This is a genomic window from Simiduia sp. 21SJ11W-1 (genome assembly GCF_024138675.1).
Classification (GTDB): domain Bacteria; phylum Pseudomonadota; class Gammaproteobacteria; order Pseudomonadales; family Cellvibrionaceae; genus Simiduia.
In genome coordinates, this window is sequence record NZ_CP090959.1 from 57,672 (window position 1) to 112,713 (window position 55,042).

Below are 55,042 nucleotides of genomic sequence, written 5' to 3' on the forward strand. Positions count from 1 at the left end.
ACCACTATGGTTTTGCCGGTGAAGCGTTGGATATACGGCAGTGACTCAGTGAGTACCTGCGCAATTTGCATGGCGTCGTCTCGTGATAGCGACATGAATAAACCTCTGTGACGGTAGTGCGGTGAGTTGGGCCCGCTCTGTGGCGGGCTTTCAGGTATTTACTAAAAATCGAGCGGTAAATCGGGAGCGACGCGCTTGAGTTCGCGCTTGAACAAGCCCTTGAGCTGCTCCAGGGTTTCTTCGGTATCGGCTTCAAAGCGCAGGGTCAGTGCGGCGGTGGTATTGCTCGCGCGCACCAGGCCCCAGCCCTTGGCGAAATCTACCCGCAGGCCATCGATGGTGGTGAGTTTGCCGCTTTGGAATTTGCCTTCGCTGATCAAGGCCTTTACCAGCTCAAACTTTTTCGACTCACTAATGGGAATCAGAATTTCCGGCGTACTGGGCAGTGCCGGGAAGGCCTCAAAGATGCTGTCGATATCCTGGTCGCGCAGGGTCATGATTTCCAGCAGGCGCGCGCAGGCGTACATGCCGTCATCAAAGCCGTACCAGCGATCTTTAATAAAAATGTGGCCAGACAGTTCGCCACCCAAAAGTGCACCGGTTTCCAGCATTTTTTGTTTCATGTTGGAGTGGCCTGTTTTCCACATGATGGGGCGGCCGCCGTAGCTGGTGATGAGGCTGTTGAGCTGGCGGGTGCTTTTTACATCAAACAGCACATCGGCGCCCGGGTTGCGCGAAACGATATCTTTGGCAAACAACATCAGCAGGCGATCGGGCCAGATAATGTCGCCCTTGGGCGTGACCACCGTCAGGCGGTCGCCATCGCCATCGAAGGCCACGCCCAGGTCTGCGCCGCTGGCCTTCACCTTGGCAATGAGCGCTTGCAGGTTTTCCGGCCGGCTTGGGTCTGGCTGGTGGTTGGGGAAGGTGCCGTCAATTTGGCAAAACAGCGGTTCCACTTCACAGCCCAACTCTTCAAACAGCTGCGGGGCTATTTCGCTGGTGGCGCCGTTGCCGGCATCAATTACCAGTTTCACATCGCCCGCCAGTGCCACGTCTGAGAAAATGCGATCAACATAGGCGGGAATAATTTCCTGTGCCTGTTCAACGGCATCGCCAGAGCGGAACTGGCCGCGTTGGATGCGCGTGTATATGCCGTTGATGCCCTCTTCGGCCAAGGTGTTGCCGTTGATGACCATCTTGAAGCCGTTGTATTCGCCGGCGTTGTGGCTGGCGGTGACTATCACACCGCTGCGGGTGCCGCCGGTGGCTTCGGCACAGGCGTAGTACAGCAGAGGTGATGGAATCAGCCCCAGGTTGAGCACGTTACAGCCGGTGCTCAAAATACCGGTAATCAAGTTGCTGCACAGCTCTTCGCTGTGTACGCGGCCATCGCGGCCAACCAGCAGTGCCGATTCGCCTTGCTCCAGTGCTTCGCTGCCCAGGGCCCGGCCTAAGGTTTCGGCAAAGGCGGGCGTGAGCTGTTCGCCCACTACGCCGCGAATATCGTAGGCGCGGAAGATTCTACGCAGCGCTGTATTGTCATTTTCGGGTGTTGCGGCCGCCGCATCGGCGGGGTCGGCATCAGACACTTCGGCCAATTTGTTTTCATTCAGGCCCAGCAGTGATTTGTCTTCTTCTTTAACTTTTACATCCAGCTCGCGTTTCTCTTTTGCCGACATCATGGCTTTTTCACGCGCTTTGGTGATTTTCTTGTGGGCCATTTTGGTGGCAATGTTACGCGAGGCCAGGGCACTGGCTACCAACAGCAATGCCAACAGCGCCAAGCAGCCGCCCCAGAAGGGCAGCGGATTAATTGAAGCTTGCTGAATCAGGGTATAGGCGGGGGTGAATCGCAGTATCCAGTGGCTGTTGCCGATGGCCACATCAAAGCTCTGTTGGGTGTCGCCATTGCCGTGGCTTGCCAGCATCAGCTCCGGTGAGTTGCCAACTTTTTGCAGCACGGTAGTTTGGCCGAGGCTTGCATCCAGTGTGCGCAGTTTGGCGGTTAAACCCTCCATAGAAAGGGTTAATAGCATGGCGCCAAGTGCGGGCTTATCGTCATCTGTGGGAAGGCCTGTGGCCACTTGCAGGGCCCATTTGCCGTCGAATTTAACGGCCTCGGGAATAATGGCCTCACGCGCTTCGGCTTTGTAGATGAGATCCATCTGAATGAAGTTAATGGGCGGCTCGGCATCGCTGTTGAGGTTGGCGCTGCCCCTGGGGAAAAACTGTATGGCCTGTATACCGGGCAGGTTGCGTTCAAGGGTGCGCCTGAAATCTGCCAGCGCGGCCTGTTCCTGGTAGGCCACGGCCACCGCCAGGGCTTCGCGCTCGCCCATGCGGGCTACGTCTTCTTGCAGGGTGGTTACCCAGAGGGCGATGGCATTGGCGCGTTTTTCGGCCTCAAGTTTGGCCAGCGATTCCAGCTGCGTCTGTTCCTTTTCAACCACGAAGGTTTGAAAACCAAGCCAGCCCACGGCGCCGGTAATGAGCAGTGAGATGAGCGCGAAAACGAGAAAATACGGCGGCTGCTTGGGTTTGGCTTGCGGCGCTTTTTTAGGCGCGGCTTTTTTTGGCTTGGGCTCAGCGGGCACTGTGAGTTCCTTGTCTGTCGGTCAAGCTAGGCTTGGGATTGTCTGTAGCGGGTTACGCGCTCGGCAATAAGGGCCACCAAATCGCGCGCCAGTTGGCGCTTGGCGCGTGTGCCGAGCACTTCGTCGCCCTCGGCGCTAACCAGGGTGACGGCATTGTCGTCGCTATTAAAGCCGATGTCTGTGCGTGAGACATCGTTGGCGATAACCAGCTGCAGGTTCTTTTTATTCAGTTTAGCGCGGGCATAGGCTAGCAGGTTTTCGGTTTCAGCTGCGAAACCCACGCAAAAGGGCGCGTGTGGTTGGCTGGCCACGGTGGCGATGATATCGGGATTGCGCACCAGTTGCAGCGTCATTTCATCCGGCTCGCTGCCCTGCTTTTTAAGCTTTTGCCGGGCGGCGGCCTTGGGCCGGTAGTCGGCCACGGCAGCCGCGCCAATGAATATATCGCAGCTTACCGCCTGCACCGCCGCCAACATTTCTTCGGCACTGTTAACGGAAACGCGATTTACGTGCGCGGGCGCGGCCAGCTGCGTGGGCCCGCTCACCAGAGTGACCTGGGCGCCGGCTTCGGCGCAGGCCTCGGCCAGGGCGTAGCCCATTTTGCCGGAGCTGTGATTGCTGATGTAGCGCACCGGGTCTATGGCTTCGCGGGTGGGGCCGGCGGTGAGTGTGACCTTGAGCCCTGCCAGGGCGCCGGTGCTAAAGCAGCCGGCGATGGCGGTGGCCAGATCGGCCGGTTCAGACATCCGGCCCAACCCCACATCGCCGCAGGCCTGGCCGCCACTGGCGGGCCCGAACACCTGGGCACCACGGGCTACCAGGGCGCTGAGGTTATCTTGGGTGGCACTGTGGGCCCACATGGCCTGGTTCATTGCCGGTGCCAGGGCCAGTGGGGCGGTGGTGGCCAGTGCCACGGTGGTGAGCAAATCGCTGCCGTGGCCCTGGGCGAGTTTGGCTATCACCTCGGCGGTGGCCGGTGCAATCACCAGAATGTCGGCCCAGCGTGCCAGCTCAATGTGGCCCATGCCTGCCTCGGCCTGTGGGTCTAGCAGTTCGGTGTGCACGGGGTTGCCCGAGAGTGCCTGCAAGGTGAGCGGGGTAATAAATTCCTGTGCGCCGCGGGTCATGATGACGCGCACGCTGGCACCTGCGTCCTGCAGGCGGCGAATAAGCTCGGCACTTTTGTAGGCGGCAATGCCACCGCTGACGCCCAACAGGACGTGCTTGTGGGTAAGGCTTAACATAAAAACGGGCGGCTTATGGTAAAAGACGCGTTAAGATACCATTGTCACCGCGAGTTTCGTACCAAGATCAAGGAGGATCATATGGCGATTAACGATTGGCCGGCCGAGGAACGGCCACGGGAGAAGCTACTGGCCAAGGGGGCGGCCAGTTTATCGGATGCTGAATTACTGGCCATTTTTCTGCGCACCGGGGTTACCGGTTGTTCGGCGGTAGACTTGGCGCGGCTGCTGCTCACCCGCTTCGGTGGCCTGCGGCCTTTGCTTGAGGCTCCCAGGGCAGACTTTGTTGCCGCCCACGGTTTGGGTGATGCCAAGTTCGCCCAGCTGCAGGCGGTGCTTGAAATGGCGCGCCGGCACCTGGCTGCGGCAATGGCCGTGGGCGATGTGCTCTCCAACCCCCAGGCTGTGCGCGATTTTCTCACCAGCCAGCTGCGCCACCGCGACCGCGAAGTGTTTGCCCTGCTGCTATTGGATAACCGCCACCGGGTGCTGACGTTTACCGAGCTGTTTGAAGGCACCCTCGATGGCGCCTCTGTCTACCCCCGCGAGGTGGTTAAGGCGGTGCTTGCCGCAGGTGCCGCGGCGGTAATTTTGGTGCACAACCATCCCTCGGGTGTGGCCGAGCCCAGCCAGGCCGATATCGCCATCACCCAGCGTTTGAAATCGGCCCTGGCGCTGGTGGATGTGCGGGTGCTGGATCACCTGATAGTGGGTGACGGCTATTGCGCCTCGCTTGCCGAACTTGGATTGTTGTAAGTGTTTACTTGCGGCTATTGCGAATAAACTCCTAAAATGCGGCTTTTTCCCCCACCACTGCACCGCCACCACCGGAGGCTCTTTGTCCAATATTGCGCCCCAGGTTTGGCTGCTGACAGACGGCAAACCCGGCCATCAAAACCAATTGCGCGGCCTGGCCGAGCGCCTGACGGCCCTGGCCGGCGCCCAGTGTCATTGGGTTAACCCGCCCAAGGTGGCCTGGTGGCAATTGTGGCGCGGGCGAGACATAGCCCCGGCCCTGCCCCGGCCGCAGCTGGTGTTAGCGGCAGGTTCGCGCACCCAGCTGGCGCTGTTGGCCGCCAAGCGCAGGTTTGCGTGCCCGGCGGTGGTGTTGATGCGCCCCAACCTGCCCTATGGTTGGTTTGATGGCGCAATAGTGCCCGCCCATGATCAGCCGCCCGCAAGGCCCGATGTGTTGGTGACCGAGGGCGTGTTGAACGCCGTAACGCCTGTGGCCCAGGTTGCCAGTGCGCGGCAGGGCTTGCTGCTGCTGGGTGGCCCCTCCAAGCACTATTATTGGGATCAGCCAGCAGTGCTGGCGCAGGTACAGGCGTTGTGTACACAGGCACCCGACTGGCAGTGGACGCTCTCAGATTCACGCCGCAGCCCCCAGGATTTACTGCCGGCGCTCAACGCCCTGGGGTGCGCCAATTTGCAGTGTGTGTCGCACCGGGACACCGCACCCGGCTGGCTGGCCGATACACTGGCCGCCAGTGGCCAGGTGTGGGTGAGCCCCGATAGCGTGAGCATGGTGTACGAGGCGCTCACCGCCGGTATTCCCACGGGCTTGATAAAATTGCCGCCGCTTACCCAGAGCCGGGTGGTGGCAGGCCTGCAGCGGCTCATTGCCCAGGGCCGTGTGCGCCAGGCGCCGGAGGATGCACTGCAGCCACAGCGCTTGTGGGAGGCCGATCGCGCCGCCCGCTGGCTGTTAAACCGATTTCCCCTACAAACAATGAAGGCCCCATGAAAGTTCTGCAGGTGCTACCTAATTTAAACAGCGGCGGCGTAGAGCGCGGCACGGTGGAGTTCGCGCGCGAGCTGGTGGCCCAGGGCCATGAATCCATTGTGCTCTCGAACGGCGGCCGGCTGGTTGTGCAGTTAGAGGCCGAGGGCTCGCGGCACATCAGCCTGCCGGTACACAAAAAATCCTTGTGGCAGCTGCGCTGGGTGCGCCGGCTGCGTAGGCTCCTGGAAGAGTTGCAGCCCGATATCATCCACGTGCGCTCCCGTGCGCCCATGTGGTTGATTTGGCTTGCCTGGCGCAAGTTGCCCGCGGCCAATCGCCCGCGTCTGGTGAGCACCTTTCATGGGTTGTATTCAGTGAATGCCTATTCTGCGGTTATGGCCAAGGCCGAGCAGGTGATCGCCATTTCAGACTGTGTGGCCGATTATGTGCAGCGCAATTACGGCGTGCCTAGGGCACGCCTGACGGTGATTCCCCGCGGTGTGGATCTGGCCGCTTTCAGCCCTCGCCCGCCGGCGCAAGAGTGGTGCGCAGCGCTCTACCGCGACTACCCGCACTTAAAGGGTAAAACCATCATCCTGATGCCCGGCCGGCTGAGCCGCTGGAAAGGCCAGGAGGCCTACTTGCAGATGATGCAACAACTGCAGGCCCGCGCACCCGAGTGCCACGGGGTGATAGTGGGCGATGCCGAGCCCAAGAAAGCCCACTACCGCAAAGAACTGGAGCAACAAGCCCGGGCGCTGGGGCTTGCCGATCACGTGACCTTTGTGGGCCATCGCGCCGATATTGCCGAGTTCTACCGGCTGGCGCAGGTGGTGTGCCATATGTCTAACAAGCCCGAGCCCTTCGGGCGCACGCTCACCGAGGCCTTGGCAGCCGGCACGCCGGTGGTGGCATTTGATCGCGGGGGCGCGTCTGAGTCGCTCTCAGCCTGCTTCCCCCAGGGGTTGGTGGCACCCGATGACATCACAGCCTTTACCGAAAAGGTGGCGGCTATGTTGGGCCCGAAACCCGAAATCACCGTATTGCCGGCGTTTACCATGACGCACCAAATTAACGCTACGCTGTCTGTTTATCGGCAGCTGTTAAACCCCTCTGAAACCGCGCAGTGATATACTGCGCGCCTTTTACCCCGTTGGAATTGCCATCATGAGAGTTGTTCACATTGCCTATCAACAGCTGCGCCGCTACGGCAAATCGCGCGTGAGCTGGGCCCGCAAACTGACCCACGGGCTGATCAAGCAAGACCACTTTGTGGAGGTATTCAGCGATCGCGACATCGCCGCCTTCGAGGCGCCCTTTGGCATTCGCGATTTGGGGGTGGGCAAAGCCAACAAGCGGGTACTGGAAACCGTGGCGGCTGTCGAGCCAGACCTGGTGATTGCCGGCCACTGCGACATGATCACCAACGACACCCTGGCGGCCATCAAGCGCAATCACCCCAATGTAAAAATTGCCCACTGCAATAATGATCCGCTGTTTGTGCCCTCGAACGTTGAACGCATCAAACACCGCGCCGAGGTGGCAGACGCTATTTTCGTATCCACCGGGCGCCCGGAACTTAAAATATTTGAGGGCATTGGTGCGCGCGTGTATCACATGCCAAACCCCGTAGACCCGGCCATTGAAAACCTCGATAACAGCCAGCGCACAGATCTACCCATCGACCTGCTGTTTTGCAGTAATAGCGACAACTTCACCAAGCGGCTGGCCATGGTGAAATGGCTGAAAGACGAGCTTGGCGAGAGCTGCAAATTCAAAACCTATGGCAGCTTTGGCGAGCCGCCTGTGTGGGGCCGCGACTACGACCGCGCCCTGGCCAACACCAAAATGGGGTTGAACTTTAATCGCCAGGAAGGCCACTACTGGTATTCATCGGCGCGCATGGCGCAATTGGCGGGCAATGGCATTTTGCAGTTCACCCATGCCGATAACCGCTTTGATGAACTCATGCCGGCGGAATCTATTGTTTACTTTAAAGATCAGGAAAGTTTGCTTGCCCGCATTCGTGAATTCCAAAACGACGATGCCATGCGCCAGGCTTGGGCGGCGCGCGCGCGCAGTTTTTTCCATACGGAAATGAACAACCGCCTGTACGCCCAATACATTGTTGAGGCCACCCTTGAGCAGCCGTTTAGCCACGATTATGTTTGGGCCCAAGACATCAACCCAGATGGCAGCATGAAGTCTTAACGGTGATGGAACCCATGCAACTGGCCTGCGCCACCCCGCTGTTTTCCGGTTCAGAAAAAGCCGTGTACCAGCACCCGCACAACCCGGCGTGGCTGGTAAAGGTGATGCGCGATAGCAAGCCCACCAGCTGGCAGGCGCGCTGGCTGCGCTTGCCGCGCTACTGGCCTTTTTTAAGCGAGTGGCGCGAGTTTGTAGTGGTGCGCGAGCGCCGCGCCGAGGGCTGCGGATTTTTGCAGCGCTTCATCGGCCCGGTAGATACTGATCTTGGCTTGGGCATGGTGGTAGAAGCCGTACGCGCGGCTGACGGCGATTTTGCTCCAACCCTTGGGCGCATGTACCGTACAGGCCAACTTAAGCCTGCGCACATCGATGCCCTGCAAAAGGTTATTGACTGGATGCTCGAGTGCAATCTGGTGGTTTCCGATATTTCCACCAACAATTTTGTGTGGGACGACGCGCACGGGCGCTGGGTATTGATAGATGGCATTGGCAGCCGCGAGCCGCTGTCGTTGCGCTACTGGTGGAGCGCCTATAACCGCCGCATGACGCGCAAGAAAACACACAAGTTGCTGGGCAAGGTGGCAAACCTTGCGCCAGCTACCGAGGCTACCAAGGCATGATTGCCCTGGCCCAAACCCAGCCCTTTGCGCGCGGTGGCAACCGCTTGTGCTTCGTGCACCCGCAAGATGCTCACCGTTGTATTAAAGTGCGTCGGCCGGATTTCAGCCTGGCCGATCGTCGCCGCAAAAAGGGCTTTCCCAAAAATTTAAAACCGTTGTCGAGTTTTGATGATAACCGCGAAGAATGGGGTGTCATGCAATCGCTCAACCGCAATTTGGGCGAGGCGGTGTACCAGTGTGTGAGCCGCTGCTATGGCTTTGTTGAAACCGATATGGGCAAGGGCCTGTGTTCGGAATTAATTCGCAACGGCGATGGCACCATTGCCCAAACCCTGAAAAAAGAATTGTGGGATGCAGGTTTCAGCGATGAACTGCGCCAGGCGGTAGCCGACTTTGTGCAGCGGTGGGAAGCGGTGGGTGTGCCATCACGCGATTTACTGTTGCACAACCTGGTGGTTCAGCGAGAAAGAGAAAGTATTTCGCGCATCGTGGTAATTGATGGCCTGGGCTCCCAGGGCCTGGTGCCGTTTTTTTGGTTGCCGCGCGCGGTTCGGCAAAAAAAAATCGCCCGCAAAGTGGCTAATCTTTACCAGCGGATCGACAAATTATTGGGTCAGCGCGGGCAAAAGGAATTTCCCGGTTATCACGGCCTGCTGTTTCACAACGACGCGCCCCCATCAAATCAAGGTAATTCTTCGCAATGAAAGTGGCACAAATTCTAGCCGGTGCACCGCAAGGTGGTGCAGAAAACATGTATGTGCGCCTGGTGAAAGGTTTACACGCCCAGGGCGAGCTGCAAACCAAAGCATTTTTGCGCGATCATCAACACCGTCTGGATGATTTGCGTGCGGCAGGTGTTGAGGCCGAAGGCTTTCGATTTGGCAGTGCGTTGCACTTTCTTGATCACCTGCGTTACGTGCGCGCGCTCAAAAGTTTTTCACCCGATCTGGTAATGACCTGGATGAACCGCGCAAGCGGCGCCACCCCGAAAGGCGATTACGTGTTGGTGAGCCGCCTGGGCCACTACTACGACCTGAAATACTATCGTCACTGCGATTACTGGGTAGGTATTTCAAAAGGTATCTGCAATCATTTGATTCAAGGCGGAATGCCGGCTGCGAAAGTGTTTCACATTCCCAACTTTGCCGATGAAACGCCAGTGCAACCGCTCCCGCGCGACAGCTACAACACCCCAACAGACAAACCCTTGATCCTTGCCGCCGGCCGGTTGCACGTGAACAAAGCCTTCGACACCCTGCTGCATGCCTTGGCCAAAGTGCCAGAGGCCACCTTGTGGCTGGCGGGTTCTGGCCCTGAAGAGGCCAACCTCAAAGCGCTCGCCAGCGAGCTCGGGTTGGCAGAACGGGTGCGCTTTCTGGGTTGGCGTACCGATGTGACCGCCCTCATGCGCACCGCCGATGTTTTTGTATGCCCCAGCCGCTACGAGGGTTTGGGCTCAATTGTGATGGAATCCTGGGCGCACCAGTGCCCCATCATTGCCACCAACTCCGAAGGCCCGGGCGAGGTGATCACCCACGGTGAAACGGGCCTGGTAACGCCTGTAGATGAAGTGGCACCACTGGCCGATGCCATAAACCAACTGCTCAATAATCCCGCGCAGCGCCAGGTACTCACCGAGCGCGCCTACGCGCACTACCAAAAGGTTTATGCCCGCGAGGTAATAGTGCAGCAGTATTTGGATTTGTATAAGCAGTTGGTGCCGAATTCGGTGTAATCCGAGGGCGGGCTTAAGATGAAATCAATGATGAGAAACGCGCGCAATCGGCGCCATGGTTTGCAATGAAAATATTACTGGTATTCGGAACGCGTCCGGAAGCAATAAAAATGGCACCTCTGGTACAGGCGCTGAAGGCTGCGCAATGCGATGTCAAAGTATGCGTTACCGCGCAGCACCGTGAAATGCTCGATCAGGTATTAGCCCTGTTTAACATTGTACCGGATTACGATTTGAATCTGATGAAGCCCAATCAGGACCTGACGGACATTACCGTTGGCGTTCTACAGGGCTTGCGCGATGTATTGGATACCTGCCGGCCTGACTGGGTAGGTGTCCACGGCGATACCACTACGGCGATGGCGGCGAGCCTTGCCGCTTTCTACGCGCGAATAAAAGTATTTCATGTGGAAGCCGGTTTGCGTACCGGTAATATGCAGGCGCCCTGGCCTGAGGAGATGAATCGCCGCTGTGTGGGTGTGCTCGCCGATCGACACTATTCCCCAACGGAGCAAGCCCGTGCGAACCTGCTCAACGAAAGCACTGATGAAAATGCCATTTTAGTGACCGGCAACACTGTTGTGGATGCCCTGTTGCAAGTTGCGGATAAGCTGCAGCGCGATGCTGCTGTGGCGCAGAATTGTGAGTCCACCATAGGATTGCCGGAGCTCAAGCAAACCCAAAAAATGCTACTGGTAACCGGCCATCGTCGGGAAAATTTCGGTGGCGGTTTTGAACAGATTTGTCAGGCGCTTGCCAGTTTAGCTGAGCGCAATCCTGATTTACTGATTGTGTATCCGGTACACCTCAATCCCAATGTCAAAGGGCCAGTCACTTCGGCGCTGTCGGAACATGCAAATATCCGTTTGATAGCACCGCAGGATTATCTGCCATTCGTCTATTTGATGACTAAGGCGACATTGATTTTGACTGATTCCGGCGGAGTCCAGGAGGAGGCGCCGTCCTTGGGTAAGCCGGTGCTGGTTATGCGTGATACCACGGAGCGACCTGAGGCCGTTTCCGCAGGCACGGTGAAACTGGTGGGTGCCAATGCCGATAAAATCGTGCAGGAAGTTGAAGCTTTATTGCAACAGCCCGAAGCCTATTCAGCCATGGCGCGCGCGCACAACCCCTATGGCGATGGCATGGCGGCAAAGCGCATCGTTAAAGATATTCTGCAGCAGCCATTGCCGCGCTAACAGGTGATAGAAAGACCTATGAAAATTGTCATGCTTACCAACGAGTTTGCGCCCAGTATCGGTGGCGTACAAACCCATGTGCTGGAATTGTCTCGCGCGCTGGTAAAAGCCGGCCATGAAGTACATGTCGTGACGCGCTTTAAAAACAAACAGCTGCCTGCCCGTGAGAAGCTGGACGGCATAGAGGTTCATCGCATTGCCTTGGCCAAAAACCACTGGCTCTACGATTGGCAAATGCGCCGCTACCTACGCCGTCTTCACAACCTGGGCGGCGTAGATGTTGTGCACGTACACGGCATGCGCCCGCTGGCTGCCGCTGGGAGCCTTGGCGTCAGGGTGGTATTTACTAATCATACCTCCGGTTTTCTCAAGCGTATGGAAGCTGGTGCAGATGTACGCACAAAAATGGCAGGCCAGATGTCGGTGGCAGATTGTGTTCTGGCGCCCAGTGAAGAATTGGCCCAGCGCACCCGTGATACTGGGTATTCAGGCCCCGTCAGGTTTGTTGCCAATGGTGTGGATACCAAGAAGTTTTTTCCGGGTGAAAGTCCCTGGCGTGCAAAACTCAATATTCCGGCAGACGCCTTTGTGTTGGTAATGGCGCGTCGTTTGGTGGCCAAGAATGGCGTGCTGTATCTGGCTGAGGCGTTACAGCATATTACCGCGACAGGTGTGCATATTGTGGTGGCGGGCGATGGCGCTGAGCGAGGTGAGTTCGAGCGGATTGCCGCTGGGGCCGCCGCCGGTGTAAAAGTGCACATGCTAGGAGGCGTGGATAACACGCAAATGCCCGATGTGTTTCGCGCGGGAAATGCCGCGGTGCTGCCCTCGCTGATGGAAGCCACAAGCATCGCCGGCCTGGAGGCCATGGCCTGCGGCAATGCGCTCATTGGTACCCGTGTGGGAGGGATACCGGTAATTATTGATGATCAGACAACAGGTTTGTTGGTGCCCCCGCGGGATCCTAAAGCGCTTGCCAGTGCTATTGACCGGCTGGCTGGCGATCTGAAGTTCGCGCATATGCTCGGGCGGGCGAGCGTCGCAAAAGTTGAAAGAGAGTTTTCCTGGACGCGCATTGCCGAATTAACAGCCGAAGCCTATGCAAATTAAGTTGCAGTCTTTGGCTTTCAGGGTGGTTACCACCAGGGCAAACCGGGTATTAGCCCCCCAGGTAATGGGGTTGCTGGGATGATTGGCGCAAAACATTTCACCGGTATCGCTGGATATCTGCCCGAAAACAGGTTCCTGACTGGCCATCCACTTTTAGCTGGATGGTTGCTGGGGCTGGCCATATTGGGTGCATTTTTGGAGATTAATTTTGGCGAGAGTGCCGATGATCTCCGCGATGTGTTTTTGTTAAGCATTCTGCCCGCCATGTATTTTGCGCCTAAGCCCCTTTGGCGCTCTGCACCCATGCTGTTTTTAATGGCAGCCTGCCTGATCGCTCTGCTGTGCTGGGGGGTGGGTCATTGGCTTCACCCCGAGATTGCGGAGCGGTCGCCAAAGGTCAATCGGTTGACCAATTGGCTGCTGGCCATTCCCTTTGCCCTGGCCATGGGCGGGCATCTGCGTGCCATTTTCTGGGTTTGGGGCGCTGCGGTTTTGGCCCTGTTGCTCTCCCCATGGTTGAGTGGTGGAGGTTTGGCTGAAATTTCCCGTGGCCTCAATGGATTCCGAATCGATTTTGCGCTCCACAACGCTCAGCATACTGCGTTGTATTTTGGCGTTGCCTTGTTGGGAATGTTTGCGTTTATGCCCCGCGTGATTGCCAGTGGTGCGCCGAAGGCTGTGATGTTCGTTATCTGGCTGTTGGTAACGGCGTTTATTATGGTGGCTGTGCTGATTACGCAAACCCGGGGTGTTTGGCTGGGGCTCTTGGTCGGCTTCGTGACCCTTGGTGGATTGATGGGGCTTGATCTGGCGCGCCGCAGGGCGCCAGCTTCGGCCCGTCGATGGATCTTGCTAGCTGCCGGAATGCTGGTTGCACTATTTGCAAGTCAATCAGGCGTTGTCGTGGATCGACTTAAAGCAGAAGCAGATGTACTGGGTAAAGTGGTGCAGGGTCAGCCAATAGAGGATGCCACCACGTCATCGGGTATCCGTTTGCGCTCCTGGGCAGCGGCCGTGCCTTGGATCAAAGAGCGCCCGATTGTAGGATGGGGCGGGCAGGGGCGCAAAGCTGTGATAGAAAAAACTGATCAGCTCCCTCAGCGAATTAAAGATATCACCCGGCACCTGCACAGCTCTTACATGGATACCCTGGTGAACTTCGGTCTCTTGGGCTTTACGTTATTGCTCAGTCTGTGGGGCTGGTTGCTATATGGTGCCAAATCGGCGTGCAAGGACGGGCGTATTCCGCGGGATCTCTTTAACTTCTTTGTGGCGTTTATGGCGTACTTTGCCGTGGTCAATCTGTTTGAATCCTATATGTACTATTCCAGCGGTGTGCTGGTATTTGCGCTTATTTGTGGTGGTGTTATCAGCTGTATATGGTGTCCAAAGCAGACGCAGGTCACGCAAAGCCCCGGGCCTTAGATAACCCAAAATAATGAATTATGTTGCATACCCCTCCCCCTTCTGGTATAAAACGCGGCTCTTTGAGCTGGGGCACCCATTGGCGCCCGCCGGGGCGGCCCGGATTTAACAGATTTCTTGCAACCTCTGCGTCATATTGTTGGCCAGGGCACGATTTTGAACGAGGCAACACGATGTCTAAGGTATGTCAGGTTACGGGTAAGCGTCCGATAACTGGTAACAATGTTTCTCACGCGAAAAACCACACCAAGCGTCGTTTTTTGCCAAACCTTCACTCTCACCGTTTTTGGGTTGAGTCAGAAAAGCGCTTTGTTAAGCTGCGCGTATCTGCCAAGGGCATGCGCATCATCGACAAGCGTGGCATCGAGCAGGTGCTGACCGATCTGCGCGCGCGCGGCGAAGCGGTTTAATTTTAAGCGGGAGCTATAACCATGCGTGATCTGATTCGTTTGAACTCAACTGCCGGTACTGGTCATTTTTACACTACCGACAAAAACAAGCGCACCATGCCAGAGAAAATGGAGATCAAAAAATTTGATCCCGTTGTTCGCAAGCATGTTGTATACAAGGAAGGCAAGATCAAGTAATTGATCTACCCTCCCTAAAAGCCCGGTAATGCCGGGCTTTTTTGTGCCTAACAGTAAGGCCCAGGTATGACACAGGCCCACTTCCAAGTCTCGCCCATCGGCATTATTCACTCCTGCTTCAAGGAAAAGTTCGGTGTGCCCCGCCAGTCTGCACTGGCGCCGTCAGCACTTGCCTGCCTGGAGCTGTTGCCGCCCTACAATTCCCCCGATGGCGTACAGGGCCTGGAGCAAGTGAGCCACCTGTGGCTGCAGTTCGTATTCCACTTAAGCCCCGAACCCAAAAGCCTGAAAGTGCGCCCACCGAGGCTCGGCGGCAACCAGAAGGTAGGGGTGTTCGCCACCCGCTCGCCCGTGCGCCCCAATCGTTTGGGGCTTTCGGTTGTGCAGTTGTTAAAGATTGAGCAGGCAGCGGGCAGTGTGCGGCTGTGGTTGGCGGGTGCAGATCTGGTAGACGGCACGCCGGTGCTGGATATCAAACCCTACGTGCCCTACGCCGATGCCCTGCCCCAGGCGTCCAACGCCCTTGCGCCTACTGCGCCAGCGTTGATAGCTGTGGAAATACCGGAGGCTCTGGCGGTGCCAGAGCCGGTGGCACGGCTGGTGCGCGAAGTGTTGAGCCAGGATCCAAGGCCCGCCTATCAACAAATCGACCCTGAACGCATCTACGGCATGCATCTTTTGGATTTTAATCTGCAATGGCGCTACCTCGTCTCGGGTGCGGCCCAGGTGGTGGCGCTAACGCCCATTGAAGGTGACACAACGGAGCCCAGTTAATGCCCGAGCTGCCTGAAGTAGAAACCAGTAAGCGCGGCATTGCCCCCCACACAGAGGGGCGCCGGGTAACCGGGCTTGTGGTGCGCAACGGCCAGTTGCGCTGGCCGGTGCCCGATGATCTGGCAAGCCATGTTGTCGGGCGCACGCTTAAGTCGATCAGCCGCCGCGGCAAATACCTGTTGCTGGCATTCACCAATGGCCACCTAATTGTGCACTTGGGGATGTCCGGTAGCCTGCGCATGGTGCAGGCAGAGGAGCCGGCAGGTTTTCACGATCACATAGATCTGCGTTTCGGCGGCCAGGCGCTGCGCTATACAGACCCGCGGCGCTTTGGCTGCTGGCTTTGGGCTTGCGGCGATGTAAATGCTCACAAACTGCTCGCCCATTTGGGGCCCGAGCCTTTATCTGAGGCCTTTAACGCAGACTACCTCTACCAGCGCGCCCGCGGGCGCAAGCAAAACCTCAAAAACTTTATTATGGACAGCCAGTTGGTGGTGGGTGTGGGTAACATCTATGCTAACGAGGCGCTGTTTCTGGCAGGCCTTAGGCCCAGGGCTGCCGCCGGCAGCCTTACGCGCCCGAAGGCCGCTAAACTTGTGGCACACATCAAGGCAGTGCTGGCGGCGGCCATTGCCCAGGGCGGCACCACCCTTAAAGACTTTGTGGGCGGTGATGGCAAGCCGGGTTACTTCAAGCAGCAGCTCTATGTGTATGGCCGTGGCGGCCAGGCCTGTCGAATCTGTCACAGCCTGTTGAAAGAAGTTCGCGTCAATAATCGGGCCACGGTATATTGTGCCCAGTGCCAACGCTAGCTACACTGCACTTTAGCTATCGCCGGTAAGCCTCTGATGGCTTTGAAATTATCGAATGTTCTTTTTCGTTCTGGTTGGCGCAGTAGCGCACTGAGTGAGCAAGGCCGCAGCAGGACATCAACGAGGAGACACACTGTGAACGTTAAAAAATTGAGTGTGAAGGCAATCGCTTTCACCACCTGTCTGGCGCTTTCAAGCGTGGCACTGGCGAAAGACGGTGATCTGGAAGAGCCAACGGCGCTGGCGATGACCGCTGATTTGGTGTTGGTGAGGCCGGTAATGCTGGGCATCACTGTGCTGGGAACCGCCGCGTTTGTGGTGTCTTTGCCATTTTCTGCCGCTGGCGGCAACGTCAAGCAAGCGGCGAATACCCTTGTGCTAGGCCCAGGTGAAGCAACCTTTGTGCGCTGCCTGGGTTGCACCCAGCCCGGCTACCAGCACGACACCGAGTAGTGTAAGTTGCGCCAGGCTCAGCCCTGGCGCTCTTTAAAGCGTTTGGTTAATGCCTCTTCCACCAATGGGTGGACGAATTTGCTCACATCCCCGCCGAGCGAGGCGATTTCGCGCACCAGCGAAGAAGAAATATACGACAAGTGCTCAGACGGCGTGAGGAACAGGCTTTCCATTTCCGGCGCTAGGGCGCGGTTCATGTTGGCCAGCTGAAATTCGTATTCAAAGTCTGACACTGCCCGCAGGCCCCGCAAAACCCCTTGGGCCTGCTTCTGCTTCACCAGATCTGCCAGCAAAATATCAAAGCCACAGATTTCAATGTTGGGCAGGTGCCCCAGTACCTGTTCGGCCTGTGCGACGCGCTCTTCCAGGGTAAACAGGGGATTTTTTTTGGTGCTTGCCGCGATGGCAATAATCACCCGATCAAACAGCTTGCAGGCGCGTTCAACCAAGTCGATATGGCCATTGGTTAATGGATCAAAGGTGCCAGGGTAGACGACTGTACGCATTAAAATTCCTGTTTCATTGTGCCGGTTGATGGGCGGGCGTCGGATAGTAGCAAGATGCAGGCTTTTGTCATAGGCAGTGGTATAGACGGTAGCATACATCGCCGGCCCGTTTCTCGCGGTGCAGGGCCCAATGCGGGGGGCAGGTAACGCTGCTTTGGGCGGGCGCCTCCAGGTAAATAAGGGCGCCGGGGTTTAGGTGATCGGCAAGGCCTGCCGCCGCCTGGGCCCACAGGTTTGCGCTAAAGGGCGGGTCGATAAACACCACGTCAAAGCCTGGCCCTTGATAACCGGCAAGCCAGTTGAGGGCATCGGCGTGCACAAGCTCTGCATCACTTGCGCCCAGCAGGTTCAGGTTTTCACGCAATTGCCGGTGGGCGTGGGTGTCTTTTTCTATCAGTGTGCAGTGCGCACAACCGCGCGATAAGGCTTCAAGCCCCAGGCTGCCGGCACCGGCGAACAGATCCAGGCAGCGGCTGCCGGGTATGTCCATTTGCAGCCAGTTAAACAGGGTTTCGCGCACCCGGTCGCCGGTGGGGCGCAGGCCGTCAACACTGGGAAAGGCCAGTTTTCGGCCGCGCCATTGGCCGCCTATGATTCGCAGCATGCCTTGTTGGGCGGGGGCTTTTGGGGCGCGCTTTTTCATGGGCGGGTCAACTCAAATGTTCCTCTCAAACGTTCCTAAGGATGGTAGGATAGCGGCCTTTCGCAGCCTGGCTTTGGCCGTGGGCTGCGCATTTTAACGCCTGTGACGCAGTGAAGCCCATGTTTTCAAAGTTGTTTAAGAAAAAGGATGCCGACAAGCCCGCCGAGGCCGCTGAGCCAAGCCCCGCGCCCGAGGCCCCGCCTGTTGCCCAGCCGGCCGATAAGCCAGGCTTTTTCGCCCGTATTCGCGCAGGCCTAAGCCGCACCCGCAGCCAGTTTGCCGAAGGGATGGGCAACCTTTTTCTGGGCAAGAAAGAAATTGACGATGAGCTACTGGAAGATCTGGAATCCCAGTTGCTAGTGGCCGATGTCGGCATTGATGCCACCACCGATATCATTGAATCGCTCACCGAGGGTGTGGCCCGCAAAGAGCTGGGCGACCCACAGGCACTGCTGGCGGCGCTGCGCCGAAAGCTTGAAGAGCTGCTGGCGCCCGTTGAGCAGCCGCTGGTGATCGATACCACCAAAAAGCCCTATGTGATTTTAGTGGTGGGCGTCAACGGCGTGGGCAAAACCACCACCATTGGCAAATTGGCCAAGCGCCTGCAAGGTGAGGGCCATAAGGTGATGCTGGCCGCCGGCGATACCTTCCGCGCCGCCGCCGTTGAGCAGCTGCAGGTGTGGGGCGAGCGCAATCAGGTACCCGTGGTGGCACAGCACACCGGGGCCGACAGTGCCTCGGTGATTTTCGATGCCATTGCCTCGGCCCAGTCGCGCGGCATAGATGTCATCATCGCCGATACCGCCGGGCGGCTGCACAATAAAAGTAACCTCATGGAGGAGCTTTCCAAGGTCAAGCGGGTGATGGCCAAGCTGGATGTCAGCGCCCCGCACGAAGTGCTCTTGGTGCTCGATGCCGGCACCGGCCAGAATGCCTTGAGTCAGGCCCAGGAGTTCACCAAGGCCGCTGGTGTTACCGGCATTGCACTCACCAAGCTCGATGGTACCGCCAAGGGTGGGGTGATTTTCGCGCTCAGCAAAAAATTTGGCCTGCCGGTGCGCTTTATTGGTGTGGGTGAAGGCGTAGACGACCTGCAACCGTTTAAGGCCGCGCCTTTTATTGCCGGCCTTTTTGGCGACGAAGCGGGTGGTGAATGATCCGCTTCGACCAGGTTGCCAAGCGCTACAGCAACGGCTTTGAAGCGCTTAAAAATGTCAGCTTTGAAATAAGCGCAGGCGAAATGGTTTTTCTTACCGGCCACTCAGGGGCCGGTAAAAGTACACTGCTGAAACTCATCATGGCCATGGAAACCCCAAGCCGTGGCCAGGTGCTGGTGAACGGCACCAACCTCAATCGCATGGCCGACCGCAATATCCCCTACCATCGCCGCCAGATCGGCGTGGTATTTCAGAATCACCAATTGCTGTTTGATCGCACGGTTTTCGATAACGTCGCCCTGCCCCTGATTATTGCGGGCTTCAGCCCCTCTGATGTGGGCCGCCGCGTGCGCGCAGCGCTCGACAAGGTGGGCCTGCTGCACAAGGAGGCGCGCTTTCCGCTGGAGCTTTCCGGCGGCGAACAGCAGCGTGTGGGCATTGCCCGGGCGGTGGTGAACAAACCTAAAATCCTGCTGGCCGATGAACCCACGGGCAATTTGGACCCGGAGCTCTCGGCGGAAATCATGGAGCTGTTTCGCCAGTTCAATGAAGTGGGCGTCACCCTGTTGATTGCCAGCCACGATATCGCCCTGCTCAAGCGCCAGCGCAAGCGCGTGCTGGCGTTGCGCGAAGGTGAGTTGTACGGCGACAGCCAATATGCAGGGGGCCCGCCATGAATAGCCCCCGAAAACCTATAAGCGCCCCGCGCGCAGGTGCCCGGTTAAAAAAGGCCGGCGTCAACGACCGCGCCCGGGCCTGGCGTGAGCACCACGTGTTATCTGCCCGCGATAGCCTGCAAAAGCTGCTGGTGGTGCCCGTGCGCACCCTGCTTACGGTATTGATGCTGGGTATTGCGCTGGCGCTGCCGGCACTTTTATATGTGGCACTAGCCAACGTGGGCCAGCTGTCAGGCCAGTGGGCCAGCAACCATCAGATGTCAGCTTATTTAAAGCCCGGCGTAAGGCCCGCCGCCGTAGAGGCGCTGGTTGCGCGCTGGCAGCAGCTGCCGGGCGTTTTACAGGTGCAGCCGGTATCACCCGAGCAGGGCCTGGCTGAATTTGCCCGCCAAACGGGCCTCGCCGGCGCCGTGGGTGGCATGCAATCGAACCCGCTGCCCTGGGCGCTGCTAGTGCAACCCAAACACACAGACCCCAAGGCGCTGGCGGCCCTGCGCGATGCGCTGGCCGATGACGTGATTGTGGATGAAGTGCGCCTGGATTTAGCCTGGCTTACCCGGCTGCAATCGCTCATGGCACTCGGCCAGCGCTTTGCATTGGGGCTCGGCTGCTTGCTGGGTTTGGGCATGTTGTTGGCCATTGGCAACACCTTGCGCCTGGCCATTGAAAACCGGCGCGAGGAAATACTCGTAGTGAAGCTTGTGGGCGGTACCGATGCCTTCGTGCGCCGGCCCTTTCTCTACACCGGCCTTTGGTACGGTTTGGGCGGCGGGCTCTGGGCGTTGCTGCTAACCCAGCTGGGGCTGTGGCTGGTGTCGGCCCCGGTGGCGGCCTTGGCCAGCAGCTACGGTAGCGCCTTTGCCCTGCAGGGGCTGGCGTTTGGTGAAAGCTTGATATTGCTGTTGATTGCCCTAATGATAGGTTGGTTGGGTGCGTGGTTGGCCGTTGACCGGCATTTGCGCGACATCAAGCCCCAATAAGGGGAATGATTGGCTGTAATCGCCCTGTTTAACCCCGTAAATGGCGGTTTTGAGTGAATTTTTTACTCGGTTGGCAGTCAAATGCGGTAGTGCTACACTCACGCGGTTGTTTTTGGAGGTATACATGAGTAAAAGTCTGCAACCTGTTGGCGTTTTGGCCCCCGGTGCCAATCTGAATGCGTACATTCAGGCCGTAAACGGGTTCGCTATTCTGTCGGCTGAGGAAGAGAAGCAGCTGGCCGAAGAGCTCTACTACCATGAAAATCTGGAAGCTGCCCGCCGCTTGGTCATGGCGCACTTGCGCTTTGTGGTGCATATCGCCAAATCCTACTCAGGCTACGGCCTGGCCGAGGCCGACCTGATCCAAGAGGGCAACGTGGGTTTGATGAAAGCCGTCAAGCGCTTTAACCCCGAGCGCGGTGTGCGCCTGGTGAGCTTTGCCGTGCACTGGATCAAAGCCGAGATTCACGAGTTCATTTTGCGCAACTGGCGCATTGTGAAAGTGGCCACCACCAAGGCCCAGCGCAAGCTGTTTTTCAACCTGCGCGGCGCCAAAAAGAAACTGGCCTGGCTCTCGCACGATGAAGCCCGCGCCATTGCAAAAGATTTAGACGTAGACGTAAAACACGTTTACGAAATGGAAGGCCGTTTATCCTCCTACGATGCAGGCTTCGATGCCGGTGCCGACGACGATGACGACAGCGCCTACCAGGCCCCGGCCAACTACCTGGAGGATCACCGCTACGATCCCGCCAAGCAGCTTGAAGATGCCAACTGGGAAGCCTCCAACGTCAATAGCCTGGAGCTTGCCATGGAGCAGCTGGACGATCGCAGCCGCGATATCCTGCAGCGCCGCTGGCTGAACGAAGACAAGGCAACCCTGCATGATCTGGCCGATGTCTATGGCGTTTCTGCAGAGCGTATTCGCCAGCTTGAGAAAAACGCCATGAAGAAAGTGAAGGCGATGATGGAGGCCTAAACGCCCCCTTCGCACACCGTAAGCCGCGCCTAGACGCGGCTTTCTTTTTGGCACTGTACCCTCCCCCGAAAGAAAAAGGCTTGGCTGATGGCCACCAAACACTTACTTATTGCAGCGGCGCTTGTGGGCGCTGTGTCTGTACTGCTGGGCGCCTTTGGCGCCCATGGTCTTAAATCGGTACTGACAGAGGCGCAATTGGGCAGCTGGCGCACGGCAGTGCACTACCACCAGCTGCACGCGCTGTTGGCGCTGGCGTTGTGCCTGCGGCTACTGGCAGATCCGGCCCGGCGGCTGCGCCTTGCGGTGTACAGCCTGCTTGCGGGCATTGCGCTGTTTTCAGGCTCCCTTTATGGGCTGGCACTCGGGGCCCCCGCCTGGTTTGGGCCAGTTACCCCGATCGGTGGCCTTTTGTTAATGATCGGCTGGCTGTGTGTGGTGGCTTACGCCCTGCGCCTGCCGGCTCCAGAACGGTGAATTATGAATTCAACTCCCCTGCCCGGTGTGGAAGACGAACACGGCTTTACCCCCAGACCGGAATACAAAAAGAAATCCATCCGCAGCTTTGTGATTCGTGCCGGGCGCATGACGCCAGCGCAGCGCAGCGCCTTTGAGCGCCAGTGGGCACAATACGGCCTGAGTTTGTTTAATGGCCCCTTGGATGCCGAGGCCGCCTTTGGCCGCAAGGCTCCCTTGGTGCTTGAGGTGGGCTTTGGCATGGGTGACTCCCTGCTGGCCATGGCGCAGGCCGAACCGGATAAAAACTTCATTGGTATTGAAGTGCATCCACCCGGTGTGGGGCGCTTGTTAAATAACGCAGCCGAGGCACAAGTGACCAACTTGCGCGTGTACATGGCCGATGCCAACGATGTGCTGGAAGATTGCATAGCCAGCAATAGCCTGGCCCGTTTTCAACTGTATTTCCCAGACCCGTGGCATAAAAAGAAACACCAAAAGCGCCGCATTGTGCAGCCGGCATTTGCCGAAATGGTGCGCACCAAACTCGCAGCGGGTGGCGTGTTTCACCTGGCCACCGATTGGGAGCACTATGCCGATCACATGATGGAAGTCATGAGCAAGGCGCCGGGGTTTGAAAACCAGGCCGGTGAGTATTTGTTTTCACCAAGGCCAGACTACCGTCCCATTACCAAGTTTGAAAAGCGCGGCGAACGCCTGGGCCACGGCGTATGGGATCTTCTGTTCGAGAAAACCCCCTAAGCGCGGGGTTTTCTTGCAAATCTTTCGGGCCTTGCCCACAATCCCTCGCAGCGCCGAACACCGGCTAGAACAATAATGAGGGCCTGCCCCTGGAAAACTGGCGTCAGTGGTGAGTGTTTTTCATCGCAAAGCCGGTTTTTTTATGGATAAAGTGTGGTGATTTCGCAAACCTATTGTGCGCTCATACTTTCTACTTAAAGATCATGCATGGAGAGACGAAATGAAAAAGGCTTTAATGATGTTGCCATTGGCGTGCGCCATCGCTGCCGGCAATGGGTATGCAGACCAAATGGGCTTTGAAGTATCAGCCGGTGTGAACGCCACCAACTGGGATAAAAACCGCGATCTTGAAGACAGCACCGGCCTTATGGGCGCGCTTGGCTATCGCATCAACGATCGCTGGGGCATCGAGGCGATGTACGTACAAAACGATACCGAAACGGATCCCGGAAATTTTGACGTAGATGCACAAAAACTGCATATAGATGCGCTGTACCACTTTCGCACCGATGAGCGCGTGCAGCCCTATTTTTTGATGGGCATGGGTAAAAACCGCTACAAATACAGCGGCGGCAGCGACAGCGAGAGTACCTTTAACGCGGGCGCCGGCATAAAGGCCTACCTGACCGACAATTTTTTGCTGCGCGGTGACATGCGCGCTATCCGCGGCTCTGAAGACGGCCACATAGATCTGGGCACCAACATCGCCCTCACCTATTTCTTTGGCGTGCGCGATAAAGCGCCGGCGCCGGTTGTGAAAGCAGCCCCAGCCTCTGATGCCGATAACGATGGTGTGGTAGATACCCGCGATGCCTGCCCGCAAACACCTGCAAACGTGGCCGTTGATAGCCGCGGTTGCCCGCAAGATTCCGATAACGACGGCGTGGCCGATTACCTGGACCAATGCCCCAATACCGAAAGCGGTTTAAAGGTAGATGACCAGGGTTGTGCTATCTCGCTCACCGAAGCGGTAGAAATAAAGCTGGGCGTAAATTTTGATAACAACGCCGCGGTTGTAAAACCCGCCTACTTTGCTGAAATTGGTGAGGTGGCTGAGTTTATGAAGAGCTACAAAGATTCCGCAGTTGAGTTGCAAGGCTACACGGATTCCCGTGGTTCAGAGGCCTATAACAAAGCCTTGTCGCAGCGCCGTGCCGATGCAGTACGCCAAGTACTGATCGAGCAATTTGGCATTGACGCTGCGCGCGTAACCGCCGTTGGTTACGGTGAGGCCAACCCGATTGCCTCTAACGAAACTGCGGCAGGGCGCGAGGAAAATCGACGCGTAGTTGCCTCGGTTCAATCGAAAAAAACCACCCAATTGCGCAAGTGATTATCAAGGCTATCGCGTAGAGTTTTGGTTTAAACCAGAGGCCCGTTTGTTGCAAGGCAAACGGGCAGCGCAAAAAAGGCGAGCCAAGTGCTCGCCTTTTTTGCGCGCCTACTATTAGGCTGACCCTGAATAACGCTTAGCTAACGCTGAATAAATCAACGGATAATTGGTCGAGCACCTTTTCTGCGGTATTGCCAAGCACGGTGGCGGCAAGGCCGGTGCGGGCCACGGTACCCATTACCAATAAATCGGCGTGCAGCTTTTGTACGCTATCGGGGATGACGTCAATCGCTGCGCCATCTACCAAGTGCACGCGATTAGTGGCTACACCAAAACGCTGGGCAACCATTTCGGCCGGTGGATGATCGTCTGAATCGGTGAGTTGGAATAAATCGCGCAAATTCGCTGAGTGGTGTACCGCCGAAACCAGGTGCAATTCAGCTTTGGTGGCATTGGCCAGCTGTTGCGCCTGGCTTACGATTTTGTTGTTGAGTTGATCGTGAGATGACTGGCCGTCTTCCAGGCTGATGGCGGCCACTACTATGCCGTTTTGCCAATCGTCATCAGCCTTGACCAGTAACACGGGGCAAGGTGAGGTACGCATCAGATAGATGTCTGAGGTGCGCCTGAGTGCGCGCTCGAGCTTGCTGTGTTTGAAGCTGGTTTTCACCACAAACTTGGCACCAATGCGGCCCGCAGACTGAGCCACCATCACTTCCCACTTTTGATTCCACACCACTTCGCAGCGTACCTTGATGCCCTGCGCACGCACAGGCTCTGCCAACTCTTCCAGCCATTGCTTGGTGCTGGTGACCTGGGTGTGCTTGGCGTCTTTGCGGGAGCTGAACGAGCCCATTTCGTCATCGGTTAAATAGGTACAGCAAAACAGATGCAATTGCGCTTGGGTTTCCAGCGCCAGGCTAACGGCGCGGCGCAGCGCCATTTGATCATCGGTGACCGGATCTATCACTACCAATAACGTCTGTGCACTCATGGCGGGTTCCTGATTGAAAGATTTATACAACAATAGCGAAACTTGTGAAATCTGTCGTTACTGTAACCAAAAAAGCGCACTTTGGCCTTGCGCGTTGCGCAGAAAATCGCGCAGCTGATAAAAACGCTAATTGCAGCGAACCCGCTATAGCGTGGTGCAAGGTACACAGGGTTAAGTGCGGGTATTCACGCTAGCGGTTGCGGCCAATTGGGGTGAGGGGTATTGATGGGCAAGGTAAGCGGGGCCGCTGGGGCCCCGCTGGTGTGAGTGGCAGGCAGCCGAAGCTGCGCGTGTGGCTTAGAAGTTAACGCTTACGCCCAGGCCCAACAGATCTGTGCGGTTGTCGCCGCGCTCTGTTTGCCAGCTGGCGGTGATGGCGGCTGCATCGGTGAAGTAGTAACTGGCGCTCAGATTGCCGTGCCAGGCTTGGCCTTTATCCTGGCGGTAGCCCGGCAGTGAGTAGTCGTTGAGTGCCAGGGTCTGGCTGCTCATGGTGACTTCATAGTCTTCGCCTTTGAGTTCCGAGCGAATGCCCCACTCAGAGGTAACCACCAGCTGATCGGCGCGCCAGTGTACAAACAGGCCCACATCGGCGGTGAGTGATGTGTGCTCCTGGTCTTCTACATTCAGCGCGGTGGTCATGCCGCTGTCTTCGGCGAAGCCGTTGACGTCTATGCTGCGGTAGGCCAGCTCAAGCTTGGGGCCGTAATCCCAGGTGGCATGGGGTGAGATGTTGTAGCCGTATTCCGCCGAGAAGCCCAGCGAGCTGCCGTCGGTATCACCGGTTTCTGTGCGCGTGGCCACACCCAGGGCAACCTGGCGGCTGCTGTCGTAGCTTTGCTTGCCGAAGTGCAGGCTTGCGTTGGCCCAGTGGCGATCGGCGTTAAAGCCTGTAAACAGGCTCACGGCCTGACTTTGGGCTTCCAGCTCGCTTCCGGATTCTGCAAAGCTCAAATCACCGCTGTTAGAGGCGAAGGCCAGGCCCAGGCTCCAGGTGTCGCTCAGGCCGTATTGCATGCCAAGCGCTGCACCACGGGGTTCGGCGCTGGCATCTGCATAGCCATTTTGGGCGCGCAAGTTGTGGCCCTGGCCGCGCGCGAAGATTTGCCAATTGCCGGCGCCCAGCTTGTGGCTTGCCAAATTGGCCTGCATCTGGTTTTTGAGGCCTATGTGGTCGGCATCAACCAGGCTTGCACCCAGAACTGGCAGCTGCCCAAGCTCTTGGGGTGCGCTTATAAGGCTGTACATGTAATCGGCAATAATCTGCTGCGCCGCGGCTGTGGGGTGCACGCCATCGTTAAACACGAGTTTGGTGGGGTCGCCATTGCCCGCCTGCTGCATGCCATACACGGGGTTTTCCAGGCAGCTACCGCCAGAGCCGTCGTAACAGGTGGCGGTTATTTGCACGGCATCATCAACAAAGCCGTAGCGTGCGGGTTCGGCCAGAATTTCGCCCATGAGCCCGCGGGTATCTACCGGGATTACATTGGCGTTGGAAGCGGTGAGGCCGGCGTAGAGGGTATCGTTGTAGAGGCTGCTCATGGGCGACCACAAAGGCTGGGCACCCGAGCCAATGCCTGCAGGTGTATTGCCCACATCGGGCAGGTTAGACACCATGATGTACTCGGCACCGGCGGCTGCCAGCGCGTTAATACCCTCTACCAACGTATTGGCGGCGGTCACTATGTTGGTGACGTTGTTCGGGTCTGCCGGGTTGGTTAAGCCCAGCACGTCGTTGCCGCCACCGTTCACATAGTAAAGGGTGCTCGATTTGGCACTGCCGTACTCGGCAAGGTAGCCATCGCGTACTTTGGCGGGGCCAGCGGCGGGGTTAAATACCACCGAGCCATTTTCATCGGTAATGGATGCCTTGATTTGCGCCGAGGTGTAGCCACCCACCGCGTAGTTGGTGCCCGCGGGGAAACCCGTGACAGGGCTTGGCAAATAAGGGGTAGAGGCGGCCAGGTAGCCCAGCCCCAGTTGCTGGCTGAGGCGTTGCACGCCTACCAGGTCGGTTTCGCTGCCGGCGCCGTTCACGCGGTTGGTAAAGCGCAGGCCACTGGCGGGAACCATGAAATTCGGGTTTATGGGGCCGCCGGCATCGGGAAACTGGCCCGAATCCGACAGGCTGTCGCCAAATACCACAAGCTCGTCAAAGGGGGATGCAGCCAATGCCTGAGTGCTGCAAAGCAGCAGTGCAGCGGCAAGGGGCTTTAGGGTGGATGTCAGGGCGTGCGAGTGCTGAAACTTCATTGCGTCATTCCTCATTACGACAATGGGCTGTCGTGTGCATGTTTATTATTATTGCGCTCGCCGGTGGGCAAGCACGGTGGAGCAAGCTGCGCAAAAACCGAATAGGTTCAGTGATTTATGGTTGTTTTTTCACCGATACGCTCTGGATCATAAGGGGGATCACAAGGCGATGCCAGCCGCGCGGCTGACCTGATGGTCACTCGGCGGCTTGCAGTAGTTCGAGTTCTTCAGAGAGTTCAAACCAGCGCGTCTCAGCGGCCTCAAGGCCTGCTTTTGCTTCGGCCTGGGCCTGAATCAAGGCGTGTAAACGGTCTTTCTGGTCGTCTTGGTAAAGGCTGGTATCGGCCATGGCAGCTTCCACTTCGGAAAGCGTGGCCTGAAAGCTTTCCATCTGTTGCTCGGCCTTTTTCAGGGCTTGGGTCAGCGGCTTAAGCCTCGCCCGTTGGGCGGCAGCTTGCTGGCGCTGGGCCTTGCGGTCTACTTTATTGGCGTCGTCACTGGTGTTGGCGGTGGGTGCGGCAGTTTGTTGTAGCGCCTGGGTCCATTGATGGTAGGCCTCAAGGTCACCGGCGAAGGGTTCAACCCGGCCCTGATGTACCAGCCAGAATTCCTCCACTGTGTTGCGCAGCAAATGCCGATCGTGGGAAACCACCACCACCGCCCCTTCGAAGGCCTGCAGCGCTACGGTAAGGGCGTGGCGCATTTCCAGATCCAGGTGGTTGGTGGGTTCATCCAAAAGCAGCAGGTTGGGCTTTTGCCAGGCGATAATGGCGAGCGCCAAACGCGCTTTTTCACCACCGGAAAAGGGCCGCACCTTGGCCAGCGCCAGATCGCCGTTAAAGCCGAAACCGCCCAAAAAGTTGCGAATTTCCTGATCGCTGGCCTTCGGCGCAAGCCGTTGCAAGTGCAGCGCGGGCGTGGCGTCTAGATCCAGCGCCTGCAACTGGTGTTGGGCAAAATAGCCCACGCGCAGGTGTTCGCCGGCAATGCGCTCGCCGGCCAAGGGTGCCAGGTCGCCCGTGAGTGCTTTTACGAGGGTAGATTTACCGGCGCCGTTAAAGCCCAAAAGGCCAATGCGCATGCCCGGCAAGAGGGTGAGGTTCAAATTGTTAAACAGGCGCTTTTCACCATAGCCTAATTGCGCCTGTTGCAGGCTCACCAGCGGCGTGCTGACCTTCTCGTAACAGGGAATGGCAAAGTGAAAGGGCGAATCTATGTGTGCAGGGGCGATAGATTCCATGCGCTCGAGCTCTTTCAGCCGGCTTTGGGCCTGCTTGGCCTTGGAGGCCTTGGCGCGAAAACGGCGCACAAAATCTTCAATTTCAGCCACCCGCGCCTGCTGTTTTTCAAACGCCAGCTGTTGCTGTGCCAGCCGCTCGGCTTTTTGGCGTTCGTAGGCGGAGTAATTGCCCACATACAGCACCAGCTTCTGGCCTTCCAGGTTGACGATGCGATCTACCGTTTGATCGAGAAAATCCCGGTCGTGGGATATCAGCACCAGCGTGCCGGCGTAGCGCTTGAGCCATTGTTCAAGCCAGAGGGTGGTGTCTAAATCCAGGTGGTTGGTGGGTTCATCCAGCAATAACAAATCACTGGGGCACATAAGTGCCTGGGCCAGATTCAGGCGAATGCGCCAGCCACCGGAGAAATCGCTCACGGGTTTCAGTTCATCACCCGGTGCAAAGCCAAGGCCGGCCAGCAATTGCAGGGCGCGGGCATCGGCGGTATAGCCGTCTATGTGTTCCATATCGGCATAGGCGCGCGCCAGTGCTTCGCCTTCGCAGGTGGCCATCAACCCCTGCAGGCGGCGCAGCTCGGTATCGCCATCCAGCACGTGGTCGAGCGCAGTGCGGTTGGTGTTTTCAATTTCCTGGGCCATGTGCGCAATGCGCCACTGGGCCGGCACCTGGGCGTGGCCTGCATCGGTGCTGAGCGCGCCCAGCAACAATTGGAAGAGCGAAGATTTACCCGTACCATTGGCGCCAATCAGGCCCACATGTTGGCCCGGATGGATGCGCAGGTCGGCCTGCTCCAGCAAAAATTTTTGCCCGCGTTGCAGGCTGACTTGGTTTAGTTCAATCATGGCGCGCATTGTATCAGCGCGCCCAAGGGCCACCAGTAGAATCTATGCAGACATTTAAAGAATTTGCCTTGCGCCTGTACGGGCAGCCAGAGGTTGAGGCCGAGTGCCTGCACTGGCAAGACAGTCACGGTGTGAGCGTGCCCCTGTTGTTGTGTTGCGCCTGGCTTGATTGGCGCAAGGTGGGCTGCGAACCCGCGCAACTGCAGACACTGGTAGCCCCGGTGCTGGCCTGGGAGCAAGATATCGTGTGGCCTATGCGTAAGCTGCGCCGTGAATTCAAGGTCGCCGCCACCAAAGACGCCGCCGCCGAACAGGCCCGCGAGCGTATCAAGCAGGCGGAACTACAGGCCGAGCTCGTGGTGCTCGACAAGCTTGCCGCCCTGCCCTGGCTCCCCAGCCCCCACTCTGCATTGGCAAGCCTCATACAGCATTACCAGCTGGCCGAATGTGACGGTTTCCCCGCTTTGCGCCAAGCAGTGGCCGCCCTGCAACCGGTGCGCTTAACAGGCCCAGATAACTAGGCTAGTATTGGCCGCTCGTCATGCACGCCTAAGCCAGTGTGGAGCTTGGGTCCAACCGGAAGAAGATAATGATTAAAGTGAAACACAGCCTGGTATCAGGCATTGCTCTGGCGTCTGTATTGTTGGCCGCCTGTGGCGCAGACAAAAAAGCTGAAGAAGCCAAGCTTGAAAGCCTGGAATCCAAAGTGAGCTACATGTTCGGCACCAACATGGCGAGCCAGTTCAAGCAAGAGGGTTTCCAGCTTGATGCCAACGCTATTGCACTGGCCATTAACGACGTTCAGGCCGGCAAAGAAAGCCGTATCAGCGAAGAAGAAATGCAGCAAGTGATGCAAGACTTCCAAGCCAAGGCCCAGGCCCAGCAGGAAGAAAAGTTCAACGCCGTAGCTGAGGGCAACCTCAAAGAAAGCGAAACCTTCCTGGCGGAAAACGCGCAGAAAGAAGGTGTTCAAACTACCGAATCTGGCCTGCAGTACAAAGTGGTTGCCGAGGGTGAAGGCGACAAGCCCACCACCGCAGACAGCGTGACAGTGCACTACAAAGGCACCTTGATTGATGGCACCGAGTTCGACAGCTCTTACAGCCGTGGCGAGCCCGTCAGCTTCCCGGTAACCGGCGTGATCCCCGGTTGGACAGAGGCACTGCAACTGATGAGCCCGGGCGCCAAGTACGAGTTGTACATTCCATCAGACCTGGCCTACGGCCCAGGCGGCACAGGCCCCATCGGCCCGAACCAGGCGCTGATTTTTGAAGTGGAATTGCTGAGCGTTGAAGCCTCGGAAGACAAAGAAGCCGCCGCAAAATAAGCGCGCGGTAATTAAAAAGGCTGCTGCGGCAGCCTTTTTTTTGCCTGTTATTTAAGGATGTGAATAAAGCCGTTACTGGCAACGGCCACATGGTGGTTGCCCGCAAAGGCCAGCGCCAACACAGAGGCGCCGGTGGGCTGTAGGGTTTCGCGCTTGGGCAGGCGCCAGCGCTTAAGCTCGCTAAGGCTCGCCACGTCCCACAGCTGCACTATTTCATCGGGGCGGCCGGTGATGAGCTGTTTGCCGTCGCTGGAAAAGCGCGCGGCAGTAAAGCGCAGGCCGCGCTTAACCATTGAGGCCTGTAGCGGAATGTTGCCGATGGCGCGGCCGGTTTCCAGGTTCCACAGCACGGCCTTGTCATATTTGGCGGCGGTCAGTGCGCGGGTGCCGTCTTCGCTCAAGGCCACCATCTGCACTTCATCTTCATGCTGGAAGGTTTGCAGGGCGGTGCTGGTGTCGGTATCCCACAGAATAGCGGTGTGATCTTCAGAGCCCGTGAGTGCAAGCTTGCCATTGCCCGAGAGTGACACCTTACGCACCCGGTTGGTGTGGCGCAGGGTGCGCGCTATGCCGCCGCGTTTGATGTCGAAGATAACCGCGCTGCCATCCACCAGCCCCAGCAGCGCAAAGTCGCCCGTGGGGGTGAGCGCCATGTCGAGTATTTCGGCCGGTGCATTCCAAAAGCGCACCGCCTGGCCCGATTGCAAATCCCAGAACACAATGGTGTGGGTGGTGGCGGTGGCAACCCAGCGGCCATCAGCCGAAAAGGCACTGGCGTGCAGCGTGGATTGCTCGCCGGCTTTGTGGTTCCAGTTATACAAGCGCTCGAAATCCGTTACCCGCCAGAGGCTGCCGCCTTCAAAAATGGAGCCGATCACTGCGTATTGCCCGGTGGCATCAAGGCTTGCACTGAGTGCACCCTTGTTGGCAACTTCAATACTTTTTGTGGGAGTGGGCGTTGAATCGCACGCGGTGAGCCAGAGGATCAGCAAAAGGCTTGCGGCTTTCCATTTCATACGCGTATCTCTTAAGGCAACTGGCAATTGGCTAGTGGCTTTAAAGATAGTGTATATCGGCAGGCTTCGCCCGAGTGGCCCCGGGCGAGATGCGCTTACACCACGAGGTCTTTGTGGGCGTCGTGCAGTACCGCAATAAGGCGATCTTCCGCGGCGAAGCGGGTTTCCAAGGCATCACCCAAGTGCGACAAATCGTTGCGCAGGGCGTCGAGGTCGTCGGTTTCCTGGTACTTGTCGTTGAAATCCAGAATCACGTCGGTGGTTGGATCTATCTTGGTGTAGAGCTCGCCGGCCTCTTTAATGGCCGCCTTATCTTCGAATTCCTTGGCCTCTTCCACCAGCTGCTTGTACACCTCAAAGTGGCCCGCCGAGGTGTAATCCACCAGCAGTTCGCACAGGGTGCGCACGGCATCGCCATGCTGCTCTGGCTCGAAGGCATCGTAGTCTGAGAGTTTGCAATACAGAACCAGCACATCCTGACGTTCCTGCAGCCAGCGATCGATAATATCACTGACGCCACCCCAACGTTCTTTGGCCGTTACGCAGTTTTCGAGCATGTCGCTAATTCCTTAACGCTTTCGACGAGACGAGTGATCAATGTAGGGGAAAGCGTGAACGCCGGCAAGACTTAATCAGCCAAGCAACCCAAGAGCCTCGGCCAATGCAGGCAGCCAAAGCGCGGTAAAGGCACCGGTGAAGCCCATGGCGAGGCTGGCAAAGGCACCGGCTGTGGGGTGCAGTTCAAACGCCCGTGCAGTGCCAATGCCGTGGCCATTGAGGCCAAGTACCAAGCCTTGGGCACGCGGGTCTGTGAGGCGGCACAGGCGAAATACCCAGGGTGCGGCCACAGCGCTCACAATGCCCGTAAATATCACAACCCCGGTGGTAAATCCGGCCGGCGTGTGGAGCTGCTCGGCGATGCCAAGGGCGATGGGCGTGGTGACAGATTTAGGCGCCAGTGCCAATAGTAGCGATGGCTGACCACCGGCCAGAAATGCCGCCAAAAGCGCAGCACCGCAGGCGGCAAAACTGCCCAGCAGCACCGTTACCAGCACGGGCCCCGCGTAGCGTTTCACGTGGTGGAATTCCCGGTGCAGTGGTACAGCCAGCGCCACGGTGGCCAGGCCCAGCAGTTGGTCAAACAGGCCCGTGAGGCTGCGGTAGTAGCCAAAGGGTACATCGGCCAGCCACAGGCCCGTGGCCAACAGAATTGAGGCCAACAGGAGTGGGTGCAAGAGCGCGGGCTGGCCCAGGCGCTGGTTGCACCAGCGCCCGATTTGATAAGCGCCTAAGGTGCTGCCCAGTGCCAACAAAAGGTGTAAGCGCTCGCTCACCCTTTAGCCCCAAAGCGCCCCAGCAACCAGGCACTCAGCAGCATGCACAGCAGGGTTGCACCCACCATGGCTGCCAATACTGCCGGCCACTGGGCCTGCAGGTCGGCCGGTAAAAAGAAGATGCCCACCCCGGCCGGTAAGAACAGCAAGCTCAGGTGGTTAATGAGTGCCTGGCTTGCGCGCTCGGTGGGCGAAACCCAGCCTGCAAGGCCGAAGTAGGAAGCTGTGCGAAGGCATAACAGTAACAGCACCATGCCCACCACCGCGCCTGGAATGGGCCAATCCAACCACAGGCTTATTAGTTCACCGGCCAGCTGAAAGCCGATGAGAATCAAAAGCCCCGCAATCACGCCCGGCGCAGGGCCTGCCAGCCGCTGATGATCGCCAGGCCAATAAAGGCTACCAGCGTCCAGCCGGGAATACTCAAGCCCAAAAAGCTCCACACCACATCGGCGCAGTTGCCATCGCCTTGAAACAACAGCGCCAGCGCTTCCATGATAGGGAAGGTTTCAAACATATACTCAAGGCCCGGGCCGCAGGCCGGCACCTGATCTTCAGGCAGGTTTTGAATCCACACGTGGCGAGCGGATACGCCACCGCCCACCACCGCAGCCAGCAGGCTCAAGGCGCCATACACCTTGCGCCCGAGTGCTTGTGGATTGTGCAATGCGGCTACCAGTGCCAGCAGCCCCACGGCAATCACAAAAATGCGCTGGGTAATGCACAGCGGGCAGGGGTGCATGTCCATCATGTGTTGCATGTACAGGGCGGTCAATATCAGCCCGGTACAGCCCAGAAAAACAATGACATAGGTTTGGCGAATGCCGGGTAGCATGGCTGGCTCCTTGGAAAATTGGCGCATTAACTGGCGGCCACACTAGGCGAAAAGTGTATTGTGCACAATATGCGCGCCTCAAAAACGCGCCAGAGCGACTATGCTAAAAGCTTTCCTGCACTGGTTTACGGATTAATTATGGCGCCCAAGAAATTCTCCCTGATCGTGTTTATTTGCCTAGTGGCCGTCTTGTTGGCGGCGCCCGGTTACGGGCAAGATGAAGAAGGCGAAGCCGCCGCCAAGCCTGAAGCCCTGTATATCCCGTTGCAGCCACCTTTCGTTGTGAATTACGGCGGCCCGGGGCGGTTGCGCTACCTCAAGGCCGAGCTGACGGTGCGCGTGCACGACGTTGGCGCTGCGCAAAGTGTGCGCCACCACATGCCCGCCATCCGCGATGCGCTGGTGAGCTTAATGAGCCGGCAAGAAGAACTGGTGATAGACACCCAGGAAGGCAAAGAACAAATGCGTAAAGACGCGCTGGGCGCCATTCAAACGGTGATTGAAACCGAAGAAGGCGAAGACAGCGGCGTGGTGGATGTGTTTTTCGACAACCTCATCGTGCAACGCTGAATTACCCCAGCGGGCGCAGCTGCAGCGAAACGCGCTTGCTGCCAACGCCCTGCTCGCCCACGGCAATAAACCCCTGCTGTTGATGAAACTTAAGCGAAGCCGGGTTGGCGGGCGCTATGTCTATTTCAGCTGCTAGCCAGTGGTATTCATGGGCCTGCGCCCACGCGACTAGCGCTTTGTATACAGCCTGCCCCTGGCCTTGGCCGCGTACTGCATCACTTAGCACTATGCGATCGATGTACAAAAACCGCTGCAGGCGCGCGTTAAACCAGCGGTAATTGATACTTTCATAGGCGCGGCCTGCGCCAAAGCCAATCACAAAGCCCACCACCGCCTGCTGGTATTCCAGTACCCAAAACAGATCGCTGGCATCTGCGAGCCGGGCAAGCTTTGGTGCATCCAGCGGGCTTAAAAAGTGTACCGATTGCGCGTTCAAGGCGAGCACTTGGGGTGCATCTTCGGGCGTGAATTGGCGTAGTGTAAAGGTCATGGGATTTTCTGTTTATGCAGGGCAGGCTGCGCGTTAATTCGGTGCGAGGTTTGCGCATTCAAGCGTGCGCATTTGTTGCATGCTTTGCTCTGCCAATGCAAGCAGCGCCATTACTTGCAGCGCTTGTTCGCCGCTTACCGGAACACTGCCTTCACCGCGAATGGCACATGCCCACTGTTGATAGAATTCGCCATAGGCGCCTTTTTGCATGGGCAGTTGTTCACTGTGGCTGCCGCCCGCCTGGCTCTCGCCAATGCTTAATTTTGCGTAGCGATCAGGGTTTACACCATAGCCTGGGCGGCCGGCAGCAAGGCCCTGCTTCAATTGCGCCTCTTGCGGGTCTAGCCCATGAATTGTAAGGCTTGCGCAACTTCCCTCCACATGAAAGCGTTGCACGTCTGATGCACAATGCGGGCTTGAATGCAGCACCACTTCCAGCTGCGGGTAGTGCAATTGCACGTGAAAATAATCCACACTTTGCGCGTGTTCGCGCATCTGCTTCAGGCGTGCCGTTATTGCCGTTGGCCAGCCGAACAGGCACAGCGCCTGATCCACGAGGTGCGGCCCAAGGTCAAACCAAATACCGGCACCGGCGCCGGCATTCTCGCGCCAGCGGTTGCGCACAATGGGGCGAAAGCGATCAAAGCGCGATTCAAAATACCTGAGCGCTCCCAGCCGCCCGGATTCAATAAGCGATTGCACCGTAAGAAAATCGCCATCGAAGCGGCGATTCTGAAATACCGTAAGCAGCCGCGCATTTTTCTGTGCAAGGGCTACTAACTGTTGCGCCTGCGAAAGAGTGACCGTCATGGGTTTTTCAAGTAGCAGGTGCAGCTTGTGGGCAAGAATTTTCTCGCCCAATGCAAAATGCACATCGTTGGGTGCGGTTACAACCACGGCATCCAGCCCCGGGTGGGCCAGAAATTCTTCAAGCTGGTGGTATAGCTGCACCCCTTCAAGTGTGAGGTGTGGTTGGCTGGATAACAGCGCGCACAGGTGCATGCCGTTTGTTTGTGCAAGCAACGGCAGGTGAAAGGTTTGCGCGGCGTAACCATAGCCAATCACGCCAACGTTAATAGTCACACAACGGCTCCTTGTTTTTCAGCGCTGCTGGATATAGCGGCTGTTAGCGCAGTTTTCGCCACAATACCCGCGCCAGTAGCAACAACACAAGCAGTACAATCACGCCGGGTATGGCGTAGGCCACCACAATGAGGGTGTTGGCAATACCTTCAGACAAGTGCTCGCCGAAATCACCCAGGGCATGGCCAATGGGCGCCCAAAACCCTGTGTAGGTTTGGGTTTGCAGATGAATATTAACCACCTGAAAATCTATGCGCTGTAACAGCCGCGCCTTTTCGCCTTGCGCGTATTCAAGATCAGATTGCACCCGTGATAATTCAGAGGCAATGCGAATGAGTGATTCCACTTCCTCTGCCGAGGTTTGTTCCAGTTGTTCAAGTTTGTCGCGATAGCGCAACAGCATTTCAATGCGTTTGTCGTTATCCACCACGGCACTTTGCAAATCATCTACCTGGGTGTTTTGGTGAGTAACTTCACCCAGTGTACGGGCGCTGGCAAGGGTGTCGGCCACGCGATCGGGTGCCACGCGCATGCGCAAGTGGGCAGAGCTAAATTCACCCGTATGCAAATTGGCAGTTAATAGCGTGCACAGCGCTTGGGGTTGTTCACGGCAGGCGGCCGCCAGTTGCTCGTAGGCAGCCGGTACACTAGCGGCCGCCATGCTCACGGTGAGGCTGTGTTCATAGGCCAGGTACTGGCTTTGCTCTTTTGCCTGTGGCGCCGGCGCCGATGCCATCATGCGCGCACCAGAGGCCACAAAATCCTCCTGTACCACCTTGCTGGTGTCAGCACTGCAGCTGGCCAAGGTAACCAGCATAGTCAAAACAATACCCAATTTACCCATCATCATTGTGCCTCCGTGGCATAACGCTATTTGAGCCGCTGAGCTTATCAAGTTGTAGGTGAATGCTCCATGAACGTGAGCAGTTTCTGGCCGAAACTGGCTCACTGCACTTTCATAGTTTGAAATTCACTACCCTGCACGCGTTTAGCGCTTTGTGGGTGATGCAGTGCGTTTAACCTGTTCGTTAATAGAGGCAGAGCTTCGAACAAGTGGCCAAAAAAGTTGTTCGGCAGCGGTGGTGTCGGCCAGCCCTTCTACCCCAAAGTGCTTTGGGCGCGAGCGGGTTATGCGCGCAGAGCCGAACAATAGATCCCACAAAAATAAGAGATTGCCATAGTTGCCCTTGTAGTGGGTAATGCCATCGGCCAGATGTTTGCCGTGGTGCATGGAGTGGGTTGAAGGCGTAGAAATTACGCGCTCCAACAGCCACATAACGTGTTTGAGTGCGGGAATTTGGTAGAGCTTTTCATCCCAGGGCACGGCGCAGTGGGCGCCGGTAGTAACCGTGAGCTTCACCACAATGTAAACTGCGTACACCCAGCCGAGCCCCAAATAAATGAGCACCGCCGAGCCCCAGATGCCCGGCATCATCCAGTAGTAAAATACGTTGTTGCGGTACACAAGCCGTACACTCATGTACTCGGCATTGTGGTGGGGGCGATGCAATTTATACAGCCAAGGTATTTGGTGTGATAGCCGGTGCCACCAGTATTGGCTCATGTCGTCTATTATCAGGAGCGCCGCCAGTTGCCAAACGGGGTGCAGCTCGTGTAACAGGCCGCCTGCTGTGGGAAAGTAGGCTTGCCCCAAAAAATTTACCAGCAAAATAATGCCCGGTTGGGTGATAAGCAGCAGCGAAATGGTGCTGGCAAGCTCTACCTGCCAGTCGCCGGGCCGCTCTTCGGGCTTATGAAATAACCCCAAGCGCACAGCTTCAACCACGGCAAAGGCGAGGTAAATTGCAATAATCAGAATTAGCTCAGGGCGCATAAGGGGCGGGCCAGCAGTTAACTACGCAGTGGGTCAGTATAGCAGGCGCTACCAGGTGGCTAATTTGCCGTCATCAAACACTTCACCGGAAGCCACTGTTTGCAAGTAAATAAATATCTGATTGAGTGGCAGGCCTGCGTGTTTACTAATGCACATGGCCAGTGTGGTAAGCATGAGTTGGCGGCGCTCGGGCGGGGTGAAGTCCGGCACTAACAGCTGCACCTGAATCGGCTGCGTGGGCCCTTGTGTACGGCCACCCAGGCTTTTGGCCCGGTAGCACCCGGAGGAAAAATATTGCCAGCCAATGCTCAGGTGCTGCTCGTCAATAGCCAATGCACTCGCAAAATCCTGACTGATTAAATCTAACCGCGGGCTTGGATTTTCAAGGTCAAGCGGCAGGGATTGAATGTTGATAATGGGCATAGGCAATCCTGATGATTCGTGACAGGAAGATTGGTGATTAAATAAGTCTAGTGGATTGCACGCAGCTGTTGGAAATAAGATTTCTATTGCTGCGTTGAAACCCAAATTTTTTCAACAAATGTAATGCCTTACCGAAAACACTGACTCTGTGGGTATTCACCGCTGCCGTGACGCGAAGCCTTTGCGTTCAAAAGTACAGGCTGACTGGCTGCTATTATTCCGAAACTTTCTTACGTGCCTGTTCACTGAATTTCTGTAGTGCAGGGTACAGTGCCTCGAAGGCTGCCTGTAGTTGCGGGCGTTGTTCGCGCAGTGATTCTTCAACCCCTGCGAGCAGTTGTGGGCGGGAAATGCGTTTGCGCAGGCTGCCTATAACGCCCAAGTAGGTTTCCTGGTCGGCGTAGCGTTCAAATAATTGGTAATCTCGTGCGCGGGTTAAGAACCTTTGGGCACCCTCGGGCATCGCTTTGGCGTGTGGTGCAAGTTGATGATGCACTTCTTCGCAAAATTCGCCGAGGTTCTGTGAGTGCCAGCGGGTGAATTGCCGGGCGAGAAAGTGATCGAAGGTGATGTCTAGCACCGGGCCTGCCAGCCGTCGTAATTGCGGCCCCAGCAAAGTAATGGCGGCTTGTGTGTGGGCTTGTTGATCTACCCAGGCGTCAATTTTCCGGTGCAGTGCCACGCCCTGTAGAATGTCAGGCGCCCAACTTTGTTGGTGAATATGCAGCGGGCCTTTCAACCAGTCACCTAAAAAGCCGCCTACGCGCAGCGCCGGATTCGGGCCAGAGAGCGCGAGGTGGGCTAGATAATTCATTGGGCCTTAAGGCCGGCCTTGAAAGGCCGGCGCCGAAATTTCAGGTAAGTAGCTAGTTGGCATCACGCCCAGTGCCTGGGCGTGCGTGCGCCGCCCGTGGCTTGAATAGTTAATTGAGGCCGAGGCCGAACCGGCAAGACTTTGCGCTCTACGCGATGCAACCTCGGTGGCTGTAGGCATCACAGGCAATCAAACTTGGGTTTGTCGCAGCAGGTGTACTGGGCGTAGAAATCTGCCAGGTACTGCTCGAAACTCAGGCCTTGTTCACGCTCTATTTGCGCCTTGGCAGCCAAGGATTGCTTGGCGAGTTTTTCAAACAGCGTGAGCGCGTCTTTGGTGAGTGCACGTTGCTTGAAATACTCTGCATGTTGTTCGGCCAGATCGCGGGCCAGCTGGTAGAAGGTTTTACCCTGTGCTTGCATATCGGCCAAAAGCCTTGCCGCCGGCGTTTGGCTTGGGTCTGCAACCCGTGCGCGCACGCCATTTACGGCGTCGCTGAAGGCGTTTGAATCTGCGCTGGTGTCTAACAGCTCGGCGGCGCGGCCAATACCGGCCAATAACTCATTGGCCCAGGCGTGCATGTTGCGCTCTTGGTTGTTGTGTAACAGCGTCAGATTTGGGTCGCGCCCCTGCTCCACAATGCGGCGCTGGTTTTCCTGCATGTCTGCGTATTCGTTGCTGTTTGTTTCCGGGCTTTGCTCAAGCAAACAAAACAGCAAGAAGGCATCCATAAAATGCAATTGCTCGGCCGTTACACCCAAGGGCTCGTAGGGGTTTAAATCTACACAGCGCACTTCAATGTATTCCACGCCGCGCGCGTGCAGCGCGTTGAGTGCGGTTTCGCCGCGCTGGCTGGTGCGCTTGGGGCGAATGGTGGAGTAGAACTCGTTTTCAATTTGTAACAGTGCGGTGTTGAGTTGCCGGTACTCGCCGTGTGCGTCTTTCAGGCCGATGGCCTGGTAGTCTGCATGGGGCTGGGTAATGGCGCCGCACAGGGTTTTCAGGTAGGTGTTGAGGTTGTTGTAGCACACGGTAAGTGATGCCTGGGCATCGCTCTGGTAGCCCAGGTTGCCCATGCGCAGGCTGGTGGCGTGCGGCAGGTGCAGGCTGTGGTCGTCGCCACCCACGGGCACCAGTTGGTGTGGCCTGTCTCTTACAAAGCTTCTGCACACCGCGGGCGCTGCGCCGTATAGGTACACCAGCAGCCAGAAGTAGCGGCGGAAGTTGCGAATTAAATCGAAGTAGGATTGGGTTTTAAAATCCTGAAAGCTTAGCGGGCTTTTGGCGCGCGCGTGCAGGGCTGCAATTAATTCATCGGCAAACGAAAAGTTGTAGTGCACCCCGGCAATGGTTTGCATGGCACGCCCGTAGCGATGCCCAAGGCCAATGCGGTAGGTGGTTTTCATGCGCCCGGTGTTGGAGTTGCCGTAACGCGCCACGGGTATGTCGGCATCGGCGCCAATCATGCACGGCATGCTGGCTCCCCACAGCACTTCGTCGCCCAGATGGCGGTAGGTGAAGGTGTGAATGTCGCTCAGCTGGCCCAGCAGCGCATCTACGCTGGTGTGCGGCTGGGTAATGAACTCCAGCAGCGCTTCACTGTAGTCGGTAGTGATGTGCGGGTGGGTGAGCGTGGCGCCCAGTGCCTGGGGGTGATCGGTTTGTGCAATCTTGCCATCGGCGCCCACGCGCAAGCTTTCTTTTTCCAGCCCCCGCAATATCACCTTCAGCAGGTGGGTGTTGCCCTCGGCCAGCCAGGCCAGTTTGTCTTGCAGGGGTTGTGAAAGCGTGGTCAAGGGCTACTCCTTAGGCCGGGTGTCGGGTTGCTCAGAGCGTGTGCAGTGGCTCTGGTGCATCGTGTGGGGTTGCGTTATCGGATGCCGATTCATTGGCAGAGCTTAGCGCGTCTGGCTCTGTGGCGTCATCTCCGGCGCCCTCCAGCAGTGCGGCCTGTTCGGTGTTGCGCTCGGCCTTGGGCAAGGGCGCGGGTTTGGCATCTTCAGGGATTTGCGGCAGGCCCTTGTCGTTTAACGGGCATTCCAGCAGGTGAATGCGCTGGGTGTAGTCTTTGGCGTTCACCTCTACCTTTTGGTTGATGGCCTCGTCTTTGTAAGGCGTTTGGTACAGGCTTTTCAGGTCTGTGGCATCTACCCATTCACGCTGTTTGTTCAGCAACAGTTTGTGTTGGTTTTGCAAAATGAAGGCTGTTTTCATGGAAATTCCGGCTCAAAGTAAAAACTGAGGGTTGCCCCCAATCATGGGGGCAAAAATCCGAAATGAAAGGTCTGGGGTTGCAGCGCACCGCTGGTTTACCGCGCACTACACCATAGGCGTAACAACTGCCTATATGGCAAAGCATTTAGCCCAAGCTTATGGCGAGACCAGTGGGCCGCGCTCAGCTGTTAGACGCCAGGCCATCGGTGGCGGCATGTTGCTTTAAGATGTTCACCGTTTGGCCCTCTTGCAAGCGCTCGGCACCGCGCACAATCACCAGATCCCCCTCTTTCAGGTTGCCGGTAATGGCAATGCGGCTGCCGTAGCCGTCGCCTGTGCGCACTACCACCCGCTCGGCCTTGTCTTCTGGCCCAACCTTGTACACGTACACCTCCCGCTCGCGCAGCACCAGGGCATCGCGAGGTACCGTGAGCGAGGCCTGTTGCTCGCCGTTGGGCAGCTCTACTTGCACCGCCTCACCAATGACCCAGGTGTTGTCGGCCACAATGCGCAGCTCCAGCATGCGTGAGCGCTCGTCACCTACGGGCACCAGGCTCCTCACTGTGCTCACCTGGGTGGCGTGGGGGTTGCGCACGGCAACCTCGGCATTGCGGCTGAGAAAGCGCAGGGTGGAAAGTGGCGCCTGGGCGCGAATTTCCAGGTTGTCGGTATTGGTGAGGCGCACCAGGGTTTCGCCTGTGCTGATGTGCTCGCCCGGCTGGTGGTTGCGGGCCACCACAACGCCATCGAAAGGGGCCACCACCTGGGTGCGCTCCAGATCGTACCGGGTGCGTGCCAGTGCCACTTCGGCGGCGCGCAACTGCTGCAGGGTGGTGTCGCGCTCCATGATGAGCCGCTCGGTTTCGGATTTAGAGGTGTTGTTGGCCTTTACCAGGCTTTCGTTCCGGCTGACCTGGCGCGCCAGAAATTCAAGGTTTGCCTTAAGGCGCGCCACGTTGGCTTGGTCGTTTTGCAATTGCAGCTGCCAGATGCGGTCGTTCAGGCGCGCCAGCGGCTCGCCCTTGGCCACGGCGTCACCCACTTCTGCCACCCACAGGAGGTTGCCGGTGATTTCTGCGGCAATGTTGGAATCTTGCCGGCTGATCACCGTGCCGGGCACCCACACGGTGGGTGCAATATTGCGGATCTGCGCCTCGGCCACCTCCACGGCGGCGGGCGGGCGCTGCTGCTGCGCCTGGGTTGGGTTACTGAGCAGCGGGCCGATCAGGCACAGGCTGGCGATACTGAATCTAATGAATGCATTCATGGCGGTATCCTCAGGCCACAGATTTCAAATGACGAAGTTGGCTGCCGGGCGGTATGTCGTGCATCGACAACTGGCCCTTGGCGCCCATGCGCAAAAAGCAGGGCAGCAAAATCAGGGTAAACACGGTGCTCACACACATGCCGCCCACAATCACCGCGGCCAGGCCACGGTAGATCACGCTGCCCTCACCGGGCATCAGCAACAGCGGCAACATGCCAAATAGGCTGGTGAGCGTGCTCATGAAGATGGGCCGCAGGCGCAGCATCAGCGCTTGCTCTACTGCCAGGTGGCGGTTCATGCCCTCGCGCTCGGCCGAGCGGGTTTGGTGCACCAGCAAGATGGCGTTGTTCACCACCAGGCCCAGCATAATCACAAAGCCGATCATGGTGAGCAGATCCAGCGGCTGGAAGCCCACCAGGTTCAGCACCTGCAGGGCAATTACCCCGCCTACCATGGCAAGCGGCATGGCCAGCAGTACCAGGGCGCTGTCTTTGGGGGAGCGAAACAGCACACTCATCAGCAAAAACAGAATCAACAGCGCCACGGCGAAGTTTTCCCCCATGGTGCCAAGCGCCTGGTTGAGGTTGTCGGCACTGCCGCCGTAGAGCACGTTGCCCTCGGCCAGCGCCGTGCGGATTTTGGGCTCAACCTCAGTGCGCAGGGTATTGATGGCCTTCTCGAGCGACATATCCTCCGGCGGCACCACCACCAGCGTAAGCGTGCGGCGGCGATCGATGCGGCGAATCTGGTTGGGGCCTACGGTGCGCTCGATACTCGCCAGTTGGCTAAGGGGCACCACCGCACCGCTGGGGGTGGCCAGTGGCAGGCTTGCGAGCGCCTCGGGGTTTTCCCAGCGCTGGGCGCGCATGATCACGTCCATGCGCTTAACGGCGTCGAAGTGCTCGCCCACCCATAGGCCCTGGCCCAACATGCGAATTACCGAGCCCATGTCGCGCCGGTTCCAGCCCAGCTCTTGCAGGGCGCGATCGTTGGGGATCAGCCGCAGCTCGGGCTCGGAATCCGAGGTGCCGGGCTCTACCCGCGCCTGGGCCTGTGGAATGGCTTCGTTCACCCACCCCACCGCTTGCTCGGCCACCTGTGCCAGCAACTTTGGATCTGAGGCTTGCAGGTGCATGGGTACGGCGCGGTTGCCGCCGAATTGGCCGAACAAATTGCCCTGTGAGCTAAAGGCCTGGGTATCTGGCAGGTTCACGGTAATTTCTTCGCGCACCACTTTTAATAAATCTTCCACCTTGGATTGATCCAGTGCGCGCGCGCCCATGGTGCCGCCACCGGGCCACACCAGCACGTAGAAGTTTTTCAGTGCCGGCTCCTTTTCGCCGCGCATGTACGGGCCCATGCGCTCGTTAATCACGTTCACAATTTCTTTTTCAATGGTGTCGATATTGGTGGCCGGCGGGAAGCGGAAGAAGGTATCTACGGCGTCGCGCTTGACCGGCGGCAGGTAATCCATTTCCGGCAGTAATAAATAGGTGGCCAAGAGCGGTACGCTGATCAGCCCGGCAATCAAACTCCAGCGCTGTTTGGGCGTATGGGTGAGGCGCATAACAACGCCTGTAATGCGTGTCCAGAGCGGCTTGTTGTGATCTTCCAGCGCGCCTTCCTTAAGCCAGCGTGAAGCCAACAGCGGCACCACGGTAACCGCAACCAACAGGGAAATACTCACCGCAATGGTGATGGTGAGCGCCAAATCGGAAAACAGCTGGCCCTCCACATCTTTTAAAAACACCACCGGTAAAAAGATGGCCACAGTAGTGGCGGTAGAGGCCAGCAAGGCGCCCCACACTTCGCCCGTGCCTTTGGTGGCGCTTTCATCTGGGTTGTGTTTTTGCTCGCGCAGGCGCACCACGTTTTCAAGCACCACAATGGCGGCATCCAGCACCATGCCCACAGCAAAGGCCAGGCCCGCCAGTGAAATCACATTCAGGGTGCGGCCGGTAAACTGCAACACAATGAATGTGGAAAGCAGCGAAATGGGAATGGTCAGCGCCACAATCAGGGTGGCGCGCAAGCGGCGCAAAAACCACCAGAGCACGCCCACCGCCAACAGCACGCCCAAAAAGATATTACTGGTAACAAGGTTGATGGCCCGATAAATAAATACCGAAGCATCAAACGATTGCACCACCGTAAGGTTGCGATCTTTCACCGGGCCGTCGCGCAACTCGGCCATTTTTTCTTTAACGGCGTTGAGTGTGGCCAGCACATTGGCGCCGCTTTCGCGGGTGATTTCAATGCCGATGGCAGGGTTGCCGTTTTGGGTGGCCAGGCTGAAACGATCGGGCTTTTGCACGGAAATATCGGCAATATCGCCCAGGGTAATGGGCCGCCCGTCGCGCCATTCAAGCACCATGCTGCCCAGCTCTTCAGGCTTGTAGCGGCCGGCCATGCGCAAAGTGTATTGGCGCCGGCCCACGTCTACCCGCCCGCCGGAGACATCGTTAGATTGGCTTACAAGCCCAGCCACTGCCGGCAGCTGAATGCCAAGCTGGGCCGCGCGGTAGGGGTCGAAGCGAATTTGCAGCTCTTCCTGGTTGTTGCCACCGGCGCCGCCTACTCTTGCGCTGGCAACGCCCGGAATCGATTCAATGGCGGGGCTGATCACCTCATCCACAAAGGGAATAAATTCTTCAACGGGCGTGTTGTTGCCAGGCAGTACCTGCAAGAAATACCAGGTGAGTGCAGGCCCGCCGCTGCCACCGCCGCCCAGGCTGATAATGGGTTGGGTGGCATCGCGCGGCAGCGGCTGCAGGCGATTCATGCGCGAAATCACATCCACCAGGGTTTTCTGCATGTCGGTATCCATGCTGAAGGTGAGATTGATCCACGCCCAGCCGGCGTTCGATGAGGCCACCACTTCCTTTACGCCGGGCAGGCCCTGCAACACTTCTTCAATGGGCTCAACAATTTCCGACTCCATTTCCTTGGGGCTGGCCGCGCGCCAGCCGGCCTGGATGTTGATTACCGGGTTTTCGATGTCTGGAAATAATTGAATGGGTAACTTGTTGAGGCTAAACAGGCCGAAGGCCACAGCGAAAACAATGGCAACAATCGCCGCGGGTGGATTGCGCAGCGTAGCTTTTGTGAAATTCATGTTGGCTAATCCAATGGCTATGCATCGAAGCGGGTGAGGCTTTCACCTTAGCAAAAGGCCATGGCAAAGTTCCGGCACTTGCGGTGTGGCGTAAAAAACTTGCGGCCAGTGGAGTTTACTGGCCGCAATGAGGGTGACGGGCGTGTTTTTCTAGCGTTTAACCGTTACTTGAGGAAGGTGGATACCTTGTCTTTGTAGCTGCGGCTCATCTTGAGTTTGTCGCCACTGTGAAGAATCAAATGATATTCCCCATTGATATGAGAACTGATTTTTTCAATACGTTTGATATTCACAATGGTTGACCGGTGCACCCGTTGAAAGAGCCCGGGGTTAAGCTGCTCTTCCAGGGCCTTCATGGTGATGCGCATCACGTGTATCACGCCATTTACGTGCAGGCACATGTAATCGCCTGCGGCATCTACCCAGTCTATATCTGCCACCGGCACCAGCGTGATGTTGCCGCCGTCTTTCACGGCCAGTTTTTCCGGGTACTGATTGCTGTTATCTTCATCGCTCAGCCATTCATCCAGCTGCGACGGATCTTTTTGAGTGATGCGGCCTATCACATCCAGCAACTGGGCCTTATCTGCTACCGCATTTTTGTGATCGTACACATGGTGTGCGCGGGCCACGGCTTCGCGCAGGCGGGTGTCTTCAATGGGTTTTAGCAAATAATCCACGGCGTGAATTTTAAAGGCGTCTACGGCGTAGTGATCAAACGCCGTGCAGAAAATAATCATCGGCATGTCGTCTGCTTGCAGTGCGCGCACCACATCAAAGCCATCCATGCCGGGCATTTGAATATCCAGAAACACCAAATCCGGGGCAAGCTCGGGAATGGCCGCCAGCGCTTCGCTGCCGTTGCTGCACTCCCCAACCACTTCAACGCCCTCTATGTCTGCCAAGCGCAGTTTCAGGCCGCGGCGGCCCAGGGATTCGTCGTCAACAATCAGTGCCTTGAGGGTCATGCAGCTTTGCTCCTTTCTGTACTGCTGTAGGGAATGCGAATGGTAATGCGCAGCCCGTGTGGTTCTATGTTTTCTAGCTCAAAACTGTGGGCTGCGCCATACAGCTCGTGCAGCCGCTCGCGGGTATTGGCAAGGCCAACGCCGCCGTGTTGGCCCTCAGCGCGTTCGCGCAGTGCCACGGGAATATCGGCAATGCCGGGGCCATCATCGGTTAGCTGAATAGACAGCTGGTTGTGCAGCACATCGGCATCCAGCTCGATGGTGCCGCCATTGGGGCTTTTGGCAATGGCGTATTTAATGGCGTTTTCAATTAATGGTTGCAGCAGCAAATTGGGAATGTGGGCATTGCGCGCCGACTCGCTAATGCGAAAGTGAATGTTCAGCCGCTCTTCAAAGCGCAGCTTTTCAATGCCCAGGTAGAGTTTCAGGGTTTCCACCTCTTGGGCCAGCGTCACTTTCTGCATGGGGTTGTTATCAAGCGAGTAGCGCAAAAATTTGCTGAGCTCAGTCACCATGCCGTTGGCCGTGGCGGTTTCCTTTTCAAGAATCAGCGTGGAAATGGCATTCAGGGTGTTGAACAAAAAGTGCGGATTTAGCTGGTAGCGCAGCATTTTCAGCTGGGCCTCGTGGGCCATGGCTTGGGCTTTCAGGGTTTTTTCTTTCTCGGCCTGCAGCATGCGGTAGTATTTGAGGCTGAAATACAGCGCCGCCCAGCTCAAAAATATAAAAAACGAATAGGTGTACCAGCCCAGGTATTCGTACAGGGAGCGGTCTGTTTTCATATCCTGATTGAGGTAGAAAAACACCTCCATCTTTAAATAAGACCAAAGGCCCGTGGTCACAATCACCGCCAGCAGCGAGTAAATCCCCCGCAAGAGCGCGTTCATGTTCCAGATTTTCTTGAAAAACTCCCTCAGCCCCAAGCTCAGCATCAGGCCTGTAGTTACCGACAATAGCGTGTAGGCCACCTGCATGCCGAAGTGCCTGTCCCAGAAGATGGCAGACAGCGCCACAAAAAAGCCATAGCCGGCCCACCCAAACAGGTTGAGTGCCCAGAACTGGTAGTTGGGTTGGGTCAGAATTTTCTGAACCAGCGGTTGTTGATTAAGGGGCTGCATAGTGCTCGATACTGGGTATTTGATGTTCTTATTATAAGGGCAGCGTACGCCTTGGAAGTGGCGGCCACTGCGTATTGGTCGCAATATCAGCGCCATTGGCCGTAGATGGCACCAAAAAAGCGTAGGCTCACAGGCCCAATCTGCTATAACAGGGCCTGAAATTCAATGGAGCAAGCAAAATGATAGGCTATGTAACCGTAGGAACACAGGATTTAAACCGCGCAGCGGCCTTTTACGATGCGCTCTTGGGCGAGCTGGGCGCCAGCCGCATGATGGAGGGCGAACGCCTGATAGCCTGGACGGCCGGGCCCAAGTCACCGGGCTTTTGCGTGGCTCTGCCCTTTGATGGCCAGCCAGCAAGTGCGGGCAATGGCACCATGGTGGCCTTTGCCGTTAACTCCCCCGCCGAGGTAGAGGCCCTGCACGCTAAAGCCCTGGGGCTTGGCGCCACAGATGAAGGCGCGCCCGGACCCCGCAGCGATGGCGCCTTTTACTGCGCCTACTTTCGCGATTTGGATGGCAACAAATTCAATGCGTTTTGCATGGGCAGCTAGCAGCCGTTGCAGTTCTGCTGCCTGAGCCCTTACCCAGCGCGGTAGAACTCCACATAAAATTGCACGGTGCCCAAGGGTTTTACCTGGTGCAGTATTTGCGGTTCCACCACGCCGAACCGCGCAGGTGTTAGCACCAGGGTTTCTGTTTCAGGCTCGTTGATGGTGTATTCAAGCTCACCCTCTAGCACGACTATTTTTCCCCAGGCGCCGGCCTTGGTTTGGTGCTCTTTCAAAAGGCCCGCCGGCACCGTGGTTTCAGAAAATACCGGCGTTTTCTTATAGGCAACAAGGTGCTCGGGTAAGGTTTTCACAATAATTCCTTATAAATGCGCGGGCTCAGTAGGTTGAATTGGGTGCAATATCGTCGTGAATCTCGCCGTACACTTCCTCCGGGTCTACCCCGTTTATCAAAAGTGTTTCACGCACAGAATCTATGTGGGCCAACACTTTTTCATAGCGCTCGCCGTATTCATACTTGGTGACTTCAATGCGGTTCGGCATATAGCTAAAGGCAATTTTCAAAGCCTGTAATTCTTCCGGTGTCATGCTTGATTCCTTTTGGTTGCTCGGGGCATTAAATTTGGCCTGCGTCTGCAGGTATAACGAAGGCCTCTGCAATGGGGTTTTTGCTGCTGGATTTATCAATAGGTTGTGCCGTTAGCGGCAGGCGCAGTTGCGATACCAAAAACGGTTGCAGCGAAGTGGTATCGGTAAGTGCCGGGTTAAGCCATTGCTGCATGTCAGCCAGCTGATGTTGATTAAATATCAATGGCAGGGATTTTCTGTGAATGCCTTCAAGTTTAGGGTGGCCTGCCAAGGTAATAATAGAGGCAGAGGTAACAGTCTCACCGGTTTGCGCGTGCGCCCAACGTTTGTAAAGGCCGCCAAAGCAAAAGGCTTCGCCTTCAAACTGCAGCTGGTGTGGGCGCTTGCCATCCTGGCTTTCAACAAAGCTTGTGGCAGGTATTAAACAGCGGCTGATTTTGAACTCGCGCTTTTTCGGCAGCTGCGCCCAATTGGTATTGATAGACCAATAGCGCGGGTGCGGCTTAAACCCCGTTGCCGTGGGCTCCAGATACAAGTGCCACAGTGCATCTTGCACCATTGGCCCCTCCCCGTTGCCGGTAATAATGCTGATGGGGTTACAAGGCGCGCAATCAGCACTGTAGCGCAATTGGCTATCATCCAAGCCCAGATCACGCATCAGCGAAATTACCGCTGGCGACTGAATAAGGTTAAAGCGTCCACACATGGTATTTGAAGTGTTGTGAGTAGGTGGGTGTAGGTTACCTTATTTGAAGGCGCTGGTGTGCGGGGCCTGAGGGCGGGAATTGATTCCGATGCCCTTATAGCGCCGCTCTTTCGCGGTTCGTTTGTATCGCGATACTGCCGTGTCGCTACCTAAGCTGCTCAAAACCTTAAAAATAATTGGTCTAATTTTCTACCTGTGCGGGAGCCGGCCGCATTGCCAAAAAACGGCTTGAACTGCAATTTTGCTAAAAGAAAAAAGCAAGGGAAAATTGCTCTCTCCTAATTGGTCTGATTTTGGCGCGCGCCATTTAGGCCAGGGTAAATGGCATCGCTTGAATCAAAAGGATTATGAGGTATATTTCAAAAGTATCGCAAAATGTATGGCTGAATTGCACCGCTTTGAATTGCGGGTTGATTTACGCGATATCTAATCATTGCGCGCTCAATTTTAGCGCTCGGAAGCTCATCGAAAATAGCGGATCACTATGCTTAAAACCATGCTCGCTGTAGGGATTTCGCTTTACTGTTTGGCGGCAACTACGCCTGCTTTGGCAGCAGAGCCGCGCTGGCGGGCGGACCTTGACGAGGCAGACATCGTTGAAAAAAACCTGGCAGTATTCGCGCGCATTAACGGCGAGCCCACCGGGTATAAATTATCAAAGCTGGAATCAGATCCGCGAGTTGCCAAGATCGAGCTGGATAACGGCTTCTATCTATACTTATTCTCGAAGGTGGTTGGTAACCAGCAAATGTATTACTTCTATACGGGTGATAACCAAAGTATGGAAGTTTTTAATGATATAGGTGGCGATGCTACCTACAAGTTTATGGGGCATGATCGGCATAGATATGAAGTGAAAGCCTCAATAGGCGATGGCCGTTAACTCGGTTGTCGTAGCGGTAGCGGGAAAGTTAGTAAACTAAATAGTCAAAAAGAAGGAATTAAACATGATAAAGATCATCGCCGCATCAGCCCTAGTGGCTCTCTCTTCTGTTGCGTTTGCAGAGAAATCTGATGTGCTCTCTATGGAAATTCAAGATGGCAAGCTCTCGGAAGCTGTTGCACTGGTTAACGGTTACTGCCAGGGCATTGTAGACACCGTTGAAGTAAAAAATCCCAATGAAGTGCTCTCACTAAAACTAGAAAACATTTCCTGCAAAGACGCAGCCAGTTTACTGACAGCCTACGATGCAGGTAAGGCATAGGAAAATCGAAAAACGGCCAGGCCCATCACCGGCTTGCCGGTGATGGGCCGCATTGCTGTGACTGAAAAAATCCATAATGTCAGAGGGAATTCCTCTTCAACGCCTGCTTTGGCCTAGTGCATTTCTCCCGCCAAGCGGCCTTTTAAGGCCTCCCGGTAATTTCTTGAGCATTTGACTGCTTGCCCATCGCCCATAGATAAATGGGGTTATGGATCAACGACACTGCCCCTATTGATCAACAATCAGCCTTCGCCCACTTCACCGTGCAGGCACAGTAATCACTAACGGCCTTGGCGTTGAAAAGCCGCCACTAGCACTGGTAGTCAAGCCTACTAGGTGCGTGCAATGTAAATATTGGGTATATCTATCCCGTTGTTCTCATTAAGATTAGCGCGCCTAACTGTCTAGATAACGCATCACATGTAATAAATTCCTTGCCTCACATGTAATATTCTGTATATTACATGTAACACGTGTGAGAGAGCTGTCATGAAAGCCAAATCTTCGGCCCACTACCAGCGGGAGTTCAGAAAGCGCCTGCGGGAGATGGGTTTGGTAAAGAAAGAAGTATGGATACGTCCGGAGTACGCCAAGCAATTGCAGGCTATTGAAAAGCAATTGCGCGAACCCGGCATGAACCCCAATGCAGGAGTTATGGATATGGAAGAAAGGGCAAACAGTTGGTCTACTGCCGAGTTGCATAAGGCGCTAGGTGGCTCCGGTTTGAATGCGGAAGTGGAATTCATTGACGGCGTTGAGCCGGCTATTCACCTAAGCATGAATGACTATGGCGACTTACCGGTGTTTTTAACGGTGGTGGGCGATCAGGTTATTGTGGAATCTGTGCTTTGGTCGGTGAACGATGTGCAGGATGTGCACGCATTCAATGAAACAGTATTGCGCACCCATAAGTACTTTCCGCTTTCCACTGTGAGTTTAGATAACCTGGGTGACGATGGTGATTACTACCATATGTTTGGTGCACTCAGTGCCACCTCCAGTTTACAAAATATTATTTTTGAAATTGAAGTGTTGGCAAGTAATGTTATTCAGGCCACCGAGGCCTATAGCGAACATCTTAAATAAGGCGAGGTGGTTTATGAATATCTGGGCAAAAATGATGACCGCCCTCAAAGGTGGCATTAACGAAGCTGGTGAAGCAGTTGTAGATAGCCAGGCGCTAAGAATTTTGGATCAGGAGCTGCGCGACGCTTCAGAGGCGTTAAAGCAAAGTAAAGACAGCTTGGCCGAAATTATTGCGCGCGAGAAACTTGCACGCCAAAAAGGCAAAGATCTATCGGCCAAAATCGAAGAACACGAAGGTTATGCCCTCAAGGCGCTGGAAAAAGGTGATGAGCCGCTGGCCCAGGAAGTTGCTATAAAAATAGCCGACCTGGAAAATCAGCTAGCGCAGGAGCAGGAGGCCGAGGCAGATTTCAAAGCTAACGCCGATAAGCTTCGCCAGGTTATCGCGCAAACGGAAATGAATCTAAAGCGCATGAAGCAGCAGGTAGACACTGTAAAAGCTACCGAAAATGTACAGCGTGCACAGGCAGCTGTAGCTGAACGCCATAGCGGCTCTCACTCAAAAATGCGCACAGCAATGGATTCTTTGGAGCGCATCAAGGAAAAGCAGGCGCTTAAGGCCGCGCAAATGGCAGCAGCGGAAGAAATGAGCGAAAGTAGCGCTGATGCCTCACTGCAGGAAAAGCTTGAAAAGGCTGGAATCGCTGGCAGTGCAAAAAGTGCAGACGACGTACTGGCACGGCTAAAAGCAAAGAAAGCATAGCTAAACGCGCACTAATCTAAACAGGGAGAGGAGACAGGGTATGTTTGCAATATTGTTATCGGAGAAGATGGATCCGTTCTACCAGAATATTGCCTCTTTCCCCACGTTCATTTTCACCTTCTTTTTATTGCTAACAGTGCTCTACTGGCTGGTTGCAGTACTGGGGTTTGTCAGTATCGATGTGCTGGATTTTGATATCCCCGATATCGACGGCGACCTCAATTCCGGCAGCCTCAAGGACATGAGTACACCGGATGTGCTGGCGGGATTGATGTTAAAGTTTGGCCTGCACGGTGTGCCGGTGACTATCATCATTTCGCTGGTATCACTGGTGGGATGGTTGATCTCTTACTATGCCACCCATTTTCTTATCGCCTGGATTGATCCGGGTGTGTTCCGCTACCTCTTGGGCTTACCTATCTTGGTGGGTGCTTTGTGGGGTGCCGTTATGATTACCTCACAACTCATTAAACCATTGCGCCCATTGTTCTTGAATGCCCGCCAGCAAACCAAAACCTATGTTATCGGTCAGACGGCGATTATTCGCTCGAGCTATGCCGATCACAGCTTCGGCGAGGCCATCTTGTCTGATGGCGGGGCCGGCCTGCTACTTAATGTGCGTGCCGATGAAGGCGTGCGTTTTCAAACCGGTGATCGGGTGGTCATTATCAGCCACGACGAAGCCACTAATCTCTACCGGATTGTTTCGGAACAAGAATTTTCCGGTATGTAATTAATCAGTTAACAAAGGGAGTGTTTTCAATGGCTGATTTATCCGTGCTGATGCCTGTAATTACAGGCGTAGGTATATTTTTCGTAGTACTTATGGGGCTCGCAGCGCTGTTCAAGGCTTTCTATGTAAAGGTTGAGCAGGGTGTGGCGTTGATCGTTAACGACATGACGTCAAAGCCAAAAGTCCATTTTACCGGCGCCTTGGTTTACCCGATCATCCACAAAAAAGAGCTGATGCGTATTTCGCTGATCACGCTTGAGGTTGATCGTAGGGGCAAAGACGGCCTGATTTGCCGCGATAACATGCGTGCAGATATCACAGTTGCCTTCTACTTGCGCGTTAATGAAACCGCAGAAGACGTCCTGAAAGTTGCCAAGTCGATTGGTGCAGACAGAGCGTCTGATCGAGAGGCAGTAAACCAGCTATTCAACGCAAAATTCTCTGAAGCGTTAAAAACAGTTGGTAAACAAATTGAATTCGTCAATTTGTTTGAAAACCGCATGGAATTCCGCGAAAAAATAGTGGCGGTAATTGGCCAAGATCTTAATGGCTATGTGCTGGAAGATGTCGCCATCGACTACCTTGAGCAAACGCCAAAATCCTCTCTTGATCCCAGCAACATCATGGATGCAGAGGGTATCAAGAAAATTACCGAGCTTACAGCATGCCAGAATGTACGCACCAATGAACTTGAGCGTGATGAAGAGCTTGCCATAAAGAAGAAAAATGTAGAAACCGTTGAGGCTATGCTGGCGCTGGAGCGCCAGGAATCAGATGCAAAAGCCAAGCAGGAGCGGGAAATTGCTACCATCCGCGCCCGCGAAGAAGCGGAAACCAAAAAGGTTCAGGAAGAAGAGCGTCTGCGGGCCGAAAGCACCTCTATTCAAGTGAATCAGGAAATTTCAGTTAAAACCCAAAACCAGCAGCGTGAAATTGAAGTGGCAGCACAAAACCGTCTGCGTGCAGTCGCCATTGAAGAAGAAAAGGTTACGCGGGCTCGGGATTTGGAAATTGTTGCGCGTGAACGTGAAGTAGAGATCCAGCGAATTGAGGCTGAAAAGGCGCTGGAAGTAGAGCGTAAGGAAATCGCCAACGTAATTCGTGAGCGTGTAGCAGTAGACAAAACTGTTGCAATTGAAGAAGAGCGCATTAAAGAAGTGCGTGAAGTCTCAGAAGCGGATCGCCGCAAGCAAACCCAGGTGCTTGATGCAGAGGCCCGGGCCGAAGAAGAGAAGGTCAAGCAAGTTAAGGCTGCGGAAGCGGAAGAAATTTCAGCCAAACACAAAGCCGTAGAGATCACCACCTTGGCACAAGCCAATCTGGAATCTGCAACTAAAGAAGCGGAATCCAAGAAGAAGCTGGCTGAAGGTATTCAGGCTGAGCGTTCGGCGCCCGGTCTTGCAGATGCAACCGTAATCAGAGCCAAAGGTGATGCCGAGGCAGACGCCTTGCGTGGTACCGGTATTTCAGAGGCTGAGGTGATTGCAGCCAAAGGTGAATCTCAAGCGGCTGCCCAGCGCCAGATTGGCTTGGCGCAAGCAGAAGTTACGCGCGAGCAATTCAAGGCCGAGGCAGATGGCCTGGTTGATAAGTTCAACGCCATGAACAGCATGAGTGATCAGGCTCGCGAGCACGAAGAGTTCCGCATGGGTCTGGAAACCGCGCTTAAAGAGGCCATGGCCTCTATTGAAGCAGGTAAAGACATTGCGCGCGAAAATGCGGAAGTACTGGCAACGGCACTTCAGCGTGCGAAGATCGACATCGTGGGTGGTGAGGAGCATTTCTTCA

General features: G+C 56.4%; 60 protein-coding genes (2 of these 60 only partly in view). 32 read left to right on the forward strand and 28 right to left on the reverse strand.

Annotated elements, in window-relative coordinates:
• The 3 genes from argB to coaBC form a co-directional block, all read right to left on the reverse strand.
• Nucleotides 1–95, reverse strand: partial view of an acetylglutamate kinase gene (argB, locus tag L1F30_RS00305; protein ID WP_253358196.1) — the start only. It extends 808 nt beyond the left edge of the window; only the first 95 of its 903 coding nucleotides appear in the window; it begins with the start codon at nt 93–95; its stop codon lies beyond the left edge, outside the window.
• Nucleotides 96–161: 66 nt separating this feature from the next.
• Nucleotides 162–2,597 carry a phosphomannomutase/phosphoglucomutase gene (locus tag L1F30_RS00310; protein WP_253358197.1) on the reverse strand — a complete coding sequence of 812 codons (2,436 nt, stop codon included), beginning with the start codon at nt 2,595–2,597 and terminating at the stop codon, nt 162–164.
• A gap of 26 nt (nt 2,598–2,623) precedes the next feature.
• The gene (coaBC, locus tag L1F30_RS00315; protein WP_253358198.1) at nt 2,624–3,841 is read right to left on the reverse strand and encodes a bifunctional phosphopantothenoylcysteine decarboxylase/phosphopantothenate--cysteine ligase CoaBC; all 1,218 of its coding nucleotides are present in this window, start codon (nt 3,839–3,841) and stop codon (nt 2,624–2,626) included.
• 81 nt (nt 3,842–3,922) lie between these two features.
• On the opposite strand from coaBC, the gene radC reads away from it, so the two are divergent.
• The 15 genes from radC (at nt 3,923) to L1F30_RS00390 (ending at nt 16,493) form a co-directional block, all read left to right on the forward strand.
• Nucleotides 3,923–4,597 (forward strand): DNA repair protein RadC, encoded by a 675-nt coding sequence (gene radC, locus L1F30_RS00320; protein WP_253358199.1) that lies wholly within the window; start codon nt 3,923–3,925, stop codon nt 4,595–4,597.
• 82 nt (nt 4,598–4,679) lie between these two features.
• A complete protein-coding gene (locus L1F30_RS00325) occupies nt 4,680–5,588 on the forward strand; it encodes a mitochondrial fission ELM1 family protein (RefSeq protein ID WP_253358200.1) in 909 nt (302 codons plus the stop codon).
• On the forward strand, nt 5,585–6,697 hold the full coding sequence (locus tag L1F30_RS00330; protein ID WP_253358201.1) for a glycosyltransferase family 4 protein: 1,113 nt from the start codon (nt 5,585–5,587) through the stop codon (nt 6,695–6,697). The genes L1F30_RS00325 and L1F30_RS00330 overlap by 4 nt, the downstream gene beginning before the upstream one ends.
• A gap of 37 nt (nt 6,698–6,734) precedes the next feature.
• The gene (locus L1F30_RS00335; RefSeq protein WP_253358202.1) at nt 6,735–7,778 is read left to right on the forward strand and encodes a glycosyltransferase; all 1,044 of its coding nucleotides are present in this window, start codon (nt 6,735–6,737) and stop codon (nt 7,776–7,778) included.
• Between the two features lie 5 nt (nt 7,779–7,783).
• Nucleotides 7,784–8,398 carry a YrbL family protein gene (locus L1F30_RS00340; RefSeq protein WP_253358203.1) on the forward strand — a complete coding sequence of 205 codons (615 nt, stop codon included), beginning with the start codon at nt 7,784–7,786 and terminating at the stop codon, nt 8,396–8,398.
• Nucleotides 8,395–9,102 carry a YrbL family protein gene (locus L1F30_RS00345; RefSeq protein WP_253358204.1) on the forward strand — a complete coding sequence of 236 codons (708 nt, stop codon included), beginning with the start codon at nt 8,395–8,397 and terminating at the stop codon, nt 9,100–9,102. Before L1F30_RS00340 ends, L1F30_RS00345 begins: the two co-directional genes overlap by 4 nt.
• Complete coding sequence (locus L1F30_RS00350) at nt 9,099–10,133, forward strand: glycosyltransferase (RefSeq protein WP_253358205.1); 1,035 nt, start codon at nt 9,099–9,101, stop codon at nt 10,131–10,133. Before L1F30_RS00345 ends, L1F30_RS00350 begins: the two co-directional genes overlap by 4 nt.
• A gap of 65 nt (nt 10,134–10,198) precedes the next feature.
• The gene (gene wecB / locus L1F30_RS00355; protein ID WP_253358206.1) at nt 10,199–11,332 is read left to right on the forward strand and encodes a non-hydrolyzing UDP-N-acetylglucosamine 2-epimerase; all 1,134 of its coding nucleotides are present in this window, start codon (nt 10,199–10,201) and stop codon (nt 11,330–11,332) included.
• An 18-nt stretch (nt 11,333–11,350) separates the two neighbouring features.
• Nucleotides 11,351–12,442, forward strand: a complete 1,092-nt coding sequence (locus L1F30_RS00360; RefSeq protein WP_253358207.1) for a glycosyltransferase family 4 protein — start codon at nt 11,351–11,353, stop codon at nt 12,440–12,442.
• Nucleotides 12,443–12,520: 78 nt separating this feature from the next.
• Entirely contained in the window at nt 12,521–13,867 is a 1,347-nt protein-coding gene (locus tag L1F30_RS00365; protein ID WP_253358208.1) for an O-antigen ligase, read from the forward strand.
• Between the two features lie 173 nt (nt 13,868–14,040).
• Nucleotides 14,041–14,277 carry a 50S ribosomal protein L28 gene (rpmB, locus tag L1F30_RS00370; protein ID WP_253358209.1) on the forward strand — a complete coding sequence of 79 codons (237 nt, stop codon included), beginning with the start codon at nt 14,041–14,043 and terminating at the stop codon, nt 14,275–14,277.
• 21 nt (nt 14,278–14,298) lie between these two features.
• Nucleotides 14,299–14,454, forward strand: a complete 156-nt coding sequence (gene rpmG, locus L1F30_RS00375; protein ID WP_183911376.1) for a 50S ribosomal protein L33 — start codon at nt 14,299–14,301, stop codon at nt 14,452–14,454.
• Between the two features lie 66 nt (nt 14,455–14,520).
• Complete coding sequence (tsaA, locus tag L1F30_RS00380; protein WP_253358210.1) at nt 14,521–15,228, forward strand: tRNA (N6-threonylcarbamoyladenosine(37)-N6)-methyltransferase TrmO; 708 nt, start codon at nt 14,521–14,523, stop codon at nt 15,226–15,228.
• Nucleotides 15,228–16,040 (forward strand): bifunctional DNA-formamidopyrimidine glycosylase/DNA-(apurinic or apyrimidinic site) lyase, encoded by an 813-nt coding sequence (gene mutM / locus L1F30_RS00385; RefSeq protein WP_253358211.1) that lies wholly within the window; start codon nt 15,228–15,230, stop codon nt 16,038–16,040. The genes tsaA and mutM overlap by 1 nt, the downstream gene beginning before the upstream one ends.
• A gap of 135 nt (nt 16,041–16,175) precedes the next feature.
• On the forward strand, nt 16,176–16,493 hold the full coding sequence (locus L1F30_RS00390; protein WP_253358212.1) for a hypothetical protein: 318 nt from the start codon (nt 16,176–16,178) through the stop codon (nt 16,491–16,493).
• 17 nt (nt 16,494–16,510) lie between these two features.
• Here the strand turns inward: L1F30_RS00390 and coaD are convergent, their stop codons facing one another.
• On the reverse strand, nt 16,511–16,999 hold the full coding sequence (gene coaD, locus L1F30_RS00395) for a pantetheine-phosphate adenylyltransferase (protein WP_253358213.1): 489 nt from the start codon (nt 16,997–16,999) through the stop codon (nt 16,511–16,513).
• A 67-nt stretch (nt 17,000–17,066) separates the two neighbouring features.
• On the reverse strand, nt 17,067–17,642 hold the full coding sequence (gene rsmD, locus L1F30_RS00400) for a 16S rRNA (guanine(966)-N(2))-methyltransferase RsmD (RefSeq protein WP_253358214.1): 576 nt from the start codon (nt 17,640–17,642) through the stop codon (nt 17,067–17,069).
• 119 nt (nt 17,643–17,761) lie between these two features.
• Between rsmD and ftsY the strand changes: the two genes are divergently transcribed.
• The 7 genes from ftsY to L1F30_RS00435 all read left to right on the forward strand — a co-directional run bounded on the left by ftsY (nt 17,762) and on the right by L1F30_RS00435 (nt 23,983).
• On the forward strand, nt 17,762–18,799 hold the full coding sequence (ftsY, locus tag L1F30_RS00405; RefSeq protein ID WP_253358215.1) for a signal recognition particle-docking protein FtsY: 1,038 nt from the start codon (nt 17,762–17,764) through the stop codon (nt 18,797–18,799).
• Entirely contained in the window at nt 18,796–19,476 is a 681-nt protein-coding gene (gene ftsE, locus L1F30_RS00410; protein ID WP_253358216.1) for a cell division ATP-binding protein FtsE, read from the forward strand. Before ftsY ends, ftsE begins: the two co-directional genes overlap by 4 nt.
• A complete protein-coding gene (gene ftsX, locus L1F30_RS00415) occupies nt 19,473–20,456 on the forward strand; it encodes a permease-like cell division protein FtsX (protein ID WP_253358217.1) in 984 nt (327 codons plus the stop codon). Before ftsE ends, ftsX begins: the two co-directional genes overlap by 4 nt.
• Nucleotides 20,457–20,580: 124 nt before the next feature.
• Nucleotides 20,581–21,435: an RNA polymerase sigma factor RpoH gene (gene rpoH / locus L1F30_RS00420; protein ID WP_253358218.1), complete on the forward strand. Its 855-nt coding sequence runs from the start codon at nt 20,581–20,583 to the stop codon at nt 21,433–21,435.
• A gap of 87 nt (nt 21,436–21,522) precedes the next feature.
• Nucleotides 21,523–21,909: a DUF423 domain-containing protein gene (locus L1F30_RS00425; protein WP_253358219.1), complete on the forward strand. Its 387-nt coding sequence runs from the start codon at nt 21,523–21,525 to the stop codon at nt 21,907–21,909.
• Between the two features lie 3 nt (nt 21,910–21,912).
• On the forward strand, nt 21,913–22,650 hold the full coding sequence (trmB, locus tag L1F30_RS00430) for a tRNA (guanosine(46)-N7)-methyltransferase TrmB (RefSeq protein WP_253358220.1): 738 nt from the start codon (nt 21,913–21,915) through the stop codon (nt 22,648–22,650).
• Between the two features lie 220 nt (nt 22,651–22,870).
• Nucleotides 22,871–23,983 (forward strand): OmpA family protein, encoded by a 1,113-nt coding sequence (locus tag L1F30_RS00435; protein ID WP_253358221.1) that lies wholly within the window; start codon nt 22,871–22,873, stop codon nt 23,981–23,983.
• 136 nt (nt 23,984–24,119) lie between these two features.
• Here the strand turns inward: L1F30_RS00435 and L1F30_RS00440 are convergent, their stop codons facing one another.
• The 3 genes from L1F30_RS00440 to L1F30_RS00450 form a co-directional block, all read right to left on the reverse strand.
• Nucleotides 24,120–24,977, reverse strand: coding sequence for a universal stress protein (locus tag L1F30_RS00440; RefSeq protein ID WP_253358222.1), 858 nt, complete (start codon nt 24,975–24,977; stop codon nt 24,120–24,122).
• Between the two features lie 297 nt (nt 24,978–25,274).
• Nucleotides 25,275–27,230 carry an autotransporter domain-containing protein gene (locus tag L1F30_RS00445; protein WP_253358223.1) on the reverse strand — a complete coding sequence of 652 codons (1,956 nt, stop codon included), beginning with the start codon at nt 27,228–27,230 and terminating at the stop codon, nt 25,275–25,277.
• Nucleotides 27,231–27,426: 196 nt separating this feature from the next.
• Nucleotides 27,427–29,313: an ABC-F family ATP-binding cassette domain-containing protein gene (locus L1F30_RS00450; protein WP_253358224.1), complete on the reverse strand. Its 1,887-nt coding sequence runs from the start codon at nt 29,311–29,313 to the stop codon at nt 27,427–27,429.
• Between the two features lie 44 nt (nt 29,314–29,357).
• On the opposite strand from L1F30_RS00450, the gene L1F30_RS00455 reads away from it, so the two are divergent.
• Together L1F30_RS00455 and L1F30_RS00460 are read left to right on the forward strand one after the other, a co-directional pair.
• Nucleotides 29,358–29,834, forward strand: a complete 477-nt coding sequence (locus L1F30_RS00455) for a TIGR02444 family protein (RefSeq protein WP_253358225.1) — start codon at nt 29,358–29,360, stop codon at nt 29,832–29,834.
• Between the two features lie 68 nt (nt 29,835–29,902).
• Complete coding sequence (locus L1F30_RS00460) at nt 29,903–30,640, forward strand: FKBP-type peptidyl-prolyl cis-trans isomerase (protein ID WP_253358226.1); 738 nt, start codon at nt 29,903–29,905, stop codon at nt 30,638–30,640.
• 47 nt (nt 30,641–30,687) lie between these two features.
• Here the strand turns inward: L1F30_RS00460 and L1F30_RS00465 are convergent, their stop codons facing one another.
• From L1F30_RS00465 to L1F30_RS00485, 5 genes are all read right to left on the reverse strand, one after another.
• Entirely contained in the window at nt 30,688–31,656 is a 969-nt protein-coding gene (locus tag L1F30_RS00465) for a WD40 repeat domain-containing protein (RefSeq protein WP_253358227.1), read from the reverse strand.
• A 95-nt stretch (nt 31,657–31,751) separates the two neighbouring features.
• Nucleotides 31,752–32,213 carry a sigma D regulator gene (gene rsd / locus L1F30_RS00470; protein ID WP_253358228.1) on the reverse strand — a complete coding sequence of 154 codons (462 nt, stop codon included), beginning with the start codon at nt 32,211–32,213 and terminating at the stop codon, nt 31,752–31,754.
• A gap of 75 nt (nt 32,214–32,288) precedes the next feature.
• Nucleotides 32,289–32,990: an LrgB family protein gene (locus tag L1F30_RS00475; RefSeq protein WP_253358229.1), complete on the reverse strand. Its 702-nt coding sequence runs from the start codon at nt 32,988–32,990 to the stop codon at nt 32,289–32,291.
• Nucleotides 32,987–33,340 (reverse strand): CidA/LrgA family protein, encoded by a 354-nt coding sequence (locus tag L1F30_RS00480; protein ID WP_253358230.1) that lies wholly within the window; start codon nt 33,338–33,340, stop codon nt 32,987–32,989. The genes L1F30_RS00475 and L1F30_RS00480 overlap by 4 nt, the downstream gene beginning before the upstream one ends.
• Nucleotides 33,337–33,825 (reverse strand): disulfide bond formation protein B, encoded by a 489-nt coding sequence (locus L1F30_RS00485; RefSeq protein WP_253358231.1) that lies wholly within the window; start codon nt 33,823–33,825, stop codon nt 33,337–33,339. Before L1F30_RS00485 ends, L1F30_RS00480 begins: the two co-directional genes overlap by 4 nt.
• A 138-nt stretch (nt 33,826–33,963) precedes the next feature.
• Here L1F30_RS00485 and L1F30_RS00490 point away from each other — a divergent pair, with 138 nt between their 5' ends.
• Nucleotides 33,964–34,395: a flagellar basal body-associated FliL family protein gene (locus tag L1F30_RS00490; RefSeq protein ID WP_253358232.1), complete on the forward strand. Its 432-nt coding sequence runs from the start codon at nt 33,964–33,966 to the stop codon at nt 34,393–34,395.
• Nucleotide 34,396: 1 nt separating this feature from the next.
• Here the strand turns inward: L1F30_RS00490 and L1F30_RS00495 are convergent, their stop codons facing one another.
• From L1F30_RS00495 to L1F30_RS00550, 12 genes are all read right to left on the reverse strand, one after another.
• Entirely contained in the window at nt 34,397–34,885 is a 489-nt protein-coding gene (locus L1F30_RS00495) for a GNAT family N-acetyltransferase (RefSeq protein ID WP_253358233.1), read from the reverse strand.
• 33 nt (nt 34,886–34,918) lie between these two features.
• Nucleotides 34,919–35,968, reverse strand: coding sequence for an oxidoreductase (locus L1F30_RS00500; RefSeq protein WP_253358234.1), 1,050 nt, complete (start codon nt 35,966–35,968; stop codon nt 34,919–34,921).
• A 43-nt stretch (nt 35,969–36,011) separates the two neighbouring features.
• The gene (locus tag L1F30_RS00505; protein WP_253358235.1) at nt 36,012–36,818 is read right to left on the reverse strand and encodes a DUF4349 domain-containing protein; all 807 of its coding nucleotides are present in this window, start codon (nt 36,816–36,818) and stop codon (nt 36,012–36,014) included.
• A 138-nt stretch (nt 36,819–36,956) separates the two neighbouring features.
• Complete coding sequence (locus tag L1F30_RS00510; protein ID WP_253358236.1) at nt 36,957–37,802, reverse strand: sterol desaturase family protein; 846 nt, start codon at nt 37,800–37,802, stop codon at nt 36,957–36,959.
• A gap of 48 nt (nt 37,803–37,850) precedes the next feature.
• A complete protein-coding gene (locus tag L1F30_RS00515) occupies nt 37,851–38,225 on the reverse strand; it encodes a hypothetical protein (RefSeq protein ID WP_253358237.1) in 375 nt (124 codons plus the stop codon).
• A gap of 214 nt (nt 38,226–38,439) precedes the next feature.
• Nucleotides 38,440–39,039 (reverse strand): ACP phosphodiesterase, encoded by a 600-nt coding sequence (locus L1F30_RS00520; RefSeq protein WP_253358238.1) that lies wholly within the window; start codon nt 39,037–39,039, stop codon nt 38,440–38,442.
• Nucleotides 39,040–39,218: 179 nt separating this feature from the next.
• Nucleotides 39,219–40,835, reverse strand: coding sequence for a glutamate--cysteine ligase (gene gshA / locus L1F30_RS00525; protein WP_253358239.1), 1,617 nt, complete (start codon nt 40,833–40,835; stop codon nt 39,219–39,221).
• Between the two features lie 31 nt (nt 40,836–40,866).
• Nucleotides 40,867–41,253, reverse strand: coding sequence for a hypothetical protein (locus tag L1F30_RS00530; protein ID WP_253358240.1), 387 nt, complete (start codon nt 41,251–41,253; stop codon nt 40,867–40,869).
• 181 nt (nt 41,254–41,434) lie between these two features.
• Complete coding sequence (locus tag L1F30_RS00535) at nt 41,435–42,520, reverse strand: efflux RND transporter periplasmic adaptor subunit (RefSeq protein ID WP_253358241.1); 1,086 nt, start codon at nt 42,518–42,520, stop codon at nt 41,435–41,437.
• Nucleotides 42,521–42,530: 10 nt separating this feature from the next.
• Entirely contained in the window at nt 42,531–45,635 is a 3,105-nt protein-coding gene (locus L1F30_RS00540) for an efflux RND transporter permease subunit (RefSeq protein WP_253358242.1), read from the reverse strand.
• A gap of 164 nt (nt 45,636–45,799) precedes the next feature.
• The gene (locus L1F30_RS00545; protein WP_253358243.1) at nt 45,800–46,603 is read right to left on the reverse strand and encodes a LytTR family DNA-binding domain-containing protein; all 804 of its coding nucleotides are present in this window, start codon (nt 46,601–46,603) and stop codon (nt 45,800–45,802) included.
• Entirely contained in the window at nt 46,600–47,721 is a 1,122-nt protein-coding gene (locus tag L1F30_RS00550) for a sensor histidine kinase (RefSeq protein WP_253358244.1), read from the reverse strand. Before L1F30_RS00550 ends, L1F30_RS00545 begins: the two co-directional genes overlap by 4 nt.
• A 179-nt stretch (nt 47,722–47,900) precedes the next feature.
• On the opposite strand from L1F30_RS00550, the gene L1F30_RS00555 reads away from it, so the two are divergent.
• The gene (locus tag L1F30_RS00555; RefSeq protein ID WP_253358245.1) at nt 47,901–48,275 is read left to right on the forward strand and encodes a VOC family protein; all 375 of its coding nucleotides are present in this window, start codon (nt 47,901–47,903) and stop codon (nt 48,273–48,275) included.
• A gap of 29 nt (nt 48,276–48,304) precedes the next feature.
• Here the strand turns inward: L1F30_RS00555 and L1F30_RS00560 are convergent, their stop codons facing one another.
• Genes L1F30_RS00560 through L1F30_RS00570 form a run of 3 tightly spaced genes read right to left on the reverse strand, consistent with a single transcriptional unit; the run spans nt 48,305 to nt 49,479 of the window.
• Nucleotides 48,305–48,586, reverse strand: coding sequence for a DUF1971 domain-containing protein (locus L1F30_RS00560; RefSeq protein WP_253358246.1), 282 nt, complete (start codon nt 48,584–48,586; stop codon nt 48,305–48,307).
• A 25-nt stretch (nt 48,587–48,611) separates the two neighbouring features.
• Nucleotides 48,612–48,821 carry a penicillin-binding protein gene (locus tag L1F30_RS00565; protein WP_253358247.1) on the reverse strand — a complete coding sequence of 70 codons (210 nt, stop codon included), beginning with the start codon at nt 48,819–48,821 and terminating at the stop codon, nt 48,612–48,614.
• A 28-nt stretch (nt 48,822–48,849) separates the two neighbouring features.
• Nucleotides 48,850–49,479 carry an SOS response-associated peptidase family protein gene (locus tag L1F30_RS00570; RefSeq protein ID WP_253358248.1) on the reverse strand — a complete coding sequence of 210 codons (630 nt, stop codon included), beginning with the start codon at nt 49,477–49,479 and terminating at the stop codon, nt 48,850–48,852.
• Nucleotides 49,480–50,011: 532 nt separating this feature from the next.
• Between L1F30_RS00570 and L1F30_RS00575 the strand changes: the two genes are divergently transcribed.
• The 6 genes from L1F30_RS00575 to L1F30_RS00600 form a co-directional block, all read left to right on the forward strand.
• Nucleotides 50,012–50,410, forward strand: a complete 399-nt coding sequence (locus tag L1F30_RS00575; protein WP_253358249.1) for a hypothetical protein — start codon at nt 50,012–50,014, stop codon at nt 50,408–50,410.
• A 64-nt stretch (nt 50,411–50,474) separates the two neighbouring features.
• On the forward strand, nt 50,475–50,732 hold the full coding sequence (locus L1F30_RS00580; RefSeq protein WP_253358250.1) for a hypothetical protein: 258 nt from the start codon (nt 50,475–50,477) through the stop codon (nt 50,730–50,732).
• A gap of 489 nt (nt 50,733–51,221) precedes the next feature.
• A complete protein-coding gene (locus L1F30_RS00585; protein WP_253358251.1) occupies nt 51,222–51,818 on the forward strand; it encodes a YjfI family protein in 597 nt (198 codons plus the stop codon).
• 13 nt (nt 51,819–51,831) lie between these two features.
• Nucleotides 51,832–52,521, forward strand: a complete 690-nt coding sequence (locus L1F30_RS00590) for a PspA/IM30 family protein (RefSeq protein ID WP_253358252.1) — start codon at nt 51,832–51,834, stop codon at nt 52,519–52,521.
• Between the two features lie 40 nt (nt 52,522–52,561).
• Nucleotides 52,562–53,254, forward strand: coding sequence for a DUF1449 domain-containing protein (locus L1F30_RS00595; RefSeq protein WP_253358253.1), 693 nt, complete (start codon nt 52,562–52,564; stop codon nt 53,252–53,254).
• A gap of 29 nt (nt 53,255–53,283) precedes the next feature.
• Nucleotides 53,284–55,042, forward strand: partial view of a flotillin family protein gene (locus tag L1F30_RS00600; protein ID WP_253358254.1) — the 5' portion only. 152 nt of this gene lie beyond the right edge of the window; the window shows 1,759 of its 1,911 coding nt (coding positions 1–1,759); the start codon lies at nt 53,284–53,286; its stop codon lies beyond the right edge, outside the window.

Coding starts and splice junctions, on each gene's coding strand:
- L1F30_RS00440 (WP_253358222.1), bottom strand. CDS start 24,977: ATGAGTGCACAGACGTTATTGGTAGTGATAGATCCGGTCACCGATGAT.
- L1F30_RS00515 (WP_253358237.1), bottom strand. CDS start 38,225: ATGCCCATTATCAACATTCAATCCCTGCCGCTTGACCTTGAAAATCCA.
- radC (WP_253358199.1), top strand. CDS start 3,923: ATGGCGATTAACGATTGGCCGGCCGAGGAACGGCCACGGGAGAAGCTA.
- L1F30_RS00565 (WP_253358247.1), bottom strand. CDS start 48,821: ATGACACCGGAAGAATTACAGGCTTTGAAAATTGCCTTTAGCTATATG.
- L1F30_RS00485 (WP_253358231.1), bottom strand. CDS start 33,825: ATGCTACCCGGCATTCGCCAAACCTATGTCATTGTTTTTCTGGGCTGT.
- L1F30_RS00465 (WP_253358227.1), bottom strand. CDS start 31,656: ATGAAATGGAAAGCCGCAAGCCTTTTGCTGATCCTCTGGCTCACCGCG.
- L1F30_RS00495 (WP_253358233.1), bottom strand. CDS start 34,885: ATGACCTTTACACTACGCCAATTCACGCCCGAAGATGCACCCCAAGTG.
- L1F30_RS00445 (WP_253358223.1), bottom strand. CDS start 27,230: ATGAAGTTTCAGCACTCGCACGCCCTGACATCCACCCTAAAGCCCCTT.
- L1F30_RS00505 (WP_253358235.1), bottom strand. CDS start 36,818: ATGATGATGGGTAAATTGGGTATTGTTTTGACTATGCTGGTTACCTTG.
- rpmG (WP_183911376.1), top strand. CDS start 14,299: ATGCGTGATCTGATTCGTTTGAACTCAACTGCCGGTACTGGTCATTTT.
- rsmD (WP_253358214.1), bottom strand. CDS start 17,642: ATGAAAAAGCGCGCCCCAAAAGCCCCCGCCCAACAAGGCATGCTGCGA.
- rpmB (WP_253358209.1), top strand. CDS start 14,041: ATGTCTAAGGTATGTCAGGTTACGGGTAAGCGTCCGATAACTGGTAAC.
- ftsY (WP_253358215.1), top strand. CDS start 17,762: ATGTTTTCAAAGTTGTTTAAGAAAAAGGATGCCGACAAGCCCGCCGAG.
- L1F30_RS00330 (WP_253358201.1), top strand. CDS start 5,585: ATGAAAGTTCTGCAGGTGCTACCTAATTTAAACAGCGGCGGCGTAGAG.
- L1F30_RS00535 (WP_253358241.1), bottom strand. CDS start 42,520: ATGAATGCATTCATTAGATTCAGTATCGCCAGCCTGTGCCTGATCGGC.
- L1F30_RS00555 (WP_253358245.1), top strand. CDS start 47,901: ATGATAGGCTATGTAACCGTAGGAACACAGGATTTAAACCGCGCAGCG.
- L1F30_RS00590 (WP_253358252.1), top strand. CDS start 51,832: ATGAATATCTGGGCAAAAATGATGACCGCCCTCAAAGGTGGCATTAAC.
- L1F30_RS00575 (WP_253358249.1), top strand. CDS start 50,012: ATGCTTAAAACCATGCTCGCTGTAGGGATTTCGCTTTACTGTTTGGCG.
- L1F30_RS00595 (WP_253358253.1), top strand. CDS start 52,562: ATGTTTGCAATATTGTTATCGGAGAAGATGGATCCGTTCTACCAGAAT.
- trmB (WP_253358220.1), top strand. CDS start 21,913: ATGAATTCAACTCCCCTGCCCGGTGTGGAAGACGAACACGGCTTTACC.
- L1F30_RS00435 (WP_253358221.1), top strand. CDS start 22,871: ATGAAAAAGGCTTTAATGATGTTGCCATTGGCGTGCGCCATCGCTGCC.
- ftsX (WP_253358217.1), top strand. CDS start 19,473: ATGAATAGCCCCCGAAAACCTATAAGCGCCCCGCGCGCAGGTGCCCGG.
- L1F30_RS00455 (WP_253358225.1), top strand. CDS start 29,358: ATGCAGACATTTAAAGAATTTGCCTTGCGCCTGTACGGGCAGCCAGAG.
- L1F30_RS00335 (WP_253358202.1), top strand. CDS start 6,735: ATGAGAGTTGTTCACATTGCCTATCAACAGCTGCGCCGCTACGGCAAA.
- L1F30_RS00520 (WP_253358238.1), bottom strand. CDS start 39,039: ATGAATTATCTAGCCCACCTCGCGCTCTCTGGCCCGAATCCGGCGCTG.
- L1F30_RS00350 (WP_253358205.1), top strand. CDS start 9,099: ATGAAAGTGGCACAAATTCTAGCCGGTGCACCGCAAGGTGGTGCAGAA.
- L1F30_RS00425 (WP_253358219.1), top strand. CDS start 21,523: ATGGCCACCAAACACTTACTTATTGCAGCGGCGCTTGTGGGCGCTGTG.
- L1F30_RS00570 (WP_253358248.1), bottom strand. CDS start 49,479: ATGCGTGATCTGGGCTTGGATGATAGCCAATTGCGCTACAGTGCTGAT.
- L1F30_RS00550 (WP_253358244.1), bottom strand. CDS start 47,721: ATGCAGCCCCTTAATCAACAACCGCTGGTTCAGAAAATTCTGACCCAA.
- L1F30_RS00460 (WP_253358226.1), top strand. CDS start 29,903: ATGATTAAAGTGAAACACAGCCTGGTATCAGGCATTGCTCTGGCGTCT.
- L1F30_RS00340 (WP_253358203.1), top strand. CDS start 7,784: ATGGAACCCATGCAACTGGCCTGCGCCACCCCGCTGTTTTCCGGTTCA.
- wecB (WP_253358206.1), top strand. CDS start 10,199: ATGAAAATATTACTGGTATTCGGAACGCGTCCGGAAGCAATAAAAATG.
- L1F30_RS00580 (WP_253358250.1), top strand. CDS start 50,475: ATGATAAAGATCATCGCCGCATCAGCCCTAGTGGCTCTCTCTTCTGTT.
- coaBC (WP_253358198.1), bottom strand. CDS start 3,841: ATGTTAAGCCTTACCCACAAGCACGTCCTGTTGGGCGTCAGCGGTGGC.
- L1F30_RS00345 (WP_253358204.1), top strand. CDS start 8,395: ATGATTGCCCTGGCCCAAACCCAGCCCTTTGCGCGCGGTGGCAACCGC.
- coaD (WP_253358213.1), bottom strand. CDS start 16,999: ATGCGTACAGTCGTCTACCCTGGCACCTTTGATCCATTAACCAATGGC.
- L1F30_RS00510 (WP_253358236.1), bottom strand. CDS start 37,802: ATGCGCCCTGAGCTAATTCTGATTATTGCAATTTACCTCGCCTTTGCC.
- L1F30_RS00360 (WP_253358207.1), top strand. CDS start 11,351: ATGAAAATTGTCATGCTTACCAACGAGTTTGCGCCCAGTATCGGTGGC.
- rpoH (WP_253358218.1), top strand. CDS start 20,581: ATGAGTAAAAGTCTGCAACCTGTTGGCGTTTTGGCCCCCGGTGCCAAT.
- rsd (WP_253358228.1), bottom strand. CDS start 32,213: ATGCTCGAAAACTGCGTAACGGCCAAAGAACGTTGGGGTGGCGTCAGT.
- L1F30_RS00365 (WP_253358208.1), top strand. CDS start 12,521: ATGATTGGCGCAAAACATTTCACCGGTATCGCTGGATATCTGCCCGAA.
- L1F30_RS00540 (WP_253358242.1), bottom strand. CDS start 45,635: ATGAATTTCACAAAAGCTACGCTGCGCAATCCACCCGCGGCGATTGTT.
- L1F30_RS00545 (WP_253358243.1), bottom strand. CDS start 46,603: ATGACCCTCAAGGCACTGATTGTTGACGACGAATCCCTGGGCCGCCGC.
- mutM (WP_253358211.1), top strand. CDS start 15,228: ATGCCCGAGCTGCCTGAAGTAGAAACCAGTAAGCGCGGCATTGCCCCC.
- L1F30_RS00450 (WP_253358224.1), bottom strand. CDS start 29,313: ATGATTGAACTAAACCAAGTCAGCCTGCAACGCGGGCAAAAATTTTTG.
- L1F30_RS00585 (WP_253358251.1), top strand. CDS start 51,222: ATGAAAGCCAAATCTTCGGCCCACTACCAGCGGGAGTTCAGAAAGCGC.
- L1F30_RS00490 (WP_253358232.1), top strand. CDS start 33,964: ATGGCGCCCAAGAAATTCTCCCTGATCGTGTTTATTTGCCTAGTGGCC.
- L1F30_RS00530 (WP_253358240.1), bottom strand. CDS start 41,253: ATGAAAACAGCCTTCATTTTGCAAAACCAACACAAACTGTTGCTGAAC.
- tsaA (WP_253358210.1), top strand. CDS start 14,521: ATGACACAGGCCCACTTCCAAGTCTCGCCCATCGGCATTATTCACTCC.
- ftsE (WP_253358216.1), top strand. CDS start 18,796: ATGATCCGCTTCGACCAGGTTGCCAAGCGCTACAGCAACGGCTTTGAA.